This window comes from Proteus faecis (assembly GCF_030286765.1).
Lineage (GTDB): Bacteria > Pseudomonadota > Gammaproteobacteria > Enterobacterales > Enterobacteriaceae > Proteus > Proteus faecis.
In genome coordinates, this window is sequence record NZ_JASVWV010000008.1 from 1 (window position 1) to 57,671 (window position 57,671).

Here is a 57,671-nt window from a genome sequence, read left to right on the forward strand (position 1 = left end):
AATAACGGGAAGCCTGTTGATAAGTCTCACTGTTTAAATCAAGGTTAAGACGGGAGATCTCATATTTCCGGTAATTTACCGCCATCCCGGTCACATGACGAACCTGATAACCCGCTAATTTCAGTACCCTGTCACGTTGCTGACGGGAAATAAAACCATAATGCTCTCCTTGTAATACGCGCAAGGCAAGTTGATCAACACCAACAAGCAACCAGACACATTTATAACCAACAGGGGATTTACTGAATATCGCCAGATCAACAGGTGATGTTGATGAGATATCCGAAATAACCGCTGCCGCAGGTAACTGAACTAATTGTTGTTCAACCTCTGAAAGTAATTTCTGAATAGTCTGAGTCCCTTGCTCCAGTGCCTGCTCAAGCTGATACAGCCACATTTCTGCATATAAGTATCCCTTCTTTGCATCATCAGTAATATGACCCGCCCGGGAAATAAACATCGGAAGACTGGGGATCATCCATTTACGCTTTTTTTCGTCACCGTCATTCTGAGAGTTGGGTACAACCCGCCCTTCCCATAGCCGGATTGCATAACTGGTATGGAGTTTCAGTGTTAATGTTGACTTTAAAGGGCCAGCCTGAAGTAACTGTTGAGAATGTTTATTTTGTTCCATAACAATACCCTTGCTTTGAGAAATTGACATACCGTACAAATGTCAACCCCCTATGCCAACGATAAATTCAAATTGAAAAAAAATAATTTATTATAAAAACGTAGCGTTACTCGTCATCCTACTGAAATGCAGGTTAACCTTTGAGCATTGTTTCCACCGGAAACATCAGTAAATGGTTAAGGGTCTTCCTCTGTTGTAAGGGGAGTAGTACAGTACCTAATTGATTTATAAACACCATACAATGCATTTATGGTGTCTTATTTTAAATAAGAGGAAATTCTTCATGAGTGTGCCACAAACAAAAGCTGAGCTGCTTTTAGCTATTGATAAAAGTTTTAGTAAATTAATTAGTTACCTCAACGCAATCCCGCCAGAAATGACTTCAGATAACTCAATAGATGGACACGCCAAAGGAACGAAGATAAGTGTTCATGACCTTGTTTCATATCTGCTTGGATGGAATGCTCTTGTTGTAAAGTGGATCACTTTTGATGCTAAAGGTCTGCCTGTCGATTTTCCGGAAACTGGCTATAAATGGAATCAACTTGGTCTTCTTGCTCAAAAATTTTACTCAGATTACAGTGAGTTAAGTTATGAATTGTTAGTAGCTGAACTTCAGGCTGTAAAAAATGAAGTTGTGAAACTTATTGATGAGCGTACCGATGATATTTTGTATGGAAGACTATGGTACACAAAATGGACGATGGGGAGAATGATCTCATTTAACACATCTTCGCCTTACGCCAACGCTAATGGAAGATTAAGAAAGTGGGCAAAAAACAATAAGATCAGTTTAAAGTAAATATCAGAGTGAAATTATATGTACGAAAATATCTCTATGCCCATATCGTTAACCAGACTGCTCCATAGCTTGTTAAATTCTTTACTCTCGATGAATTGATGAAAATGCAGATTCCGTTACGGAAAGCGAAATATAGCGTTCCGGGCCTTCCTACCCGGATAAGAAAAACCCAATTTTTAAACACTGTTTCCAGTGGAAACACCGGTTAAGTTTTGAACACTGTTTCCAGTGGAAACACTGGTTAAGTTTTGAACACTGTTTCCAGTGGAAACACTGGTTAAGTTTTAAGCACTGTTTCCGGTGGAAACACGGGTGATTTATTGAATACGCCTTCATTGCTCATTGGATATCCCTATGAGAGTACGACGAAAACGCTGAAGGTACTGACGTGCAATATCAGGGGCAACTATCGCCCCCTGAGGCGCCTTACTTCTCTCCGTTCTCTCCGGTTTGGTTTGTGTGTGTTGTGATATATCCGGAGTACCTGACATTTTCTGTAAAGACGCACTTTTCATCTCCGTTTCTGCCGGGGAAACGGGGTGATACCGCCCTTCACGGGCTACCTTTAATAGCTGCAAGGCATACCCCACCGGATTACGTACACTTCCTGTCCTCACCCCCTGTGTCAGTTGCTGCACAATCGATATTGCTGCTTCTTCCGGCAACGCTTGTAACTGTTTTTCCAGCATCTGCCGGTCATTCTCATCAATCCGTTGATTCAACTCCTGCACCTGAGTACCCGATAAATATTGCTCTTCCTGATCTACGTACGTATTTTTTACACTCTGTGTAAAAGTATTACGTACGTAACAGTTCGATTTTCGAACCCCTGAATCAGACTGGGTTTGTGTACTCAGTTCAATTTTCGTACCCGGTGTTTTTTCATCATTTTTTTCCCTGAGTTCGATTTTCGAACCCGGTGTTTTACACTGAGTTCGATTTTTTTTATGTTTACCCGGATGAAGTTGTGCCGTCTGCCCATTGAGTATCCGGCGTTGCCTGTCTGCCAGCGCTTCCGGTGTCTGAAGACTTTCAAGTCGCTGCTCAATGAGTTGCATTCTGGTATGCTGATGTCGCATTGACGGCTCGGTTTTCAGGGCTGTCAGCGTAGCACGGGCCACACACTGCACACTCTTATTTTTGTGATAACAACTTTTTTCCAGTACATCCATCCAGCGCGGATCTAATGTCTCTGCATCAAATGCATTCACCGGCTCATCATGTAACATATAGATATTTCCTCGGACACGCCCCCGTTTATCCCTGACCCGGTGGCATAAACTGAGCCAGCCCGTCAGCCTCAGCATTAACAGTGCCCTGCTGACCGTTTCCCGCGAGGCCTTATCGCTGTGGGGAATGGCTAACTGGAGTTGTAAGTCATCATAAGTCGGAAATACAGCACCTTCATTTTGCTGTGCGTGAAGCCGGATCATCATCCAGGTCAGTTTATCAACCGGGGAAAGTCGGGATTCCAGCAATAATTGCCGGGGGATTGCATCATGAACATTGCCGGCGTAAATCAATCCACTGCGCAGTGCCGTGCCGGGCTGGCTGTGTTGCCGGTGATGCAGTTGCTGCCGCATTTTTTCTAATGAAAACTGAATAATACTGTCCGGAGGAAATTGCATCTTATGCTCCACACAAAAATAATTTCATGCCTGAATACACTTATAGCTGTCTCCTCCGGTGAAAATACCGCACCGTAAAGAGACAGTCTCAATATACTGAGGATCATGATGTTGAATATTCTGCCCTTACCGGCTAATCATCTTGTTATAACGTTCATGGCTCATCAGCTTCCAGCTTTGCCCCTGGTCCGTACTGAGCAGACGCCAGAATGCGCCAATATCAATTTTCAATACAGGGTAAACACCGCCCTTTTTTCCGCCGCATTTCACTTTTTTACAAAGTCGTTCTCCCGAAAAATAACGCAGCAATAACCCGTTTGCCTTCCGCTGAATATGCTCCGGAACAGGTGTGACACATTCCGGAAATATCCGGGCCGGTTGATTGTTACTGATAACCCGGTTATCCGACATGACCGTTTCTCCTGTCTGCGGCATTCAGAACACCGTCCCGGTGCCATTCCTGAACTATATTCCACACCGTGGTCAGTGAAACATCCATTTTTTCAGCACAGGACACCATGATCTGGAGACAATCCGGATCATCCGGCTCCGGCATGCCCTCCTCTTTCCAGCGATACCATAATTCCGTTTGCTGCACATCTGACAGCCGCTGTGAACGGCCGGCATTTCCCCGGATCCCGGACAACCGCCGGCGGGCTGACACCTCCAGTGAGGTCATGCCAAAATACTGATTCAATAAATCAATGGAGGCTCCCAGTCTCAGACAGCGTTCAATCATCTGATTCTGACAATGGACTTCTTTCGCCCGGGTCAGCAATAAACGCAAATTCTCCCGGTGGATCTGGCAGGTAATAATGGAGACCGGACTTTGAGAAAGATAATGCAGATCTTCAATGGTTAAACTGTTCAGTAACCGGATCTCATTGTCCGTCAGTCCCAGCGCCTCACAACGCCGCAGATTTCCGCTTTTTATTTCCATCACCAGTTCTGTCAGCAGATGATTCCCTGCCTGTGCTAATTGAGTCGCCATTACAGCCTCCTGTATTATTGAAAGCCTGCCAGAGTGTGAGTATCCACTGTAACGCGTAATTCCGGTGCCATAACTCACGGGCTTTATTTGAAAGCAATACTTCTGCCCCGGCTTCTTGTCTCATGGTGCGCATATATTTTCGCCACGCCCGCCGCCGGCTCTGATAATACCGGGACCATATAAATCCCAGTAATTCCGCAGACAATTCAGCCTGCCGGCCTTTACCGGTAAAACACACCTCAATATAAGGTTCTCCGGAGGTCCCGGTTTTCCGCAGTGCATAACGGCAACAGCAAATTTCCGCACTGAACAACACCAACCGCCGCCAGTCCGCATCCTGATTTTCCGGTGGACGGACAAAAAACCGGACAACCTTATCATGCTCATATTTCCGGCTCCCGGCCCGGAATAACCGGCAGATATCCGTCAGGCGCTGTATCACTTCCTGCTCATAACCGGTCTTTGCCCGCCCCCGGTTCAGGGGCAGATAATACGCCAGCGCCGCCGGCGATAAGGGGATGCTTTTATTCCCATTCCTCTTCATCATTCACATCCGGATCAACATCTCTTTGTCTGGCATACAGACAACGCAACAAGTACATCAGCTTCATCCATGTCATAAACTGGACATCATTCAAAACCGGTGGCATCCCGGATTGATTTCCGCCGGTCAGCAGGGTTCTGAGAGCGCCCGGAATACCATCATGAGCGCCGTTTTCCGCTGAGAAAACAGTCATCACACGTCCCAGCGCCGAAGTCTCTGACAAGATGGTAAATCCCGGAGAATGCACCCCGGAGGCGGCCATAAATTCGGGGGAGATATCCAGTTCATTCCCTAATTCAAACAAAGTACGATAAATTTGCGTCTGAAGATGTTCAATATCATCCAGATGTGAGGCCATCGGCCAGAGATCCTGACACGTCAGTGTAGCCGCAGAATAACCAGCGACCGGTACCTCTACCGGTGTGGTACGCTCTGCGTTATCCGGGACAGACATGACGCCGACGATGTCAGGATCAATATCCGCTTCATCGCTATCTCCGCTCAGTACCGGTGCCCCCCCGTATAAATCCGTCTGGATCTCCACAACCGGACGGGATTTTTTCTTTTCAACAACAGGGGATACCGAAGTCTCCTGACCTGAATCAGAAGACAGTGGCTCCGTTAACACATCCTCCGCCGAAAAACCGGAAGTAATACCGGTATGTCCGCTTTCTGAATGGGCCGTTGTTGTTTCATCCTCACTGTCCACCGGTACAGGCCATTCCGGTTTTGTACTGCGCCGGCCTTTATTGACCTTCAATTCAAATACCCAGCGTTCATAATCCACACCATCAACAGAACACTCCCTCAGAAGACGACCAATCAGTTCATCCAGAAACACGTCATAATCAAAAACATCATGGTTATCTATTTCTGTACATGTTCTTTCAAAACACCCCAGAAAGTCATGGACCGGGTCCGGATCGTCATGCTGAAAAAGTAACGAATCCGCCACCCGTTTTAATGTCGAGCGCACGGATAATAATTGCTCAATTTGGGGTCTTCCCAGCCCGTTTTCCAGTAAACGGGGCATATAAGGTAATAAAACAGAAACAGTATCTTCCATCTTGCTGATGTGTGAAATGCTGACGGGTAATCCGTCCGCCGTCATGCGCTGGGCGAATGCCCGGAGTGATAATTTTTTCCCCAGCGTTTCCTCATACAGAGAACGCGCCACACAAATCCCTTGTGCTTTTTCCAGAAACGTTAACTCCCCTCTGACTTCATTCTCCGCCAGATGGCCAATCAAACACTGCAAACGCCCCGGCCAGGGTTTAAATAACACATGGATACGGAAAAAACGCTCATCCTGTGTCTCCTGCCATAACTCAGAGAGAATCTGATAGCGCGTATTTCCGCCGTCACTGAAGATATAAATCTCACTTCCCGGTGCTTTGGTGACTTTTGGGACACTGTCCAGTCCACGTGCCCGAATGGAACTCTTGATTTCCTCATAACGCGGATTTCTGCCCTGACGAGGGTTATCCGGATTTGGCTGAAGTTGCTCAAGTGTTAATATCATCGGCATTTCAGACACCGGATTGACGTGAGCATTGCCGGATAACGGGGAACTGACAGGATTTCCTCTGAGAAGCGCCTGACTGAGTTTATGCTGTAAATCTGTTTTCATGCTTCGTCTCTCCCTTAAAAATAATATCCCTGAGAAAAATCACTGAAACGTGTATACGTCCCGTTAAACTGCACTTTCACCGTCCCTAGTGGACCCTGCCGTTGCTTACCGATGATAATTTCTGCCACACCTTTATCCGGTGAGTGTTCGTGATACACCTCATCGCGGTACAAAAATAAAATCAAATCCGCATCCTGCTCCAGTGAGCCGGAATCCCGTAAATCCCCGTTTGTCGGGCGCTTATCCGCACGTTGCTCCAGTTGCCGGTTTAACTGGGAAAGAGCCACTACCGGACACCCCAGCTCTTTGGCCAGTGCTTTCAGACTGCGGGAGATTTCACTGATTTCCTGTGTCCGGTTTTCCTGTTCAGGACTTCGCATCAGCTGAAGGTAATCCACAATAATCAGCCCCGGCGTACCCACTTTACGGCGGTAACGCCGTGCACGGGCACGTAACAGGGAAGGCGTCATATTACTGGTATCATCAATCACCAGACGCTCACCCCATTCGGCAATCTGCGACATGGCGCCCCCAAGACATTCCCAGTCATTTTCTTCAAGAGATGCACTGCGGATAGCTGTCAGTGGGACATTTCCCAAATCACTGAGTAAGCGTTGCATGATTTGTTCCGCCGGCATTTCCAGACTGAAAAAAAAGACCGGTTTTTCTGCCAGACGCAGGGCATTCTGTGCAACAGTCAGCGCCAGCGCCGTTTTTCCCATCGACGGCCGTGCGCCCAGTAACACCAAATCGCCTGCCTGCAAACCACAGGTTTTTTCATCCAGTTCACTGAACCCCGTTGGCGTACCGGTTATCCCTTTTGCACTTAATGCTTCTTCCAGATGCTGAACAACATTATTCAGGATATCGAGCAACGACGGGGAATGCGCTGACAGCCCTTTTTCTGACAGCTGAAACAACCGTTGTTCAGCCTGTTCACATAACGCAGGAATATTCGCCTGAGCCGCCACACTCTGGGTGGATAACATATTCCCCAGCATCATCAGGCCACGGGCACGGCTTCGCTCCACCACAATTTCCGCATAGCGGACAATATTGGCCGCACTGGGGGTGTTTTTGGATAATTCAGCCAGATATGCAAAGCCGCCCACCTGTTCAAGCACGCCGTCTTTTTCCAGTACATCACTGAGTGTGATTAAATCAATCGGGCTGTTTATCTGACACAGGGTGGCCATTTTCTTCCAGATTTCCTGATGCGCTCTGGAACAAAAATCCTCCGCCTGTAATAACGGTGCCACTTCATCCCAGCGGTCATTATCCAGCATCAGCCCGCCCAGCACGCTCTGCTCCGCCTCCGGCGAGTACAGGGTTTCAGGTAATACCGCAGAAGAAGACTTTTTATGCATTGAAAAGCCCTCCGTTAACCCGAAATGCCCAATTCCCACCGTGTAAATAAATTATTTTTTTTGGAATATGAATTGTTGGTGTCGGACGAACAGCCGTCAGAGATAAACTCCCTGTGGCTACCCGACTATTTTCGGACCGGTAAGTTTGGCGACCTCGGTCTGAACGTACAGGCAGCCTATTTTTATCCATAACACATTTAAAGGAATATTTATGAATACAAAAAATCAACTGCCGTCCGACATTGATTACATTGTCCTTTTTGACAACAACACCGATACGGGCGAAGCCCGTTTTGACTTGTATGTCAAAACCTTCTGGAGTATGACCATGGAAATGACGAAAGAAAGCAATTCCCGCCAGAGTCTGTTCCGCCTGCAATGGCTGGGTGACTGGCTGGATGAAATGTATGGCTGGAAAATGCTGAATCCCGATATCACGCCCCTGAATGCGATTCACAGCTATCTTATTCTTCGCGATAACCTGCCGGTAGCTCAGGTGGCAGGCATGACGACAGAACAGATGCATCTGGCGCTGACTGAAGAGTGGAGCACATTCAAAGCTCGTAGAGGGGCAAAAGACTTTTTGCGCAGAGTCGAAAAACGCCTGGACTCTCTTGATGATCCTTTCCGAGAAATACATTAATTCTGACCGGGCTGGCAGTATCTGCTGCCAGTCCACGGTTAGACTGAACGGGAAAAAACAGGAGAATACCTTGATAGTCATGGACGAACCTCCCGTTTCAGCACATCATCAAAACGGGTTTTCCATTCCGGAAACAGCTCTGAAACAAGATGATGCATAATGACTGCGGCTGCCGGTGTTTTACGTTGAGTCCGGTATTCCAGACGATGCACCGGTTGTCCCTGTGCATGGCCATTTTTAAATATTTCCAGTTTAGGAACAGCGGTTTTCAGTAACGAAAGAGAAATCGACTCTGCAAAGGGGTACGCTTTTTGGTCAATAATCTGAGTTAATTCAGTCAGTGTTGCACGATCTAACACCGTATCTTCAACACAATTAGCAAGAATGTGTATTTCCGGCAGGGGAATTCCGTAAGCCGTCAGCGGCACCAGCCCGCCGATTAATCCCAGTGTTCCCCGTAAAAATTCACGTGTATCCGGCAAAATAGGTTTGATTATCCCGACAGCATAATCGGTGGCAGCTAACAGAATGGTTTCCAGCATCACCGAAGCCGCGCCTTTTGAATCAATGATAATCACATCGTAAGAGGCAAATAACGGATGTTGCAGAGTATTACGCAGACGCATTCTGCCGTCAGGCGCATGCAATATAGCCGCCGGGAGACGATCATGCGGATCGTTAGAAATGATGATGTCCAGATTAGGGATAACGGAGCGTGATATGATGGTATCCGGCCGGGAAAGATCGGTCAGTTGCATTAACAACTCAAACAAGCCGTTTGGCGCTTCGTATTCGAGTTTAAACAGACTGCTGGCAGTCGGCTGGGAATGATCACCGTCGATCAACAGGGTTTTCAACCCGGCATCAGCACAAAAACCCGCGATATTGCCGGCTTTGGTTGACTTTCCGGCTCCGCCTTTTGTTGATATAATTGGAACAATTCTAGTCATTTTTCTCACTCAGCACATTCTGGGTGAGAAGTCAAAAAAAAATAATTACATTAGTGAATTACATCAAGCTTTTTAACTAGGGGATTGAAAATCCCCGTGTCCTTGGTTCGATTCCGAGTTCGGGCACCATATTTCTTTTGTTCGTCAGTGACTTAAATCACTGAGAGGGCAAACAAGAGTTGAAAAATATAGTTTAGCACTGTCACTTTATGTTGAAACTCTTAAACTAAACAGTCTTGTTCATACCAAGGCTGTTTTTTTTATTTGTAACTTTTACTTTCTTTCCTAATCACTGTCAAATCTTGATACTCCTCCTGTTATTTTCATCACATCAATTCCGCTTCAAGTATATCTCGCAAGTTATCAACACTTTCATCAATGTATTCTAATGTCGATGTAATACTGGCATGACCTAATAGCCTTTTCACAACATAAAGATTACGTTCTGGTGATTGCATCATATGCGTTGCGACAGTATGTCTAAAGCGATGTGGTGATATGATAAAGTTACATTCTGCTGATAAGCGTTTGAAAAATGAGCGTAATGGATATTCTCCCATGATCTTGGGATGTTTCTTTCTTTTCATTAAATCAAACCACCCGACATTGAACACTTGGTCTGTTGGTTCTACTCCTGCCTTTTGTGCTTCTTTCACTAAATTTTCTAGTGATGGATATAACGCAGAAACAATCGGTACCCGATGTTCACGGTGATTTTTAGCCCCCTCCTCACATAAATGGATCCATTTCTCTTCAAGATTAATATCATTCAATCTAATATGCAGAAGTTGCCCTTGGCGAATGGCGGTATAACGAAACACATTCATGACCGTCATCCAAAACCACGCTGGATATAATGCATTTTTTCGCCCATCACACACATAGCCATAACCTTGCTTTTCTTCAAGTTCTAGATAGTGCGCCATTCGACGGTACATATCATCCATCTGTGACTTAGTCAGAACCTTTTTCTTTTTAGCTCCTGCACGAACAACCGTGCCATTAAAAGGATTCTTTTTATGGGGCAATAACTCTTGTTCCATTCCAAAATTAAACAGTGCTCTCATATGAGACACTTTATTGTTCCATGTTCTACTTGAGCGTTTATTATCACCTAAAACAATATGTCGCCATTGCAGAACGGTTAATTGATCAACCTGAGCAGGTTTTAACGAAGTAAATTCTTCAAATGTACGAAGAACCTTACGGTAACTTCTTATTGTCGTAGGACGTAATAATTTATAATAAAAATACTGCTCAATAAGAAACTCAAAAGTGATGTCATCCATAACATGCTCATATACAACAATCAGTAAAACACGACAATGGGTGCTGTTATCGCTGATACAAAACGAACAAACTATCAAATAACAACCATATAACTTTAGATGATGACTTTTTTGTTGCTCCTGTTTAAAAGTCATACCATTACCTCATCAAGAGATTTCACTCCATCAAGAGTGCGTAACCATCTAGGCGCTCGCATTTCAGCAACAAAGTAATTAATTAAATCATTCAATAACCAAACAAGACTTTTTCCCTTTTCACTTGAAAAACCTAATTCTGCAAGAAATTGAGTCAGCGTAATGCAATGCTGGCAAAGTTCAGTACATTCAAAATCAAAGCGAGGAAGGCTTGGCGGTGTTTTATTGGCAATAAAACATTTCACCAAATGGGGAGGGATAGGCTCATCTAACGTCGATTGCAAGAGTGTTAAACAGGCATTAAGCCGACAACATAATGCCATTTGAAGTGCAAGATCATCAAACTTAATCAATGCATCTACAAAAGTATCGCAATAATCAACGAGTGTTATGAAATCTGTTGTGGAATCGAACTGAATAGCAAGTAATGGATGAGTTGAGTTAGGGGTTGTAGTCATAAGACCGCCTCCAATAGATGATTGCTGAATTCACCACTGAAGAGGCCAATCTTACTGGTGGTGAACTGAACGGAGTTGGCCTTACCAGCTCTATTGGACACTGGCGCATCTTACGATGCCACCGTCCAGCTCACCATTGAGGTACAGCTGTGTGAACAACATAATAAAAATACGAAACGTATTAATATGTCGCCAATAGATAATCAATGCAGGAGACCAATCCCGACACCTGATTTTGCAGGTGCGAGTGAAAGATACCGTGATTAATCAACAGGAGCAAGACTGTTTTAGTAGAATTACTATTATTATTTTCTATCGCTGATGGATATTTCACCAAACAATTTAATAAGCAAATGCCACATCGCAAATTCATTGCAAAATCTTTATACAACAACCAGTAATGGATTTTCAGTAGGCTTATTATTGCTTGTGAATATTTTATTTGCTGGAATTAAGTAGCCACTTAATTTTTTAAATTGCCCTTCTAATAATTCATTTTGAAAGAGCCGACAAGTAAACATATTACCTCGATCATGACGATGGTATTTCAGTCTCTCAAACGCTTTTTGAAGCTTATTTTTGTCTTGTTTCGGTAATTTCATTTCAGTTAAAAACACATAAAAAATATTGGGAGTAACAATAAAAACATATCCTGCAATAATGTGAATATGTGCATTAGGTAGATTCATAGAGAGATGAGCATTCACACACCCCTCAATTAGCCACTGCCAAAAGGCATCACCCATATCGGTGATTTGATTATCAGCCTGGTGTAATTGCATTTCTGGTATAACGGTAGACTCTCTTTTTTCTAGCGATATATTTTCTGATAACACATCACTTTCAGGCAATGATATCTCACGTTGAAATGGTGCAAGTGTTAAAGCAACCGCTTTAGAAACAATTTCGTCTACTATACCTGTTTGTTCTCTAAATCCTGTTAAATACATTGATAGCGCCTCAAGCGCTTTAGGATATTGGCTTAACCAATTTATTGCATCGGATGGAATTATTTTCCACGCAAGCATCGCACCAAAACATCTCATTTGATTTTGTGATATTTCAGAGATAAATCGAAATCGATAAGGCTCCGTTAATGCCTCCTGCAATGGAAACCATCGTTTTCCACTTTTGAATTCAACTTCAAAATGACATAAATATTCCGCACAAGAAAACAACGAGGCATAAACAATAACAGCATGCCATACTGTACTTTGCTCAGCTTGTTCCTCTGGTGAAGCACCAATAGGAAGCATGTGATTTTTAGACAATTTAGAGGCACGTGTTACAACTTCAAGCATGTAATCAACCATTCCGCCTAAATAGTTATAGGCTCCTTTTTCACTTAATGGGAACTGTTGCATTAAGAAAACACATTGCTCTAAGGGTATTTTATAAAACTGGATATAAGCCTCTTGAGACAAAGAAGATGAATTCCAAAGTGATTTTAATAATTGTTGACGATGAGATGATAAGAGAAGCTCGTTTAATGATATGGGGAAAATAGAGTTTGGTGGAGTTTTTGAATTTATTTCTTTTTTAATTTTTTTGAATAAACCTATTCGCTGAAAATGTAATTTCAGATTTAACATATAAAGTTCCATTTATGATAATAAGCTTTAATAAAATAAACAATGCTATTAAATAATAGATATTTAATATAAAAGTTAATCCAGTATAAAATTCATATTAAATACTATTTTTCGCTCGTTAACTTTCAATTTAATGACGATAAATTCACTGAATAGAATACGCAGAACAGTATGAAGCTATTTGGCCTTGGATTCTGTTAGCGAAAGATAAAAAGGCTTCCTAAAACGGAAGCCTTTTTCTATCTATTATCGTTATATTACTTAGCTAAATAATAATTATTTTTTATTCGTATTTAATATTAAATACTCAAATGCCTCCTTGGCATATCGCGCTACTCTAAATATGGCTTTATGATCTTCTTTAAGTATTTTTAACCATGATGCAATATAACTTTCATGTTGCAAATGACCTTGAATACCTAACTCAGCACATAAAAAAGCCGCTCCAATTTCTGCAATAAGTTCCTCAAAAGCATAAACTGGGTTACTCATTTTTTGGGATAATGGAGTCATTATTCCTTTTCGAGCAAGTCTTGAAGCATGCCCCGTAGAATGCACCAATTCATGAAGTAATGTGCAATAGTAATCTTCCACTGAATGAAACTGCCCCATTTCTGGGATAACAATATGATCATTTTTCGGATGATAATATGCACAATCCTGATAACGATGTATCACCGGTACACCACTACTTATCACCACACTCTCAGCTCTATCAATACGTTCAACATCAAGAAGAACTGGCTTTTTAGCATAAAAATGCTCTGGCAAATTTTCACATTGTTCAATATTAAAAAGATGGAAACGTGCCATAAAACAGCGTGATGAATAAGTTAGTTTATCTTCAACCTCACTGTCAGAACTATCTTCAGTAAAAGGTTTAAATAACGTAACTAATGTAGATTTTTCGCCTCTGCGAACACTGCCTCCTGCACATTTTGCTTGATTAAAAGTCAGCCATCGATTTGAATTAACGCCTTTTTCAACCGCTCCTATCCATAACAGCATGACATTAATACCACTGTAATGTCGCCCCGTTGCTGCATTAACAGGTAGCCCTTCATTTTCAGTATCCCAAGTTTTACGCCAAGGTTCTGTTCCTTTTTCTAATGCTTCAATAATCTTATTTGTCACTATGTGATAAAGATCGTTTTGCCGTGAGGATGTACGACCTATTAATTCCTGTTTCATAGGCAATTCCTGTTAAAAAAGGGGAATTGCCACCAAATGGGGAAGCAATTCCCATTTGGGGTGAAATAAAGAAAGTTGATTTAATAAATATTGCAATCGCCCTAAGGCATTTCTTTCAGATTGCGGAAATATTGGCTGTTGTTATAAACAACGAATTAACAGGTAAACGTTATTAATTTTATGTGCTATAAACAAGTTTGTTTTATTAATCATTCATATCAAGTTTATTGTAGACATCTTCATTATAAATTAGATTCAAATCTAGTAAGCCTATAAACTTCATAAAATAATCAAACAAAAATATTTTTTCGAGAAAAAAAAGAATTACAATAAGTTTATTTTAAAAAATTAATAATGAAAAAAATAGGTTCTTATATGAATACAACGATAACAATAGATTATTTATATAATAATAAATATCGATTTTTATAACGAGAAAAACCACCCTAAGGTGGTTTTTCCAAGATGCTTTTTTCGCGAGAGACCTCAAAGAGGCGACTCCGCCTTAATATGAAGATTAAGCCATACATACCTAACACCTGTCAATAAATTTTTGGAGTAAATCTGTGATATATTCTGATTACATATCTAAAAGTAGATTAGATATTTATGAGAAACATTTAAAAGTGCAACCCACTCAAGTTATTGCAGCCTATCATTGGAATAAAGCCTTATCAGGCGCAATGTTACCCGCTTTTCAATGTTTAGAAGTCACATTAAGAAATGCTATAAATTTAGCTATTTTATCTCATCCTCCTAAAGGTTCTAAAGGATTATGGACTCCTAATAATAACTGGATTACTGATCTACCTAGATATATAGGAAATAGTAAAATAAAACCGATTGAACGATATAAACGAGCAACATTAACTAAACACAGGCAAGATACTCATGGCTATTTATTAGATCAATATGGAAATAAAATATTAGCTCGAAAAGTAAAAGAAGAAAATCTAGTTCAACAAGCCAAAGAACTTATTAGTAAAGAGGGGAAAAAACCAACCCCTGATAGAATCATTTCAGGTTTAACTTTTGGATTTTGGGTTCATTTACTCACATCAATATACGAAGATACACATGGATATAGACTCCTTTGGCCAAATCTTACGCCTATAGTATTTCCAAATGCACCAATGGGTTACGAACGCTCAACGATTCATGATGCATTTGTTAGAATTAAAACATTACGCAACCGATTATCCCATCATGAAGCAATTTGGAAATTTCATTATGATGATCCATATACAGGAAAACCTAATTATAAGACCCCGATTTATGGTGCTCATGCAAGCTGTAATCTTTTACGTAAACATTATGATGATATATTAGATATGATAGGTTGGATAAATTTAGATAGAAAAAATACTTTTTTAAAATATTCAGCAAATCTTCGCTTCTACGCCCTTTGCTCTGTTAATGGACTTAATAGCTATATAGATCCGGATAAAATAAGTACTAGAGTAAATATTTCACGGGGTGGAAGAGGAATTAGAAAACTATTAAAAGTGCTGAGTCGAAATGACTTTATGAGACTAACTAAAAGTAACGAAACTATATTAACTATTGGGGCTGACAATTCAATGAAAATTGACAATACTTAATTTTTCTATATGACTAAATTTATTTGAAGATCATGGTAAAAACCTAGATCTTCAAATTAAAATGACACATATATTTAATTACTCATTTCCAATTTATTATAAACACGCTCAACATAGCGCCCTCGTCCATCACCATGCCCTAAATCCATAGAGACCATTGCCTTAGCTTCATCATCGCTCATTCCATTATTTTTATGATAATCCATTGCATCTACTGCCCATGCATAACGTAAGCTATGAGGTGCGTATTTACCTGTTAGCCTGGCATTTCTGACAACATTTCGATAGCGATCTATAGCAGATTTTAAATCGGGTTTATCAATCAATTTACCGTTAGATTGGGAAGCTAAATTCAAGGCTTGATTGACGACATATAACATTTTGTCACGATCAATAATGGTCGTATCTCTAGGTCTTCCCCCTTTTGTACCAAAAACAACACGAACACTTTTCTCACCTTGAAGTAGAGCGCGTTGCCATGTTTTTAATGACTTTGCTGACTGTATCGCCTCTTCAGTGCGTAACCCGAAATAACGTGCTAGTTGCATGGTCATTGCAACTCCCATATCTTGCTTTTCTGCATGATAAAAAGCAGATAAATACCGTTCTTCGCTAATAGCCACTTTCGTGCCATCACGGCTCGCATTTGATAAACCAAGCGCATGATTACTTAGCTTTTCATGTTGAGGTGAGGCAAGCTTTGTTCTGCCTGCAACCGCTAAAATATTCCTAATGCCTGCCATTTCGTTTTGAAGTGTTCTTTTCGAAATACCGTCTTCCTGACGGCTTTTGATATAAAGCTCGATATGGTTTGTTTTGATATGTTTTACATCACGAATTTGAATATTCAGTTTTGCCATTCTATCGGCAATACGAGAAGCGAGTTTCAAGCGATCCGCAACGGTTTTAAAACTTCCGCCTCCTTGTTTTGCTAATGTAGTTAATTGTTTGCTTAATTTGGACAAATAAGTTCTCCACAATCATATTTTTATATATAAAACAAAACTCCCTGACGGCATGGTTATATTTTCACTTTAGCGGGTATCTGTGCATCAGGGCGACAATAAGTTGAGTTTTTACGAGGCTCCCCAGCTCTCAGAGCTGTTCGCGGTATAAACCGTCCTGATAAATAAAATCAGACTACCTCCATCTATCAGCTTTCGCTGATATTGCCATCGATACCGAGCTAATTTCTCCTTTAATTTTTCGAGTGAGTTGTCCTTAATATTGTCACTACGAGTGTGTCAGACTGTAGTTATCATTGAAAAGGTAGATACCATAAGCTAAAGCGTGCTGTTTGCGCGTAGCGTCACTTGGTATCGCTTACGCTTTTACACAAGTGACGCTACCTCGTTTCTATCGCTTAATGCTCCTCTTGCAGATGACTTTATTACATCAGTCATAACAGAGTGCCTCAAATAGCGCAGGTGGTATCTTCATTGTTCGTATTATCTTGCTTATTATCACCCGAAGGTATCATCTCTCAGATAATGATGATGTTAGCTTGCGATTTCCCTAAGGCGCTTCTTTCAAATCGCTGGTGCAATGATTAGCACAGAAGCATTGGCTGTTGTTAAAAACAACGAGGTAATATTTGAAGAGTAAACAATAAGAATGCTTAGTAGGTAGGTTAAATTATAATTTAGCCTATTTTAGTTTTACTAATTTAAACTTAATAAAGGCCTTTCGGTGATATAGATCTCTTTTTTAAGATAAAAAATAAAAATAATCACCCAAACACTGTCATTTTATACAGTCTATGTTATTAGTATTACATTAACCTAACTAAATAGATGAGGTGTTTTATGTCTAAATCAGATCATGACTTTGTTAATATGAGCCAAGAATATGAATTAAAGGATTGGCTTTATCGTAATGGTTTTTCTAAAAAAGAAGAAAACTTTACTAAATTAAAGAATATTATTAATGTAAAAATTAAAGAAAACGATACTTCAAAAAATATTACATGGGCTACTTTGGATAATTCATTAAAAAACCATAAAACTTGGTTTTCTGGCTTAGCGGCCATCGGTGGGTAATTTTTTGAATATACCCAGATACACTATATTTAACGGGCAAATGAAATAATTTCAAGAGCCCGTTTTCTTTTAGAAGATCATTCAATTAATATTTTATATATAATAAATCATTTTCTATAACTACTTTTCACGCCAATATTTTTAACCGCATCCATCATTACCGAACCACCTTGAGCACCAGCTTGTTGTGTGCCTTTTGAACTACTTGAAATAGCTGAAGACACCGCAAATCCAAGATTTACACCACTCCAACTTACGGCACCAAACCAGAAAAGCGGTAACACAATATACATAGCGCCAAGCACTAAATTCATGATCCAACCATCAGAACCAGTGCTTGCTAACCAAATATTAAAATCACTGCTATATCCTTTGTAACTCGCATACAGTAATTCGATCAATTTATCGTCTAACCAACTGGCCAATGCCCACCAAAATGGGACAAATAGCCATGCGAACATCACAAAGGTAAGTGTAATAATTATTTTGGGTTCATAAGCACTCAGCAACAAAACCAGCGGAATAATGATAACCAAAGCCATTAGTAAAATCGCATGGATCATCGGTAAGCCTTGACGCAATGCATCAAAAGCAGGTAGTTGTGTCGTTTGAGCTAAGAATGCCCCTAAACTACTGATAGCCTGTTTTATTCCTGTATCAATACTTGCACTTTGACCTTGCTGGTTACCCATCATATAAGTGTCACCACTACTGGCTAAATGGATACTTTGAGGACTCACTAACCAACGTAATAATCCCTCTTCCCAATTATCTGGTGACTTGGCTTTCATCATATTAATGGTGCGTGGTTCGAAATGGGCTAATAAACGCTTTTTTAAGCCTTGAGTCGTCGAATTCCACCATGCTTTACATGTTGGATAACCGCCACGACCAACATTGGCATATCCGCTATCTCGGTTTTCATTATAGGACCATGCTTGTTGAGGGGATGTTGCAGTATAGTAATCGTAATAACCGATTGTATTCAAAAAATAATCAGAGCCAATCCAATTAGCACCCTCCATTATTTGAGGAGATAATCCAGAATGAAGATTTTTTAACTTATAATATGCTTTGGCATAGCATTGGGTCGCAAATGCTTGTACTTCTTGGCGAAGAATAGGATCTATTAATTGAGTATTCTGTACTTCAAAACGTAGCAATCGAAAATCATTACTACAAGGAATAGTCGCGATAGTTGCATGCGTCACACCTTTAGATAATGAATGAACTAGATACCACCACAAAGGTACTTTTGCCGTTTGACCATTAAATTCTGCTATTAACGCACCATATCCTGAATCTGCGGGTTTCGGCACATTAATACTACATTGTGCTGAGCGAGTACGATCAAAATGTAATGTAGAAACATTGATTTTCCACAACGGAACGGCACAAAACGTCATCACAACAAACGCAATATAGAGCGTATTTTCCATACGCGATAAGACTAAAATCCCTTTATTACCTTCATCCTCTCCCTCTTCTCGTGCTTTTAACCAGATCCCTGCAATTTTAATCGCTAATGGAAGGGCAAAAAGACCTGTTGTGATAATGAGCATCCACAATGAATTGTTAATCAGCCATGCCATAAAAAGTAATACAAGTTCAAGATAACTCTCTGTCGTCATCTTAATGATCTACCTTCTGATTTAACTGATGAATTGCCTTATCACTTTGTGTGATGGGTTGATGGGCGCCATTTTCAGTATCACGGCTTTCTTGTCGGCTCAACACCATTAACAGCGTGTTATTGCTAATAGATTTACGAATTTCCATTTCATTTTTTAATGCCAGAATTTCTCTATCGAGGAAAGTAAGACGGCGATCCGTTTCTTCTAATGCTATTTTATGCTCAGCGACATGAGGTTCTGATTGCCCTGCAATCAGCATTCTTCGCATACCAAATGCCGTTGCAATGGTATCTGACATCGCCAATTCACCTGCCAAACGTTGTACTAATGCCACATTATCAGGATCCTCTTTTAACGCTTGAATAACGCCTCTTGATACCGCTAAATCACCTGTTTTTAATTGTGCTAAATTTGTCGAATTCGGTTTTAAATGCCCATTCACAAGCTTAATTAATAGAGCCATGTTCTCTTGTGTGATTTCTTCAAGCATTGGCGAGAACCCAACACCTACCGTTGATGTACCTGATTTATTTTCTTCGCCTCCGCTACGACATTCTTTTGTTTCAGAACAAGTGCGGATCGCCCTATCCCCCAATACACTCACAACCGCTTTCGCAGCTTCGTCACTGGTTTTATAACGTCGGCAAAGAGAGCCATTACAAGCAGACTCATTAACTAGATGATGGCTTGTGATGGGCTGTTTATTCAAAATATTAAAACCGGCTTTTGCCAGATCATAAGTGGGTTTGATTGCGGGTTGACCGATACCGCCTCGTTTTTTACCACCAATCCACCTAACTCCCTCTTTTCCTGTTGAGGTTTTCAATTGATTATCGGCACTGACTGCATCTGATGTGGTTGCGACAACTCGTTTAAACTCTTCTCCAATAGCAGACTGCGTCCATTGATTTGAATAGGCATAATCCGCCATTTTCTGCGACATTTTTTGGCAATTGAGTTGGGCTTTATCGAATGAGACACTGGCTTGTAATACACCGTTAGTGAGCAACTCATAAAGACCAGGATTAGCACGCTGAATAATCATGGCAGGTAAACTTGCAACGGCACCCGTGGCGCTATTGATGACATTGCTCATCATATCTTTAAAACCACGCGTGGCACCATTTAGCTGATTTTTAACCGTAGTATTGATATCAAAATTACCGCACATCAAATCGCTATTCCAACCCAGACCGATACTAAGCTTTTGCATATTACTGTGACTCGGCGGTTGTGAAATCACCGTTCCACCGCCTATGGTATAAAATAAGTAATCACTGATTGCTCCTTTCATGCCTTTACTTGAGTCCGTGCTAACAACATGGCTATCGACTTCAAAAGTAGCAAAAGCAGGAAAACTCAAGGCAAAATATCCCACCACAACACAGCTATAAAGCCAGCTTTTATCTTTCATACACTTTCCTTTTTATTGAAAATTAAAGCTATACAGAAAAATTTGTCCTCGACGTTTACAGCATTTGTAAGGTTGCCAAAGTGCCCACGCATAACCGCCATCATTCGCAATAGGTTGAGCATCATCAGGAAAAGTAGAACAAGAAGAGGAAGTTGAAGGCGAAAGTCTTTGCCATTTATGATTGCGAGTACCTGTATTTTCAGTAATAGGCTCTGGCGCCCAATATCCATGATAAGAACGGCTTATTAACGGTTGATAAACATGAAGCTGTCCTGTTCGTGTCACAATATCGATAGCCCGTTGAGCCACAACTGCCGAGGCTTTGTAGTCATTTACTTGTGTCACAAAACCACTGCGAGGATAAATATTGCCCCACATATTGCCCTTAACTGTGGAGCCTATTTCACGCATATTTGGAATTAACGCTTCAGGATAAAGAGATTCAGGTAAGCCAGAACGCCACATCAATCCATCGAGGGTACTGAGAAAATAAGGCATAAAAGCTTTAATTGGGCTAGAGCAAGCATAATTTATTTGCCTCATGAATTGCCCAAATATAGGAGACGCTAATGCAGGATGTCCAATCACATCCGCATTCTTAAAATATAGGTTATTTTTATTTCTTACTCGTTTTTGTTTATTGGCGCCACCACCTTCAGCAAAGCCCGATATTCCTGCTCCTAAAGGTGATATTTCTGCCCATGGATTGCTCCCTGTTTGGTCGTAACTAGAAACAACGGCATTAGGAATATAATGACTGACTTTTACTGATGTTTTTACTGAGCACCCAAATGGTGTGCAGAATAGCCAGTAACATATCCCCACAATTTTGTATTCCAAACAGTGTGGTGATAATGCACTTGCAATGATTTGAGCTGAGTTAATCGCATTTGCTGATATGGGTTGAAAAGTAAGACAAAGTGCAAACGCACTAAACCGCTTTAATCGCCCCATTATTGGTGTTCCAAAAATTCAGTGAGATGTTTTTCAGCCAGAACAACATCAGTGATGCCATAAACCACATAGCGATCATCAAAAACAACCGCAGGATATTTCGCGAGTTTCAATGAATAAGCGTGAAGAACACCTTGATAAGCTTGTGTGATTTGTTGCTGTTTTTGTTGCCAATTTGCTGACTGAATAATACTTCTCACTTGCTGTTCTGCTTGCTTGGGATCACGCGATAAATCATTAAATAATTGCTTTTGAATAATATCAGGTGAATCCAAATAAATAATTTGGTTACCTTCAGTATTAAGTAAAGGAATATTGCTATCAGTGTAGATAGTAGTTGATGCAACTGATTGAGTTGAAAGCACTAATAATAAAATTAATAGTTTTGGTGGTTTCATAAAGCACCCTGTAAAAAGAAAAGGTATAGGGTGCTTTGAATTGGCAGGAAATGCAGTGAAGAAGTGTTAATTGGATAATATTTGTTTATCTATACTCAAAAATATAAGTCTAGAAATATGATAATACCTTGAATTTAAAGATAATAATATGTTGCATTATAAAATGTTATTTAAACTTTTGTAATAATATTTTTATACGCACTAATGATATAAAAATATTAAAATCATTTACTTTTCTAACCATATGAAAATAACACCATAAAGTATAAGAAGAATAATATATATATTGAATGCTAACTAAAGTTAATCCTCCAAAAAAAAACCAGTCCAATAAAGATTTTGGAAACTGATTTTCACTAACCACAAAAAATGTAGCCCCACATCCAAAAACAATACCTAAAATAAGGACAATGATAGGAATTATAATCATCTTAGTTTTCATTTTAACATTGAAATCATTATAACTATAAAAGTCTTTTAATAAAAAAATGGAATTACAAAATTTAATATTTTTCAATTTATTAGAGATAAAATACTTTAAGATATAATCATTTAACAAATAGTTTGTTGACATTTTATAATCTAATAACATCAATTCTTGCTTATACTTATCTAAAGGTTCATGCTCATCAGCGCACTCTTTTAGATATGTTATAGCCTCGGATTTTTCTTTGTTGGATAACGAAAAAAATGTATCAAAAAATAATAATTTTTTAAAAAATGGTAATAATGGTATAAGTATTTTCAACCCGTTTAATATAGAAGAAACATCCATAAAAACTCCTTTCTTAAAATTATAAAATTTTTAGTTTATTAAAAAACACTTACTAGAATTAGCAATTATAGCTAAATAAAAAAATTTTTATAAATATAAAATTGAAGAAAGATTTCTAACGCCTTAGAATATAGTCAACTGGCAGGATTAATGGAACGGCTTCCATTCCTGCGACGCCTTAAGTGGCATAGCCGAAAATTAAAGTTTATGAAAAAGAACCCTCGTGGTTCTTTTTCTGTTTGTGTTGTAATCATGCTTTCCTCTTTGTCATTACGCTTTTCTTTCATATATACAATCTCCTCTTATTTAGTTAGTAACGCTTCTAAACTATTCCATTGATATTACAAAAATAAGTAAATTATTGAGCATAAGAACAGATATTGAAGTTTATATTGAGATAACCAAACTTTAAGCTAGTATTGTTTAATCATTTATTTTTTAGATAGTTTATCACCAAGTTTTGGTACTTGTGATAAGACTTACTTTTAGTCAAGGATAAGGAACAAACATGACTTTTTGGGAAAAGATAAAAAAACGATTTTCAGCAAAAAAGAATGATATTTCAGATGATGAACAACAAGGTGATTACAATACTCTAACCCCTAAAATAGTTACTGATGATACTGTCAAACCCTATTTTAAAGCCTTAGATTTCGCCTTTTCTAAAAAAGATGTAAAAAATATTGCAATTACAGGACCTTATGGTGCGGGGAAAAGTACTGTTATTTTGTCCTATTTAAACTTTAGAGACACAAAAAATTTTATTAATGTATCTTTAGCTGATTTTTCCATATCTGGTAAAAATGATCCTGAACCACCTGAAAATACAGAAATAGAGCTAAGTATACTTCAACAAATTCTATATAAAGAAAATAAAGATAACCTACCTGACTCACGTCTTGACCGTATTCAAAATAGAAATAAAAAACATATTTTTTCTTTATTTTTTAATACGATATCAATAATTATTCCTTTAATAATATTATCAATATCTTTATTCCCCAAAAAAATATTATCATGGTTTAATATTAATGAAGTTATTATTAATAACATTATAAATGCTTATCCTGAAAGATTATTTATTAGCCTCATAATAGGATTAGTTTTTGTTTTTTGTGTTGTACGAAGTGCATCTAAAGCCGGCATATTCGACAAAAAAATTAAACTTAGCAAAATAGCTTTTTTGCAAGGTAGCGTTGATCTCACCTCTAATGAACAGCCATCCCTACTAAATAATTGCTTAGACGAAATCGTCTATTTTTTCTCTCGTTCAAAGTATAAGATTGTTATTTTTGAAGACCTTGACAGATTGGGAAATACTGAAGTATTCATAAAACTGAGAGAAATTAATCAGATTGTTAATAATAACATTTCAACTGATCCAGTCAGATTTATTTATGCTTGTCGTGATGATATCTTTCTTGGTGCAGATATTAAAACTAAGTTTTTTGACTTTATTCTACCCATAATTCCTATAATGGATTCAAGTAATGCTTATACACTACTAAAAAATAAATTAAATAATTTCCCTGTAAATAAACAGTTAGTTTTAAAACAGATGTCTGCATATATTAATGATATGAGATCGCTTCAAAACATTGTTAATGAGTTCAATTTATTTAAAAATGTCGTCAATAATACTAAAGATCAAGAGAAGATCTTTGCTTTAATATTTTATAAAAATATTTATGCACAAGATTATAATCTTGTAGATAAAAGACATGGTGTACTTTATTCCATTATTCAAGATTATCGTCTTTATAAACTACATAAAAACCATTTTGGTTTACTTGATAAAAAATTAGAAGAGCTTAACAAAAACTTAATAGCCATAAAAAATGAATCTGCAACTTCCGATATGGAAATACGTAAACAAATTATTAGCAAGTTTATTCATCCAGAACTATGGAATAAAATCTACTTCGCTAAAGAAAATCATGGTTATAATCGACCTTATAATAAAGTTTCACCAGAAAAACTTATTGAAAACGAACAGGAATTTATAGTTTTTTTTAATGATGAAGAACCGATATATATAGGATATGGCCATAATGGATACAATGACTTTGTCAAAATTAAAGAAAACTTAATAATTGAAGAATATAACCGACGAGTTGAATTTGTTAAAAATAGTAAGGCAGAAGAATATAAAAAAACCATAAAGGAGATAAAAGAAACTAAAGAAAAAATTAAAACTAGAAATGCAATTACTTTAGCTAAACTATTAGAATTAATTGGTTGGGAACAATTTAAAATTCTTGCTGAAAGTTATATTGAAAAATGCAATATTCCTGAAATTATTAACTCTGAGCAATTAAAAACGCTCAAAAGTGGATTTGATTTTGGTGGTTTTGAAGCTTTATATCATCTTCTTACTAATGGCTATATCATGCAAGACTACATGATGTTCCGCTCAATTTTCCATCAAGGCTCTATATCTATTAACGATAATGATTATATCCAAGAGGTAGGTCGTCATATTAGCTTTAAGGAAATTAACGAGAATTATTTCTTAGATAAACCAGATGATGTTCTAGCAGAATTAATTGAAAATAATTATTTATATCGTTCTGGGGCACTTCATTACCAAATCATAACTTTATTATTAGAAAGCAAAGATTATAAAAAAAGAGATCTCTTATCTTCGATGATAGGTATTATTTTCACATACTCATCAATAGATATTTTAGAAATATATTCTATATTAGAAGATAAGTTTACAGATTATAAAAACTTTATGAATTTCATTCTATTATCTCTAAAAGAAAATAGTTATTTAGACAAAATGATTACCGTAATTGAAGATCATGAGCAAAACCATACATCTATATCAATAGCAACTAAAATGATTGCTTTGGTATCACCGGATATTTCAGAAGATAAAGGAAAATATTGTCAATTTATTATAAATCAAGGATTTAAATTGATATCAAGCGTGGAGGAAGAACATATTCAATATTTTCTTGATAATATAAAGAAACTTGAGGTGATTTATAACGATATTTCTATGCCTATAACACCTAATGAAACTATAGCACTAGAATTTATTGCTAAAAATAAATTATATAATCTCGATAAATCCAGTTACCGAATCGTAGTTGCTGGATTACTACAAGATAAAAATGTCTCTTGTGAGCAAGTTGATGAGCATCCTTGGTCATTAATAAACGATGAAGAATTAACTGATGTTAAATCTTATATAAATGATAATATTAATACTTTCGTATCAGAAATTTTTATATATTCTAAAGAAAATAGTGAATCAATTGTTTCTATTCTTACTCATCCAGATCTTGATAATAGTCTTAAAGTTAAAATACTTGAGGAAATGCAATTTACTATAGATAATTTACGTAAATTCCCAGAAAAAATAGACACTGAAAATAGTGATAATATTTATTCTTATCATGACCTTTTCTTTCATCATAATCATGTTACACCTAGCTGGAAAGTGTTATTAGATTATATCTATGAAGATTGCAATTTAGATGTATTAACTCAATATATTGAAGAACATGCACAAATTCTAAGCTATGATGAAATAGATCTGATTGAAGGGGACAATTATGACCTTTTATATATGAAAGTTATTTGTAATGATAACATTAGTGACAATGCATACAACTTAGTGTTAAAACCTGTTTATATAAATACTCATTCCTGGGATGAACAACTAAGCTTAGCTAATTTCCTACGATTAATAGTGAATAACAAAGCACCATTAAATAATGAATCTTATAAAAATGCAATACAATGCTTTTCTCCAAATGAGAGTAAAGAGAATATAGAATCTTTTATATTATGGCTTTCTAAATTTAAAGAAGTATTATTTTCAGACGAAAATTATTATTTATTTTATGAACAAGATAATGAACTCCTCGAAAGTATGTTGATTGCTATTAATGATTCCAATCTATTTTCAAACTCAGAAAAAGCATCATTATTATATAAATATCGTGAAGAATGTCATGAATCATTCATTGACGAACTAGATATCACTAATGAAATATTAATATCATTAATTAAATTATCAAATAATGATAATTTTTCTATTAACCTAATAGTACGATTAATAAATAACAATTATAAGGATAGAGAAGAAATCGCTAACCTTGTGGATAAGCTTCAAGAAAAAGAATTTAATAAAATATTTAATCAAAAAACTGCAACTTTGAATCTTAACAATAACCAAGATGCAGAGTTACTATTTTCCACCTTAGAGAAAGCAAAACTAATCAAGAAATGGATATCAAGGAATGAAGGGAAATATTATATTGATTGTATTTATGAAGAAAAAAATAATTTTTAATTAACGAATAAAAGGGTGAATTAAATATTTAACTCACCCTTTATTTAAATAATTAAGTTTTATAACTTAGATGTTTTTATCTAACCAATAGGTTATTTTTTCCAGATGTTCAAACAAAATAGTTTGTCTAGAAATTTGAATCCTCGTTGGCTGATATAATGTTGCATGAGATGCTATTAAATCAGTATAAAGCTTTTGAAGTTCCTTCATAAACTTTATTTGCATTTCTTTGCACATATGTATCTCTCCTTGTTTTATTGTTCTTGCCCAAACGCTAGCAGTATTTTTTATCTATTAAGTTCATAATTATAAAAAATGAAAATTTACTGAGGGCTTTTTATGAAGTGATTAAATACTATCTCCATGCAATAAATTTGCACATATATAGTATTTCTTTATAACTTTCAAAATTCAGGTATATTTAAATTTTAATTATTGCAATTTTTATCTGTGAAGATAAAAAGAGAACCTGAATAAATATTATTTATTCAAAGTTGTATAAGTTTAGTAACACAATCACTCTCGATATTTGCATTATACCACATAATCATAATTCAATTCACATATTTTTACATTATTTAATAATACCCACTATCAACAATCCCCCTCACCTCATTCAGCCTCACCGCTATCCGTTTGGCTGCCTCTAGCTCACTAATACCATGCTCTACCATCAGTTCTTTTCGCTCTGCTTTTTCCTCTTTTTCAGTCATACCTAATGCAAGATATAAGCTAGGAGGAACAGCACGAAATAGCGCTTCAATACGACTGGCGAGGACAACACCTTCGGTATAACAACGGGGGGTTTTGGTTGCTGATAGCAACATGGCTTTTTGTTCTGGTGTAAGCTTCTTAAATCGAGCGATTTCTTCAACTTCTTCAGGTGGAATCACTAAACACAACCACCACTCAATCATATTTAGCATCTTCTTCGACGTAGACGGAAAATCCTCTAAATTTTGGGTTGCTAGCCATAACCATGCACCCAATTTACGCCACATCTTGACGACCTTAACCACATAAGGGGCAAGCAATGGGTTAGTGGTGATCATATGGGCTTCATCTGTGGCAAAGACAATTTCTCGTTCTAAAAACTGATCTCGTTCTGCAATATTATTAATGGTGTTGACTAATGAGGTATAAGCAACGGCTAAAGGGGCTTCATAGCCTTCTCTGGCTAATGTACCAAGATCAATTAATGTGACGTCAGCTTCCGACCAATGTTGTCCTTCTCGGTTAAATAGCTCACCCAAAAAGCCTTGCATAAATACACTAAGCGATTCCCCCATATTTTGGGCTCTTGCTCGTCGAATATCAGGGCGATGTTTATCTTTTGCAAAGGCGTAAAAGGTATTTTGCAAATCAGCGGTGATCATCTGCCTATCTTCATTCCATGCATTGTTGGCACTCACTAAAATAGCTTCTCGCATCATGCCTCTATCTGCACGTTCTAGCTTTGCTTCTTCTTTGGCTTCACCACCGGTTATCATTAATCGTGCAACAATTTCGAGTTCTCCTAAAATATCTCGCTCATCTACTTCGTCGGTTTCATCTGCATCAATAACCTCACTAAGCTCATCTTCATTGATAGGCTTTACCGTGGTTTTAATAAGCTTATAAGCGTCAGCAAAAGGCGCTAATGAAATTCCACAACCTGGTTTAATGCTAAGTTTATTCACACTCAAGCCTAACTCAGCACAATAATCAGCAAACAACCCAAATGAGTTTCCTGCCTCGGCAATAAATAAGCGAGGTCGATGAACCGCCATAAGTTGAGTAAATAGACTATTGAGTGTTGCGGACTTGCCTGAACCCGTAGGACCGAAGAGTACCAAATGGGCATTTTTAGAACGATCAGCACTATTTAAAGGATCGAAAGTCAGCGGTGCGCCACCACGATTAAAAAAGGTAAATCCTGCATGACCGGTTCCCGTATCACGGCCAAAAACAGGTAACATATTGGCGATATGTTGAACAAAAGTCAGTCGGGTATACCAATGTTTTTTATCCAATTCGGGATTAAAGCACATAGGCAAAGCACGAAGATAAGCATTCAATGGCGCAATATCATAGTCAGGTTTAATTGGTTGTAGCCCTGCATTTAGCAATACTGAGGTTATATGGCGTTGATGACTGTTGAGCCCTTTTAAGGTTGCGCCTGATAAATAAAACGTCATACTCGCACGATAAAGTTTATGTCGTTCACCAAGATAACTTTTTGCTGTTTGAGCATCAGCACGCACTCTGGCTGATTCACTGTTTTCGCCTATTGCATTTTTCGCAAGATGGTTAAAACGCTCTTCCAGTTCATCCTGTGGTTGTACCACTAATGTCATTGATATCACGGTGCCTTGTGGTAACAAATCCATCAACGCATTGATATTATCCCCTTTGCGCGTTTCTCCTGTTAAATGCCCTACGGTAGGTGCTCGACGAAGCCTATCAATATTAATTGCTTTATGAGGGCGATTATCAAACCACCAAACGCCATTTTCCACATCCGCTTTAGGCGGTGTAAACATCAATGTTTCGCTAAAATCATTGAATATCGGGAGCCCACTGTTGACAGTGTCAACATGGGTCGCCGTGCGATAGAGCGTCTCTTTATCAACCCAATCAGGCTCAGGATTAAACCAGCGTAACAGCCATGCATGAATATCTTCACCCTTTTGCCTAGCCGTAGTAATCCCCGCGCCTAATAGCGCAGAGCATAAACGCTCACAGACTTGATTGAGTTGTTCTTCTGGTGAAAAAGGCTCTATTGCATTCGAATTAACATAACGATAAATCACCATACGGGTGCGCCGTTGCTGACCGCGCCATGGTGCCCCTGTTACTGCCTTATCAACAAACAAGCCTTGGGGTACTGCAAGCCCTCGCATATGCCGTTCAATGACCTGTAAATATGCTGTCGTAAAAACAGAACCTTGCGCCCATGGTTTAATGTAATGACGTAATTTGTCGAGATATTCCGAAGGTTCGGCTTCATCTTGGCAAAAAAACTGGATCACCCAAGGATGACTATCGCGTTCTTCAAAACTGTCTTGAAAAGCATCTTCCACAATATCGCGAATTTCTTCTAATCTTGCTTCTGTTCTGCCCTCGGTACCCACAGGGATCACTTCAAAAACCGCACCCACAGAGACACCATCATCCAACAATAAACATTGGCTATTGGGTAAATATTCAACCCAAGGGAGAAAATCAATAAATGAGGCATGATTAGGGTAAAGTGACTTCACCGCTTCTTGCGTTAATTTGCCACTTTTTTTCATCAATAAGCCTCCACTCGTTCGTTGGGTAAGGCATATTGCACTTTGCTATAAAAAGGAAAAACCGTGCTATAACTGGGAATAGGCGTAGGCTCAGAACCCACAAAATGCGGATAAATATAGATAACCATATCGGGATTAGGTAAACGAGGGAAATGATGTTGAACGTTCTCTTTAGCCTGCTGAATATCACTCTTATTCACAAGATGGCGAGGTGGATTATCTGATCCAGTTAACCCTCGTCGAATTGCTCTTTCTTGGTATTTTTCTGTCTTTATTTCACCTACTTTGCTTTGCCAAATGTCACGCATAGTATTGTGACCTGTGGGTAAAATCTCCTCTTTAGAAGTACTACAACCCGTTAATAGTAATATCATCACTAACGATACATGAGTTCCTTTCATTAACTATCCTTAGTCCAATTCATTCTGCTGACTTATATCGAAATCGTATTTAACTTTACGTCCTTGCACTTCATAATCGATAGGAATAGCACGAGTAATATGCACCGCAACTTGTGCACCAGGAGGCACATAAATCGCATCAAACATTTGGCCATATCGTGCTTTAACCCACTCTGCAATTTCGTTAGTTCCTCCCGATAACGCTTTACCTAATACCGCCTTTCCTGCATTCCCCGTTAATGAATTCATCACTGATAAACCGTCACTTGCTTTTGTGGTTTGGCTTTCAGCCATCATTGACGATGCAGCACTACTGGCAGAAAGTGCAAATAAAGTCGGTAGATAAGTGGAGGCATTACTTTTACGAGTTCCAGAAAGGCAAGGTACGCCCTGTTCATCAGAGAGCCAGCCGATACTGCCCCCTTGCGATTTATCATGGCGTCCATCTGTCGATGTTGCCGATTTAGGTACAGTCCGAATTGAGCCATCTTTAAACACAAAGGTAATGGAATGAATATCACCACGGACGCAAGATAATACCCAATCGCCTGTTGCCGTACCTGAAACCACAGCACCTTCAACATCAGGTAATTCAATACCATTTGCGGTGAGATTTTCCTTACCAATAAGGATTTTAAAAGGATAGGGATCGGTGACTTTACCCTCTATCGGCACTCGACCAAGTAATGCCGTCATCGCTTGGCTTCCCATCAACGTGGCATTTTCAGGTAAGGTATAAACAGGATGTTCTGTAAATTGAATGTGTTGTTGTTTTTTTGCAGTAAGATCGAGCTTTGCTTTTTGTCGGCTGATTTCATTATCTTCTAATTGACGGAATGACGTAGGGTATTGAAATGTACTTGTGCCATTGACCGGCTTTGCATTATTTTCATAAGCAATCCCCTCTAAGGGATCAATCCAAACCGTTGTTTGTTGATCAGATTGCTCAAGCGCTAAACCAACGGGTAATTCCGTCTCCTTTGCCTTAATATTTTGTTGTTCATTGATTAAAATATCCAATAAATCAGCCAATCGTTGCTGTTCATGATAAAGCGTTTGCTGGGCTAAATTACCTTCCTCTTGTGCTTTCGTTACCGCTTCCTGAATACGACTTTCTACATTGTCACTTCTGTTTTTTAACTGCGTATTTTCAGTCAATAACGCCTTACTTTGTCTCTCTAATTTCTCCTGATTTATCTGTATGGCTTTAATTCGCCCTAGTAAAGTACGCAAAGTATCCTGTGCTGTATCACCTTCAATGCCCAGAATGCGTAATTCTTCTTGTGTTAAATCTGTTATAGAGGAATGGTTAGTTGTCTCTTGTGCTGATTGAGTGTGATCGCAAGACTTTACGCTTACCATAATCACGACCAATAACACGACAGGAATAATTATCTTCAACAAGATATTTGAGCTTATTTGCATAACTTAATCTTCCTTTGTGGTTAATTCAGGAAGAAAAGCATTCTCTAAGCGCCCTTTTGTCACCAAGTAAACAACAGTGGTATCTTCAGGTGTTCCCTTTGCACCTAACCAACTATGTTGAAAAGTTGCGCTATAAAAATCACCTTGTAGATCTTTAGGGTTAAGCAATACCTCTTGCGCTCGCTGATTACGTAAACTGAGCGCCACTACGCTGTAGCTTTGCAATCCCCATGCACCTAATGGTTTTATCTCAATACTTTCACTTGGCAGTAATGAGGTCAGTTTTTCGGGTGATGGCATGGCAAGAGAGTGCACACCTATCAATGGCTCAAGCGTGCGAAGAGGTGCATACAAACTTTGTGAAGCGAAACGGGTTAACGCAATAGGGATCGGTGGCATTTTTTGGCTTTTATTCGTGACCGTATTTTGCTGTTTGGCTAACGTTTCCTCTTGTGGGTATGCCAACTTCACAGGCTCTAAGGCTTCTTTTCCTTGTTTAGCATTGATATCTAATAAAATCATCTCGCCATTTTCAACATCTTGAAGCACCAAACGAGTATAAAAAAACGGCGCTTTTGCCAGTAAATAAACGACACCGCCAGCGCTTTGTATTCTCAGTTTTCCTTTTAATTCAGGTGGAAAACCGACTCGCACATTACGTTCAATAAACACAATACGCTCTTCATTTACATGCAAAGCGACTTTTAGAGGAATACGTTCCCACTTCATTAATTCAACAGCTTGAACGGGCAAGATAATAAAACAGAGCAGAAAAAATACGTGTTGTTTCAAGCGCATTACTGAAGCACTCCTTTCTTTTCATCCTTGATAGTGGGAACAACTTCTAAACGTTGGGGAATATCGAAAAAACAATCTAGTGCGAGACCAAAGGGATTGATTTCAGGGTTCTTATCCCAACGAACAACCTTTAAGGGATAGCGAACTAATGAGCGTTTAACCGGTTCTGCATTTACATACTCATCAGTGACTAAATCAAGTCGAACACGCCAATTATCGCGATCAACAATCGTGACACTCTCTTCCTTATAGCCTCGTTCTGGGATTTCAGATACACCACGAACGCGATCACGAGATTCCCCCAGATCTTTACGTTGTTTCGCATCTTGCTGTAATAGCAGTTCACAATTTGGCGTTAAATATGCCGATAATGAATTGATCCGATAGGGATAATCCACATCGCCATTTTTCGTCCAACTATTGAGTTGTTGAAAAATATAAAAGCTAAAAGCATAAACGGTTGGCGGAGGAATTTCCCACCAAGCTCGAGAGCTTCCCGAACGTAAATCAGGCGGATTATGAATAGTTAAATGCCGAGGTGATGTGAGCCAGCCAAATAAGGCGAGTGCGACAATAAAACAGAGAGCGCCACATATTACTCTTAATGTGAGAACATGATGATCACGTGCATTGAGTGCATTTTTAAATCGACTCATGTGACTCCTTACAATGAAAAGTCACTGAACGTAAACGCCGTAGTGATAACACTTGGCTACGACAAATTAATCGACTTCCCCCCAAACCACACGAGCTTAAAAACCATTCTATACGGCGATAAAGGTAGTTTTCAGGCTTGCCTCGTTTAAAACGAGCTATTAATCTTCCCCCTAAAATAATCGTGACTAATGGCATTAATAAAGACACTATCGGCAAGGCTATCCAACCTAAAAAAGGTATAATCGGAATAGCAATAATCAAGCCACTAAAAACACTTAATAGTGCCGTTATTCCTAGCTCTGGCGTTGTAAAACCGCGAAAAACAACAGGCTCGGCATTTAACCTATCAGGCATAAACTCAATTGTTGACATACCTTTCCTTAGAGCAACACGGTTGCTGCTTTTGAAGCTAACCAAATCACGACAACAATTAAAATCACACCGACAACATAAAGCATGCCAAACTTTGCCCACGTTGCTTTACCGTCGCGCACTTCAGCAAAAGTGGCAATAATGGCATTGCCAACCGCTAACATCGCCACAGCGGAAAGAATTAAACCACCAAGCACAATACCATCATTAAGATAGCCCGAAATTTGCCCATAAAAGGTTTTGTCTGTACTGCTTTTAGGGCCTTCCACCGTAGGTAAATCAGCCCAAGCCATAGAGCTACCTAATAATAAAAGCGAAAAAACACGAATAAGAGAGTGATAGAAAAAACGTAGAGAAAACAATCCCTTTTGATACATAGAGATATCCTTATATGAAGTGAAAAATACCCAATACTATTGGGCAAATAAAAAGAGACTGATAACAATCAGCAATACAGTACGAATAACAAAGCGGATCAGCCCTTGCTCTGTAATACACTCCGAAGCATATCCTTGATAAACATGCAGTAATCCCCACCCAGACCATAACAAAAGTAATACAATCAAAATCCCAACAAATAAAGGATGCAGGGATGTCGGTGCAACATTGCCACTCGCAATGTTGAATGCATTAATTTGTGCTTCACTCATCGATGATGCTCTTGCTGATATTGCGCTGAGAAAGGAATTAAAGCGCTTGGCTGGGCACGAGAGGGATTGAGATAGTGTTTAAGTCCTTGGCGTATTACCTCAATATCCTGTTTGATTTGTTGGTAATCCAAGTAGAAACGAGCGGGTTGTTCACGTTTAAGGGCTTCAACATTAGCGGAGGCTAATCTCGCATCAAGGTAATCGAGTTGTTTTATAGCTAAAGCAAGTTCATTTGATTCAGAAGCATAGGCTAATGGTGTTATTAATATCCCCAATAAATACCACGTTCGAATTTGAATAATTCGCATAAGTAGACCTTCTTAGATGCTGTTGTATAAAGAAAGCAGAGTGGCAGAGAAAAACTGGCTAAGCAGTAGAAAAGCAGAAATAGGTAAATGGAGATTTTAAGGGGACTAACGCCTCACTGCGTGAGTTGTTTAATCCCTTTCCCATAACGAATAAATTCATTATGGGAAAGGGATTTTGATTTTAATAATTATTATATTTTGAAATATATAAACTTACTTCCATTTAACTTAGTCAATTAAATTTAAATTCTTAATATAAAAATATTTCTCTAAATAATATATTGCCTTATTTGAATATGGCTCTGCTATTTTCTCTCTGTTATACTTTTCTTCTCTTCTAGGACTGGTATATGTATTTATGGGATTAGTAATTAAAGAGCTATGTGTTATTGTCGATCATAATTGCCCCGAATGGCTAATAACCCAGCCTGAAGGGAATCCAACTATTGATTATACTGATGGCTTGAAAATTTATGCTATTTTTAAAAGACAATTTCTTTCAGGTAAAAGAAGACGTAATAGAAAGCAACGTCAACTGGGAGATAACTGCCCTTTGATTTATGCTTTGAAAAAAAAGGATGATTTATATACGAATATTTCTAGTATAAAAAAACTCAACGATAGCTTCAAAGTTATTTGCAATAAATTTATGGAGTTAGAACCTAAAGGATATCAATTAATAATATCAATGCCTTCAGCCCATAATATTAGCCATATTATCGCAAAACGTTTAGCAAAAAAATTTAATGCCTCACATTTAACTGATATTTTAAGAAAAATAACAGTCGATAATGCTTTTCAACTTCTCGATAGAGCGGATGTTAATGTTGAAGAGGCTAAAAGTCTTAGTTTCAAAATTAAATTACAAGCAAAAGAAGTTGGACTTAAAGGAGAGTTTTCACTAAAAAGTATCCCTACTGAATTTAGGAATATATTCCCACCATTTGTTTTAAGTACACCATCATCATCCAATACTGAAAAAATAAGAATATTGCTTGTCGATGATCTTATGGCTACAGGAACAACATTAACTACAGCTAGAGATATCATTGCACAACAGTATCCAAACGCCATTATACATGCTATTTGCCTATTCAGCTCAATAAAACGGCAAAACAAAAAGACTTGATAATATCAAGATAAACGGGTATAAAGGCGCTATAGAGTGTGCTTGAGTCTCCCCGCTCTTAAAATCCAGATGAGACCCGCGTAAGCACCTGACTGAGGTCAGCTTGTAAAGAGCAAGTATCAGTCGATTAGGCAGCGGCTAATCCTTCAACACACATTGTTGTCGTAGAGAAATATCAAAAGGAGAACTTAGGTTCTCCTTTTACTTTTTAATCTTATGTGAAAAATTAACAAAGTATTCTTCCTTTCAAATTTCGTTACTACTATTTATCTCGTCCTTTATACATACTTCTTAAAACTCTCTGCTATTACAAAAATAGTCATCCCTATTAAAAATGTTGAATAATCAGAAACTAATTTTGTAATAAAAACACACTTGTTACACCATAGATATACAAAAAGAGAGCCTAAACTCTCTTTCTGCATCCAATAAATATTTATTTTATAGATTTCAATAAAGTATTAAAAACTTCATTCTGCGATGCTCTGATCTTTTTTCCTTTTGGAGTAATAAAAGTCACTTCTTTTCCACCACGACTACAAGCAGTACTAACGGTACTTCCATCTTTTCGAGTCTGAATAATTTGCGGTGTTTGGAAAAAAGAAGGTTCTGGTATCACTGATATTTTTCTTTTCATTACCGTGCTCATTCCATCGCATCTCAATTAATAAAAAGGAATAATCTCTACAAATACTTCTTAAAGCTCCCCACCGTCACAGAAATAGCCATTCCTATCAACAAGATAGAAGGTAACAGCAAGATATTCGGATAAACTGCAAATGGCAGTGACAAGTACAATACACAGGGGATATAAATTGCAGGCTTGATTATTCGCTTGGCATGATGATAAAGAAAACTCGATTCATAAGCTGCACCATATCGACGTAAATCACGTCTGACCAAACCATCAACAATGCCTACCATTATCACTAGAATAAACAATGGAATTGATAGCACGAGGATCATGGCTCGCATCATCACTATTTGTAAAACAAAGAATGTCGCGAGTAGATATTGTTCCCCTATTTGAATCGATTGTATTACTCCTACATTAATCCCATCAGTAACACCATTACCCGTTCTTATGGCGGATAATGGTATTTTCAGCAAACTATCCTGCATCCATTGCGAAAACGCCGTGATCCAATAAATTACTGTTATTACTGGTGAAGATAAAAATATGCTTTGTGTAAACCCCTCAGCAAAATAAGTTCTTTCAATCAGCATGATTTGGTAACTATGTTGTGCTCCCTCTTCCGCCCAAAAGAAGAAAATACCGATATATTCCACTATCAAACTAAACAAAAGTGAAGCCAACAAAACGCCAATAATCTGCCAAGGCAACTCCCACAATAATGTAGTGAAAAAACCACGTTTTTTCGGTGATACTGGCAATGGAGTTGATGATGTATTTATCTGCGACATATCATTTTTTAAATTCACTGATTGGCGAGAATACTATCAGACCACCAGGTATCACTCGTTCTATAATGTTGTCGCATGTAATCCACAATTTGGTTCATACTCTCAGGCATTAACAGATCCGCTTTATCTGAAGGTAACGGCATTCTTAATTTCCAAAGTTGCCCTCCATTTAATAATGCAAAAGCCTGCCCTTTAGGTAGATTGATAATATTTGCAGGCGTGATTAAAGGCGTTCTAACGGTGCTTACTCTATCTTGTGTGTTCGAGGTAAAATCACCGCTCATATCAGCATTAGAAATATCGGTTACTCCTGAAATCAACATTTTGGTATACACCTCAACTTCAGGTAATTGTTTCGTCAATAGCTCTGCGGTTTCAGTATGTCGCACTCGCAACATCACCACACTATTAAAATTACCCACAACCTGCGCCGCCTTTGCCACACTCCCAACTCGTGCCTCAATATCAGGTAAAGTCTGCGTATAGGCTGTTACTTCAATTCCAGCACCACCACCTTTGTTGATCAACGGAATAAACTCGTCTCCCATCAATTCATTGAATTCATCACAATGTAGACTAATTGATACCTTTTTTTCATCCGCATTCGGCAAACCATCATTAATGCCAAACTTATAAATATGTCCGGTAACACTCACTAAATCGGCAAACATGGCGTTCCCTACCGCTGTAGCGATTTCTGGATCAGACAATGCATCTAATCCCACATACACAATGCCTTTTTTACGTATCACCTGTAACCAATCAAAAATAGGGCGAGGATCAGAAATATCTGCGTAATCAGGAGAAATTAATTCAGCAATTTTTCCTGAGGTCAGCTTTTCTAATAACGGCAATAAACTTGCCACAATCTTGTCGTAATACTTTCTGTCATAACGAACAGAAGAGCGTAAGCTCTCTAATATCGGATCGAATATCGCTTTTCCTTCATTACCATTTAGCACTTGTTCAATCGCAACAACACGCAAGGAACGTCCTTCCATATATCGTGGAATATCACGTTCATCTAATATTTGGGTGAAATTTTCGATGTGTTGCCATAACTCAGGCTTATGCTTTGTTAGCCAATACTCAGCATAGATTTCAAATAATGATTCGATATTATTCACATAGCGCTGAATGATACTAAAACTAGGTCGTTGTCCTAACGCAACTAATGCTCTGGCAATAATATTCACAAAACGCCATGCAAATTCTTTAAATGCAGTACTGCTTCCTTCATGGCTTAATTGACCAGCGATACGTGAGGCAACTTCTGAAATCCGACTAAAACGCCCAACGGCATTATAACGAGCACTGATATCTGGCCATCCAAGGTGAAAAACGTAAAACTCATTATCTCGCTCAGCTCGATGCGCTTCGGCATACATTCGTTTGAGTAAATCGGCATCACCTTTAGGATCAAAAACAATGGTGGTATTACCTCGCTGAATATCTTGAGTGATTAACAATTCAGCAAAACGTGTTTTACCCACTCGAGTTGTGCCTAGCACCAACATATGCCCCACTCGCTCACTTAAGTTTATAGAGACATTTACCTCTTTTAACTCAATCCCATGTATTGCAGGGTTTCCGCCAACGGGTGGTAATGGGCGAACGGGATTAAATATCGAATCAGATGCTAATAATGAACATAGTGAAGGGAAATGATATTCATAGCGTTGTTCAAATTGACGTGCCACACGATACAGCTTAGGTGGGCAAATATATTTAGCAACCTCAGGGCGTAACGTATCAAGTAATCGTTGTGTGTGCTTTTGTTCCCATAAAAACCCTTTTCCTAAGAAGAGTTGATGATGGCTTACAGGAATATTGTTACTCGACATCGCATAACGTTTTAAACGACGAATGTTACGGCGATAACGTAAAACGCGACTCCCTTGAATAACTCGCATTATTGATAAAATAGCAAATCCTGATGCCGTGACATAACTAACAGATGGTGCTAAAGCCACAGCCCAAGGTGCAGTAATACAAAGATAACTTGCACACGCTGTCACGATAGCGGTATTAAACTCGACCGCAGGACGTAATAAGGCTTCAATGACATAGCGATCGCTCATTGTTCTAATCCCTTATCACTGATTAACACAGGATAATGTGTAAGCCCTAATCTTAGCGCTAAATCACTTCCTGATACTGGCAATAACGTCAGTCCTTGCGCTAATTCATTTAGCTCATCCCACGCCGTTTCAGTATCAATATTGACCACATAGCCCACTGCATTAAGCTCAATCAGTTGTTCCTTTTTCTCTGTTAACCAACGTCGAGAAAAATCATCATCACCAAGTAAAAATAGCGGTGACATTCCATTTAAATTCAGTGTTTGATTTGCTTGGTAACCCGATGTTAATTCTGGTGTTCTTACCGGCAATAAGCTAACTAGGCTAGGTGTTGACAGTGTCAACACATCGGAAGGTGATGAAACTTTATCTTCGTTATCAGGTGGTGATATAGCTTGAAAATAGTTCTCGGTTAATTGCCCACCCAAATCAGCGACAACAATTAATTCGGTTTGTTTCGTATTAAGTGGCGGTATTACTTCCGCAAAACAGGGAGATATTCCAACGGAAATAAATAAAAAAACTAATCGACTCTTTGCCATCCTTGCGCTCCTTGTTGTAAAACGATTGGCATCATTCCATTGCCATGCTTTAGCCATATCCCATTATCATGGTTTAACGTGATATGGCGATTTTTTACCTTTTCGATAGGAATATGATGTTTTTTAGCCCAATTTCGTATCACATCATCTTTCCCCGTGCTTCCCACTAAATAGATATCAATAGGTTGATTTTGCTTAATAAGTTGGGCGAGCTTGGCCTCACAAACAGGGCAATTTTCTTTCAAAAATAAAGCCTGACGACTTTCTCTTATTTCATTTTGAATCGGTAAAATTTCAGGATAAAGACGAAGCCACGCTTGATTAATCTCTCGCTGAAAAGCCAATTCCGCTTCTACACGCTGAAATTCTTGCTTCACCACTAATTCAGCAAAATAACGTCGCTCTTCATAAGTACGCGCTTCAATGCCTAATAAAGTTAAAGGATCTAAATTCGGTGAAAACAGCCCTCTTTTCCCCTTTTTTAGCATTTCATAACGTTGCCATTCTTTATCTGTTAACTTCCATTCTTGAGCATTTTCAGCGATTAGTGATTGTTCTAATGCTTGTTGTTCTGTTTTTAAAACTTGATGCTGACTTTGATCTGCCATTCCTTCTGTTGACACTGTCAACACGCTAATACCCAATAAAATTAGAAATTGAGAATTCAATATAGACTGCATTTTCATTTCAACATCCTATTAGCTGATGATGTTGAATTCGTGAGTATTTCTAGTGGTAATTGATAACCTACGCGCAATGAATGACAAACAATTCGTTGTACTACATCAATCTCAAGTTGCCATGCAGCACCAGCCAATACTTGCAGTGCCTGCTTTAAACGCATAGGCCCTAATTGATGATGCACAACGGGGAGTTTTTGGTTATAGAGCACCTGATTAGAAGGCGTTGTCTTACATAAAGAATATCCAGAAGGTTGTAAAACATAACGCATCGCATCACTCACTGTGGAACGTTGAGAAGCTGGGATATGAATATCAATCACTTGCTCTAGTGGTTCGCGTTGAGCCAACGTTGGAGATGTATTTATTAATAAATAGCGATCATAACGCACAACTTTTGGTATCGTTGCATAGAGATCGGGCTGTACTATTTGAGTGTTTTTATTGAGAATAATGGGGCTAGGTTCAGCTTCAGGTTGTTGAAGTTTTTCTTTGGGAGTACAAGCCGTTATAAATAACGCAGTGAAACAGATTATAAAGGATATGGGTTTGTTCATAAGGACTCTCTGTTAGAAAGAGCCCGACTTTGATGGATTGTTGGTTAAGGGGCAATGAGGAAGTATTTTTGGGGAGAGATAATTAAATTCATAAAAAGAAGGAAATTACGATGAGTTACTACTTTTAAATAATAATATTTTTAATAAAAAAATAATACAAAAATCTTAAAATGAAAAATTAAACAGTTAAATTGAAATTTAAAACCATAATATCCTATTTAAAAAAATAATTAAATTTACATTAAAAATAAAATTAGTATTTTTAAATTATTTTATGTATAAATATAGCCATAACATTATATATATTTTTATAGGTTACTATTTAGTTTCAATCGATTATTAATTAATAAAAGACCTTATAATATAAAAATATTATTATAAATATAATCTAAAATTTCATAATTAATTTCTTGATATTGAAAATAAAGGCTAGTTATATGAATGAATTAAAACCAACATGGCAGTTATTCGAAGATCTTGTGTGCCGTATTCTAAAAGCTAATAACTTTAAAATCGAAAAAAATGACCTTAGAGGGGACAAAGGGTTTGACCTATTAGCAAATTTAAATGATGAAAACTGGGCTATTGAAGTCAAGTATTACCGCACAGCACGAGCTCAAGCCTCTCTTATAGATGCAGCTGCCACTAGAGTAGTAAACAATGGCATAGAAGTTGGAATTTCCAAAGGAATGTTAATCGTTTCTTGCATTCTCTCCCCCGAATTACGAGAAGCTCTCGAAAATAAATTTAGTATCACTTTTGTTGATCAAACTGACTTAAGAATCTGGTGTAATTTATGTCCAGAACTAGCTGAAGAGCTGGATATACTATTAGAAACTAACTTAAATGACACTCTTCCTGCGTACTATTCCTATAAAACAAACAATCCTATTAGAGATAATACTCTTATTCGTGTTTCACTCCCTGACAGCAAAGGTACAGAACTATGTGATAAGCTACAGAACATCAAAAAAGGAAAAATATCATGGAGACAATATGAAAAAGTATGTGAAGAAATTCTCAAGTATTTATTCCCTAACGATCTTCAAGGCTGGCACTCACAAAAAAGAACTGATGATGGTTTAAATCGTTATGATTACATATGTCGCATAAGACCAACAACTGAGTTTTGGAAGTTTGTCATTGATCATCTTAACAGCCGTTATGTACTTTTCGAGTTTAAAAATTATCTAGGGAAAATTAAGCAAGGGCAGATACTCACAACTGAAAAATATCTTTTGGAAAAAGGTCTCAGACGTATGGCAATTATTATGACAAGAACTGGTGCAGAAAAAAACTCAATAGCTATGACGCAGGGTGCTATGAGAGAGCATGGCAAATTAATAATTATCATAAATGACGAAAAAATATGCAAAATGCTTCATATGAAAGAAAGAGGGGAGGATCCAACAGACTATCTTTTTGAAATTGTAGATAATTTTTTATTATCACTTCCTAGATAATTTATAAAAAATCAAACATCAATATATTATTTAATATACTAATAAATATGAATTTATAAAATAAGAAAGTCCATTTAATCACACTCAAATTTAATAAAATTATAAAAGTAATGGGAAAATAAAATATACAAGATAAATTCAAATCTTATTAATAATTTTAAGTTTGAAAAAGATGATAATCTTCAACATTCTAATTTTATAAAAACCAACTTCTACATATTAAAAAATAGACATAATAAGATCATTAAATTAAAGGAATCAAAAATGAAAATAGAAAAAATCAATATTAGAAACTGGCGTTCCATCAAAGATCAAGAAATCCATGCTCAAGATTTAATGGTTATAATTGGCCAAAACAATCATGGAAAATCAAATGTTTTATCTTCAATATTATTTTTCTTTGGAGAAGTAAAACATCAAGATTTAGATTTCCATAAAGAGGAAACAGTATTATTTGTTGAATTACAATTTAGTGATCTCAATGATGTAGATAAGGGTACATTTAAAAAATATTTAACCTCTGAAGAAAAAATTATCGTAAGAAAAACAGCTTATCTAGGTGGTAGCTTTGAATATCGAGGTTATATTGAAAATCCAGAACAAGAATGGTTACAAGAGACAAATGCTAGCGCGTATACAAGCAGAGAACTGGCAAGTAGCCTTCCGCTTTATTCCTTTGTTCCACAAAATGGTAGAATTACTAAGCAAATTATAATAGATGCACAAATTGAATATATTAAACAAAATAAAAATTCCATAGATTTTAGATTTGAACTAGAGTCGACAAATTTTTTAGGTCTCAAATCGGTTGCAACTGGAATATTCGGCGAAATTTACTTTATTCCTGCAATAAAAGAAGCATCTGATGATTTTACTTCAAAAGAGTCTAGTACCTTTGGAAAAATTTACTCTGATATTGTTAATTCAATGTCTGAAAATAATAGAGAATGGAAAGTCATAAAAGAAAACCTTGGAAATTTATTTTCAACGTTGAATAAAAGAGATAAAAATGGGAATGAAAATCTTAATAGACCTAAACAACTTTCTGATTTTGAAAATGAATTAGCACTAGAATTAGTTTCGTGGGGAACAAGAATTGATATTGAAATTAGTCCACCAGATATTGAAAGTGTTTTTAAAACTAATACTCAAGTGTGGGTAAATGATGGTGTAAAAACAGATATAAAACGCAAAGGGCATGGGTTACAAAGAGCTTTAATAATTGCACTAATACAATTAATTGCAAAAAAAACAGCTATATCAGTTGAAAATCAAGTAAATGAAAGTGTTAGAAGCGTTTCAAACTCTAGATATTTCATTTTTGAAGAGCCTGAATTATATCTTCATCCTCAAGCACAACGTGCATTATTTGACTCATTTATAAATTTATCAGAATCTGGGAACCAAGTAATACTCTGTACTCATTCAAGTGGCCTTATTGATGTTGAACGTTACAAATCTATTTATATTGCAACTAAGGAAAATGATTCAGACGAAACCACAATAAAACAATGTATTGATGAACTTTTTGAAGGTGATGCAAAAAGAGATTTTAATTTGTCATATTGGATAAATCCAGATAGAGGAGAGCTTTTTTTCGCTAAAAAAGTTATCCTCCTTGAAGGTGCAACTGAAAAAATTATTTTTCCATTACTTGCTAAAAAACTTAATTTATTCCGATACGATTATACACTAATAGATTGTGGTTCTAAGGATAATATTCCTTTATATATTAGACTATTAAATAAATTTAAAATCCCCTATATAGCCATTTATGACAAAGACCATCAAGCTTGGAAAAAAGCAGATGCTATAACCTCAGCTAACACCTCCACAAAAAAAATTGAAGAAGCAATTAATGCTAAAATTGGCTCATCTATTATGCTAATAAATGATATTGAAGAAGAATTAGGGTTACCAAAAGGTGGAAGCAGTAAACCATATGTTGCATTAAATCATATCAATTCAGATGATTTTTTAATGACAGACGAAATAAAAAATAAAATTCAAACTATTTTTAGCTAATTATTTTTTATAAAAACAAACTCAATAAAAAATATTTACCAATCAAGAGCAGGCATAATGTCTGCTTATCACTTTAATCTATCATATGAAAGATTGTTAGATAAAGATAAGATTAATACTATATAACTAAAACACTAATCATCATGATAAAATAATTTAGATTCAGATAAAAACTCTCCAACAAAAAATTATTTTCACTGAAATAAATTATAGCTATTTCTCTACAAACTGACAGTCTTGCTCTGCTTTCCCTTAGTCTTTCTAACACACTGAACAAGTTAATTTCATTAAATTTTAATGGAATCATAGTCAATATTTTTCTTTTTCTTTTTCTTTTTCTTTTTCTTTTTCTTTTTCTTTTTCTTTTTCTTTTTCTTTTTCTTTTTCTTTTTAGAAATTTATTTATATAACAAAACAAACATCCTTAATATAAATATTTTAATTTTTTGATTCCGCGCACTGATTAATTAATCAAGCATAAGCTATTCTAAACTCTTCACTGTATGCTTTGAAAGTTAAAATATCTATTTTTTCAGCTTTCGCCATCTAAATAATGATATGAATGAAAATCATGCCAGAATACCAAGTTTCTAATCAGGCTAAATTTATTATATCTAGAGATAGAACACGACTAAGCTAAACAGCTTACTTTTCTTGAAGAATGAGCAAGTATATTAATCAATGAATACAAATCATGAGAGAAATACTATTTACTCTATTTTAATTAGTCAAGTCACATTGATAAAAAATAAAACCATTTATTTTTAAGCTTTAATAATTTGTATTTTTACATGTTCCATAGTAAATTTTCATATTATTTATGATGTAATATGGTTTAATTACAATTAAGTATATAATTAAACACTTTAGTGTATAAGCAATTATAAATATTAGGTGAAGTAGAATGCTTAAAATAGAAGATATCTTTGGAGTTAGTGGAAAGCAAGTTGGAAGCTACATTGAGCGTGACCATGTTGATGCAAAGCTAATAGATGCATTAAGAACAGAGAAGCAAATTATAGTTTATGGAGCATCTAAACAAGGTAAGACAGCCTTAGTTAAAAAATATATTACTTATGACGATCATATTTTGATTAGCTTATCCCCTACACACACTTTAAAAGATATATATCAATCAATACTTCGAAAATGTAACGTTGTACTCAAAACTTCTTATACAGAAGGTACTGGAGAAAAAAATAAAGCAACTGGTAAAGCATCAATTCAAGGAGCTGTAGCACTAATTGCTAAAGCAAACGTATCTTTCACAATACAAGATGAAAAAAACACAAGCAATATAGAACACTACGATGAAATTGAATTCAATTTAGATCTGCCTGATGATGTTGCGTATTTGATTAATCATGTTGGTAGCAAGAAAATCATAATACTTGAAAATTTTCACTATCTTCCTGAGGAAATACAAAGAGCATTTGCTTTTGATCTCCGTACATTTCATGATCTGAAAGTACGATTTATTATATTGGGAGTATGGAAAGAAGCTAATCGGCTTACCCAATTCAACGGAGAATTACAAGATAGAATTAGTGAAATACCTGTTGAACCTTGGCTAGAGACCGATTTTAGGAGTATAGCAAAAAAAGGTGGGGATCTTTTAAATATAGACATTACACCTGTGATTATTGAAAAATGTATCTCCAACTCATTCGGAAGTGTAGGAGTTTTTCAAGAATTATTAAAGGAATCATGTATTGCGGATGGTATTCTCACAAAACAAGAAACAACAAAACACTTCATTAATATAGATGCAGTTAATACTGCAATAGCGATGAAAACGAATGAATATTCTGGACGTCATTTACGAAACTTAGAAACTATGGCTGTTGCAAATAGTGCATCTATAACTAAAGACAATCCTTTACCATATTTCCTAAATTATTATATTGTAATGCACATTCTTTCCCTAGGATATCATGGGGTAAATGGTGGAATTAGCAAAGAAAACATCCTTCATGCATTAAAACAAGTACATCATAGAAAAGATGAACTAAAAGGACATCAATTAGTTACTGCTTTGAAGAAGCTTACTGGGTTGCAGGCTAGTAAAGGAATAACTCCTCCTGTAATTGCGTATGATTCAAATTCTCGACAACTAAAGATTGTAGATTCCACTTTTTACTTCTTTTTAAAAAATTCTGATTTAGAGGAAGTTAAATCAGAGATACCTTGTCCAATGGATGGGCTAGATGTATAACGTCAAGTTTAGTTCTTAGCTTACTTTGATTGAGGGTATCAAACTAAATTATTGCCCTCATCTACTATCCACTTTCCAATAATTTTCCCACTCATAATTACACTGGTATCTAAGTATATAAAAACTATGGTAGGTATAGGGTTACATTTGTATTTCTTCATTCAAGATCTTATAAACCGTAGAACGAGCCACTTTCATTTCTTTTGCTATTGCGGTTCCTCCCCACCCACTTCGTTTTAGCTCAATAATTCTTTCGCGATCCACTGAACGCTTACGTCCAAATTTGACTCCTTTGAGCAAAGCTTCTTGCCTGCCCTCATTTGTTCGTTCCAAAATTCTTTGTCTTTCTGCTTCTGCCACTGCGGATAAAATGGTGACCACCATTTTCCCCATTGTTCCTTCTGTGCTTATACCATCATCCAAAAATCGAACAGCTACACCCATTGAGTCAAATTCTTTTATCAACTGAATCATATCCGCGGTATCTCGTCCGAGGCGGTCGAGTTTTTTCACAAGAATAATATCACCGCATTCAACTTTAATTTTGAGTAACTGCAATCCATCACGATTAATGTGACTCCCTGATCCTTTATCGCTAAATAAACGGTGCTTTGCCACCCCAGCATCAATTAACTCTTTCTTTTGAATATCGAGAGATTGTTGGCTAGTAGATACCCTTGCATAACCAAATAGGCGCAAAATATGTCTCCTAAGTCATTATCAGACAACAAGTGTCTATTAATTGAAAATATCGAATTAATAGACACTCTTTTTATATTATTTTTAAGTGTCCGAAATATTATAATATAAAAGACATACTATGAATTACTAACATTTGACAATATAACCTATAGGTTATAAAATAAATTATAACTTGGAGGTTATAATGTCTTATGTGGGAAATACTAACGAGAGATTTGTTTGATTTTTGGTTTGAAAAACAAGATGAAGAGACACAAATTGAAGTATTGGCGGTGTTAATGATTTTGCGTGAGGATGGCCCTAATCTTGGTCGCCCTCAAGTTGATACACTAAAAGGCTCAAAATATCCGAATATGAAGGAACTGAGAATTCAGGTTGGTGGTCATCCGATTAGAGCGTGTTTTGCATTTGATCCCATTCGCCGTGGTATTGTGCTATGTGCTGGTGATAAAAAAGGGAAAGATGAAGCTCGTTTCTATAAAAAATTAATCAAAATAGCCGACGCTGAATATACTGCGCATCTATTAGAGCAGGAGAAATAACATGTCCACTTTAGATAAACTACTTGCAAAACAATCACCCGAAGCACTAGCAAAAATTGAAGCCCGAGCAGAAGAAATTCGCCGTGAAATAACGTTGGCTAAAATTCGTGAGGAACTGAATCTTTCTCAAAAGGAGCTGGCTCAATCACTAGGCGTTTCACAACCCTCTATTGCCAAGCTTGAAAATGTTGATAACGATCCTAAGCTTTCAACACTAAAACGCTACATTAAAGCTTTAGGTGGTGAACTTTCTATTGATGTGACATTACCGAACGGTAAGCGCATTGGGCTACATCTTTAACGACATATTTAATTGATATAAAGAACTACGTAGAATATATCACAATATTTTTCACCTAGATGAGTCGGGAAATAAATGTTATTCAACTTCTAGACTACATGATGGTCTTGGTGTGATAGCGGGCTCGCTTCTTAGCTTTCTGGAATCGCTGAAGCAATTCATTCTTTTGAGCTTTGATAGCACCATAGTCAACATTTTCGTTTTTCTTTTTAGATATTTGTTTGTATAACAAAACAAGCCTCCTCATGAACATTTAAATTTTTTAATTCAGCGTTTCTATTAATTAATGGGGAAATAGAAAAATGATGGTTTCTATCTTGCCAAAAGATAAGTCTATAAATAACACACCTTTAATTATTATAAATAATATACATAAACCAATTAAAACATAAAGATACCAACAACAAACCCATTCATTACATATAAATTCCACATCGAAAACAATAATAAAAAACCTAAAAATAAGAAAAATTGAAAATATATAACAATAATAAATTTATTTTTAAATAATTAATTAAACCGTTTTCTTTAAAATACTGTTTATCATCACCACTTCTTTTTCCCACATGTTGACACTGTCAACACTCCTCCCTTATCTCGACCTAAAATAGGCTTCCCTAAGCTCAGCCATAACACCCGATACATACTCCCTTCTTGCACGTTTAATCACTCTTTTTTCTGCCACTAACACGGTTTCAGGTGACTTTGGCTGTAGTTTTTCCAATGGCTTATCGGTCGCGCTGTTGCTCAAATTAAATCGACCTTCTCGAACACGTTTGAGGTTAGCTAACAGGTACGCAGTGGGATTTCTGACTGTTGTTTTTTTCATTCTATCGGCTAAATCATCAAGGAGCCGTTGCCCTAATCCATCAGGTAATGCCTTGAGTTGTCTCTCTAGCATCATTTTATCCTCTGGGTTGAGTCGTTCAGTGATTTGAGTTGACCAAGATAGTATTGAGTTTGTTGCTGTATACGTATCTTTTACACTCTGTGTAAAACTACGTACGTAACGGTTCGATTTTCGAACTGGGTCGCAATCCCTTGATTTACGGCTTAGTTCGAAAATCGAACTCGGTATTTGAGTGGTGTTTTTATTACCCAGCTCGGTTTCCGAACTAGGAGTTTTTGAACTAAGTTCGATTTTAGAAGAGGCTGTTTTCTTCTGCTTTTCCGTCACCATTTGTTGTGGTGTTTGTGGTGATGATAAACGCGCTTCAATAAGAACGACACGAGCATGTCGGTGACGCATTCGTTTCTCGGTTTTGATACTTTGTAAAACAGCAATTGCTGTTAAGCGTACTGTTTTATTGCTGTGGCTACATGCTTGGGCCACCGTATCAAGCCAACTTGGATCAAAGTATTCACACTCAAACACACCCAATGGCTCATCATGCTGAGCATAAATATTACCTCGAATACGTCCTGATTTATCTCTGACTCTTTTGCATAAACTTAGCCAGCCAGTTAATCGCAACATCAACAACGCTCTACTGATTGTTTCTCGGGATGCTTTATCAGAATGAGGCAATGCAAGCTGGCTTTGTAACTCATCATAGGTTGGGAAAATAGCGCCCTCATGTTGTTGAGCATAAAGTCTGATCATGACCCAAGCCATTTTATCTAATGGCGATAATCGGCTATCTAAAAATAGCCGACGAGGAATAGCATCATGCACATTGCCTAAAAACAGCAATCCACTTTGCTCATTACTCATATCACCAGATTGCCCCTTTTGCTCAATCCGAGCCTGCATCTTTGCTAGTGTTTGTTGAATAATATTATCGACCGGCATAGTTGCCATTAAATAGCACTCCACTCTTTAGTTAATGACCAGACGACAGCAAGCGGAATTTTTTGTTGCTCAGCAATATCCATCATCACATCTAAAGCCTCTAATGAATCAATATTATGAATTTCTGCTATTTTCCATTGTTGCCATATCAATAATTCCTGCTCTTCAGTTGGATTGATATTGCGTCCCTGTTTAGCGACAATGCCTACCAATCGACGTCGAGAACTCACCTCAATCGCAGTAAGCCCAAAAAAGTGCTGCATTAACTCTATAGAACCCTGCAATGCTAATGCTCGATTAATATATTTGATCCGTTTTTGCTCTTGACGAGCTTGTTTCAACATTGTGTTAAGATTGCAATGATTGATATTTAACGTCAAAAATGGCACCGGTGTATTCACCAGATAATAGAGATCTTCTACCGTCAATTTATCGAGCGCTTGTATCTCATCCAGTGTTAATCCCATTGATTCAATGTGACGAATTTTTCCTGCTTTTAGTTTCATCACGATTTCCGTTAATAGTGCATTCATTGCGTTATTCCTCCATAAATCATCGCAATATTGGCAGTCCAAACAACTAAACATAACAACACAACCAGCCTTGAGACTATTTGTTGATTCATTCATTTATCTCAGCATAATTTTGTCGTTGTAATTCGCGTAATCGTCGAATAATCCTGATTAATCGCAGAAATTTCATCGTGTAAGCATCATCAAACAACGGCTCACCAAGTGAGTTCTCATTTCCTATTAATGCGTCCATAAATGGCGCTAAAGTTGCGTTTGATTCATCACCACTTAAAGCAGTAAAAAGTCCATTTTGAGCATTGTGTGAAAGCGAAAATCCTGCACTTAAGGCTGACTTATTTTCTTGAATGGTAGATTCAACACCCATCACTTCAGCAAGTTCAAACGCTAAACGAAAAGCAATATCTTGAAGATGTTCAATATCATCGTGTAATGCAGAGATATGCCAAACATCTGTGACAGACTCTAATTCGTTTACAACTGACATAACTTGAGATTGAGACTCTTGTTTTATCTTTCGTTTTTTAGCTTTCGATTTTTCAGGTTGCTTAATAGGCGAGTTTTCTTGGCGATCATCATCCTTAATTGACGAGGTTATAATCTCCGAAGAGGAGTTCTGAGTTTTATGCGATAGCTCAATCAACCAATTATCATAAGTAATCGAAGGATCAGGAATAGTCTCCAATAATGAGGTAATCAAATCATCTTTTAGGAGTTCTATTGAGTAATATTCAGCATTATCAAAAGAGTGACAAACTTGCCCAAAAACATCATTAAAGCTTTGTTCTGGTGATATTTTTGTCTTTTGAATAAAGGTGTTCCATGCTTTTTCAGCTAAGTTGCGTAAAGCTATTAACTGCGTAATTTGTGGCCTTCCCATTCCTGAATTCAGTAAATTGGGGATCCAAGGATAAAGATACTCAATTGTTGCAAACATTCGACTGATATTGGAGTGATGAACCGGATATCCCGTATTTTTGAGAAGTTCTGATAGCTCCCGCTGACTCACTTCACGACCTAACTGCTCCTCATAAATTGTATGTGTTTTCTTTATGCCAAATGCTTTATCAATAAATGATAACTCTCCACGAATATCATTTTCAGCAAGGTGCCCAATCATGCATTGCAATCGACCTGGCCACGGTTTCACAATACATTGAAGTGAATGAAAACGTTCATCCCCAGTTTCAGCATAGAGTTCTGTTAAAATGGCATAACGTGTATTGCCCCCATCACTAAAAATATAAATATCGTCGGTACAATCAGGATTTTTGGTGACTTTAGGAACAGAATCTAAACCACGAGCACGAATTGAGGCTTTAATATCATCATATTTAGGATTACGTGAAGTGCGTGGATTATCTGGGTTAGGACGAAGTTGCTCTAAGGTCAACATCATCGGTATTTCACTTACCGTTAATACACTTTTTGATGCCAACTGTTTCGGTGCTCTACCCCGTTGAAGCATTTTTTCATCTAAAGAAATTACTTTTTCAGCTTGCATCATGCCCACTCAATCTATCTTCAAAACGTGTGATGTTTGCCTGATATTGCACTTTTACCGTACCGATAGGGCCATTACGTTGTTTCCCTAAAATAATTTCAGCGATCCCTTTTTCTGTGCTATCAGGGTGATAAATTTCATCTCGATAAATAAACATGATCAAATCAGCATCTTGTTCTAATGCGCCTGAATCCCGTAAATCACCATTGTTAGGGCGTTTATCTACCCGACTTTCTAATGAGCGATTCAGTTGAGAAAGGGCAACAACAGGGCATCCCATTTCTTTGGCTAATGCTTTCAAAGAACGAGAAATTTCGGCGATTTCTTGAGTACGATTTTCTTGATTTGGGCACCGCATAAGCTGTAAATAATCGATTAAAATAAGTGAGGGATAACCATATTTACGAATGTTTTTTCTGACTCTAGAGCGCAATATTGTTGGTGTCATATAGCTTGAATCATCAATAATTAATCGCCCTTTCCATTGTTCGAGTAATACATTCATTGCGTTACTGGTTCTTGCCCAATCTTCATCTTGCATATTGCCATTACGCAAATGTTGTAAAGGTATTCGTCCTAGCATTGATGTAAAGCGCATTAATAACTGCGTGGTTGGCATTTCTAAACTATAAACTTGTACAGTTTTCTCAGCACATTCATTCAATGCACTCTCACAGAAAGTGAGCCCTAATGCGGTTTTTCCCATTGATGGACGACCTGCCAATAAAATTAAGTCGCCTGGTTGGAAACCACAGGTCATGTCATTTAATTCCTCAAATCCCGTAGGTGTTCCAGTGATCAGGTTTTCATGACTACAACGTTGCTCTAGTTCATTGAGAAAGGTTTCAATTGATGAAGGGAGGTCTACATTGCCATCTAAACATTGCTGTTCAGTAATATTAAAAATTCGTTGTTCTGCTTGTTCTAATAGTCCAGATAAATCACTACTCACATCACTCGCTTGAGTGACAAGCTCATGTCCTAATGCCAGCAATTGACGCTTTTGGCTGTAATTCGCGACATGTTCTGCATATGCCAAAATATTGGCTGAGCTGGGTGTATTTTTAGAAAGCTCCGCAAGATAACCAAAACCGCCACACTGGTTTAAAATAGATTGTTGTTCCATTGATTCAGTTAATGTAATCAAATCAACAGGTTGATTTTGTTGAAATAATGACTGTATTGCAGAGAAAATAATTTTATGAGGACGAGAGTAAAAATAGTCCGCAGAAATAATCGATGAAATATCATCCCAACGTTCATTATCAAGAATGAGTCCACCTAATATAGCTTGCTCAGCATTTATAGAATGGGGAGGTAATGTCTGTTTTTGATTACTCATTATTATCTCCCATTACATTGAATATATGTGATGCATTAAATAAATCATTACCTCGACACAGGGAGTTCGGCATCTTCAGTATTACGCAATAAAATTTCACAATGCATTCCCCTTTGGTTGGTGTTTCAAAACCAAATCGAAATGCGCTTTCCATTGAGGGAATAATTCACAAGCTAAGTTATGCATTGTTTGTGCAGCAGGTAAACTTTTGCGATCTGTTTGATACTCTAGACGATGTGCTGGTTGCCCTTTGCTATGACCTAATTTGTAAATATCAAGATCATAAACTCGGGTTTGCAATAGTGAGATCGGTGGGATTTTTTCTTTACTGTATGAGTTGTTATGAATAATCGCAGTTAGTGCCTTAAGGGCTTTTCTTGCCAAGACTGTATAATCCATACAATTAATCAGAATTTTCATCGGTGGCAATTCAATACCAAAACCTTGATACGGTAACAGTTCTTCCATTAGTGTTACCGTCCCCCGCAAAAACTCTCGAACATCGGGTAGCACAGGCTTAACCATCGCAACAGCAATATGGTTAGTTGCGAGTAGCACCAATTCCAACATAATAGAACGAGCACCTTGTGAATCGATGATAACCACATCATAAGCAGTAAAAAGTGGGTGTTGTAATAGATTACGCAGACGAATTCGACCATCAGGGGCATGCATCATGGCCGTTTTTAATTGTTCGTGAGGATCATTAGAGATAATAAGATCGAGATTACGAATACAAGTATGAGAAATTAATCGTTCTGGATGATTAAGATCGACTGTTTGCATCAGTAGTTCATAGAGACCACAAGGCGCTTCATAAAGTAATGAGTAATAACTAGAAGTAGTTGGCTGTGCGTAATCCGCATCAATAAGCAGTGTTTTTAACCCTGCATCAGCACATATTCCTGCAAGATTTGCAGAATGAGTGGATTTACCTTCCCCACCTTTTGTAGAAATAACTGAAATTACACGCATATAAGTCACCTGATAAAATATTATCAGTGACAGATACCAAATATATTTTTCTCATAACTGCTTGAAAATCCCCGTGTCCTTGGTTCGATTCCGAGTTCGGGCACCATCTTTCATTTGTTCGTCAGTGAGTTAAATCACTGAGAGGGCAAAAAAGCTAAGATAAGACACAAATTTAACGTAAGTTATCTGTTGTTAAAATTTATTAAAAGCTTTGAATAAACAGTCTTGTTCATACCAAGGCTGTTTTTTTTATTTGTAACTACGTCTTTGCAACCACAAATTGAAGAGCTTTCGCTTCCGTTGTTGTAACTGTACTACCTAATATTTCAGCAGTTTTTTTCAAGTGTCATTTCCTGCTCTGTTAAAAATATATCAAGCGGAATACCTGTCAAATTCTCCCATGCTATCAATATTCCAAGTGCTGGATCTTGCACCTCTGAGTGTGTTCCTTTTACTGCTTTCGTTAGGACTGCATTGATTTCTTGTATACTGCCATCATTTTGAGTATTTGAGATCGCTAGTGATGAAACTTGCCCATAATCAGCCATACATGTTGGCAGATCTTGAGGCTTGAAGAAGTTATTCTCAACACAACTCATTCTTCTAAATAAAACAAACCATGAGAACCTTCCAGCTCCGCATAGATTATCATAGCCTCTTCTCCTTCAGCGATGTACTCCACATCAATTGGCTCAGGCGGAAAATCAGGATCAGTATAATTACCGTCCAAAAAGGTTTTATATTGCTCCAGAATATAAAGTAACTGATCAATGGTTAACAAAACTCGCTGTTCTTGCACATACTCACAGGCGATGAATACCATATTTTTTGTCACCATCACCCAATGGGCATTACCCATACCAAAAAAACCATCGGGTGCCCTACTAGAAGGTAAGTTAGTTAGGTTGTTGATCCAAATATCTACAGATTTCAAACCGGTAGGCAAGTCTGCTGATAACCATGAAGCTATCTCGCAAATGCCATATCCTTGCTTTGGTTTAAATCTCATATTTTCACTTGGCTCACGGCCTGAAGGGTAATAACGACTATCATCAGGAGACCAACAATAATATATTTTTTTATTAATCATTTTTTAGAACCTTGATATACCGGCCAAGCAGTTGCTCCTGTTCCATCTAGTTTTCCATAGTAACCTTCTACTTTTACACCACTTTGAGAAGCTTCTGACCATTTTTCAGGCTTCCCTTCTTTTTGGGGTTAAATTTTTAAATACACTTTCAAGTTCGATCCCTACATGTTTGTGTCCCAAACATCAGCCGGGCTGGTCCCCGCTCCTTGATAATCCGCTACCTGCTCTGGCGTCAGCTACCTCATCGCTTCTGTATCACCATTTCTGGTGGCAATCCCTGCATCCATGGCTTCCTGAATCTGTGCTGCCGTTAAACCAAAGTTTACGCCTAATTGCATAAGCCCATTTCGGCAGGTTGCATTTTTCATGCATGATTCATAGCCTTTTTCCAAACCTTTAATGATTGGCTTGGCAGACATAAGATTATTCTCAACAACAACACTTTCCGACACAACGTCCATTGTTGTATCCGGTTTTTCCCTGTGCTTTCCTGCACTTATAAGTGGTTTTGACTGGTGTTTCCTGATGCTGTCAACTTTTTGCCCCGACGTACCTTTTTCCGTCGTGCACGCTACCGCTCGGTGAAGATCACCAGACACAGCAATAGGTTAATCAGACGGTATATCCATTTTTCATTATTTTATTGTATCAACCACGCTCAACTGTACCAACAGACCGCTGTGCAGAGCCTGAGCTCCATCACAACCGGATAAGGCAGATGAAGAGAAGGGATTCAGAGAGATATCTTTGGCAGGATGGGAATAAAAATGCTGGAAGGATGACTCTCTATCACTGAAGAGACCTGTCACGACCGAAGATAACTACAGACTATCCGGCTCCGCAAACAACCCAGAGATATCTCTGGCGCCGTGAATAACCCGCTCTATACGCACTTCAGTAACTGAAGCTAAGATTTGAAGCAATTAAACAGATGGATGAAGAAGAACTTAAATCTGTCACATCCATACTGGATGCCCTGACTTAAAAACATCAGACCCGTAAAATACTCGGTTAAAGTGTCTGACAGTTAAAAATACTGTAACACCAGACAGCTAAAAAATAACCCTGTGTGATTAACACAGGGTTAGTAGTATTTTATTTTAGAAATAAAACACAGTACTATCATGTAACTACAACTATTATGTAATAATCTAATTCAACAAGTCATCACGCTATCACTACGGTTAAATAGCCTCCAGCAATTCAACATAATGCAGGGGGATTATGCGCAGTTGATACTCCCCAACCACGCACAATCAGCATTATGTCTTGCGCCCTTTGGTGATGAGGCTTTTACCGGATTATTGATTATCCGGTTGCCTGAAGCAGTGGATATGCATTAGCTATTATAGGTTTTAGAGACAAATAGAACCTAAAATCTATTTTTTTGATAGAACGTCAAAGATGGTCCGTAATCAGATTCTGAGCTATGAAGCTCAACTACAAATTCTTTTGTTGGAAATGCTTTTTTGAGCGACATTTCCCAAGAACACTGCATTACTTTGCATAACTGCAAAAAAACCGAATCCGATGTACCGTCTAAATTACCAGTGAACAGGTCATATAAGTGCACATGATTTAGTATTTTTTCTATTGCATCTCTATCCGTGCCAAATTGTTCTTTCCACTCATTAAAATTATTTTCTTCATACCTATCACTTAATAATATACAACCATCAATATCAATAAACTCAGGTATCAATAATTTTACACTACAAAGTATATCTTCTGGATGGCAGCAATCACTAATATAGTCATTGACTGTCATATCACTCGGAGAACTCCAATTACTTTTCCATAATTCATAACGAGTTAAATCATGTGGTTCTGGAATTAACGTGATTTTTTTCATGGTATTTCATCCTCACGCACTGGTCTGGGCAACGCTTTAGTCGATGGAGATTGAACTCTT

General features: G+C 37.4%; 56 protein-coding genes and 1 pseudogene (1 of these 57 running past the window's edge). 13 read left to right on the forward strand and 44 right to left on the reverse strand.

Annotation, left to right across the window (positions count from 1 at the left end):
• Positions 1-634: PFL_4669 family integrating conjugative element protein (locus tag QSH13_RS11345; protein WP_286039212.1), on the reverse strand; the 634-nt coding region annotated here is incomplete at its 3' end.
• A 283-nt stretch (positions 635-917) separates the two neighbouring features.
• Between QSH13_RS11345 and QSH13_RS11350 the strand changes: the two genes are divergently transcribed.
• Entirely contained in the window at positions 918-1,436 is a 519-nt protein-coding gene (locus tag QSH13_RS11350; RefSeq protein WP_113386569.1) for a ClbS/DfsB family four-helix bundle protein, read from the forward strand.
• Between the two features lie 332 nt (positions 1,437-1,768).
• Here the strand turns inward: QSH13_RS11350 and QSH13_RS11355 are convergent, their stop codons facing one another.
• The 6 genes from QSH13_RS11355 to QSH13_RS11380 form a co-directional block, all read right to left on the reverse strand.
• Complete coding sequence (locus QSH13_RS11355) at positions 1,769-3,064, reverse strand: STY4528 family pathogenicity island replication protein (protein WP_286039211.1); 1,296 nt, start codon at positions 3,062-3,064, stop codon at positions 1,769-1,771.
• 126 nt (positions 3,065-3,190) lie between these two features.
• Complete coding sequence (locus QSH13_RS11360) at positions 3,191-3,475, reverse strand: ParE family toxin-like protein (protein WP_113386576.1); 285 nt, start codon at positions 3,473-3,475, stop codon at positions 3,191-3,193.
• On the reverse strand, positions 3,465-4,055 hold the full coding sequence (locus tag QSH13_RS11365; protein WP_286039210.1) for a DUF2857 domain-containing protein: 591 nt from the start codon (positions 4,053-4,055) through the stop codon (positions 3,465-3,467). Before QSH13_RS11365 ends, QSH13_RS11360 begins: the two co-directional genes overlap by 11 nt.
• 524 nt (positions 4,056-4,579) lie before the next feature.
• Entirely contained in the window at positions 4,580-6,229 is a 1,650-nt protein-coding gene (locus QSH13_RS11370) for a ParB family protein (protein ID WP_286039209.1), read from the reverse strand.
• Positions 6,230-6,243: 14 nt separating this feature from the next.
• A complete protein-coding gene (dnaB-PI, locus tag QSH13_RS11375; protein WP_113386572.1) occupies positions 6,244-7,596 on the reverse strand; it encodes an SPI-7-type island replicative DNA helicase in 1,353 nt (450 codons plus the stop codon).
• The gene (locus tag QSH13_RS11380) at positions 7,589-7,786 is read right to left on the reverse strand and encodes a hypothetical protein (protein WP_286039208.1); all 198 of its coding nucleotides are present in this window, start codon (positions 7,784-7,786) and stop codon (positions 7,589-7,591) included. The genes dnaB-PI (QSH13_RS11375) and QSH13_RS11380 overlap by 8 nt, the downstream gene beginning before the upstream one ends.
• Positions 7,787-7,807: 21 nt before the next feature.
• Here QSH13_RS11380 and QSH13_RS11385 point away from each other — a divergent pair, with 21 nt between their 5' ends.
• Positions 7,808-8,239, forward strand: a complete 432-nt coding sequence (locus QSH13_RS11385; protein WP_286039207.1) for a hypothetical protein — start codon at positions 7,808-7,810, stop codon at positions 8,237-8,239.
• A gap of 77 nt (positions 8,240-8,316) precedes the next feature.
• On the opposite strand, the gene QSH13_RS11390 is transcribed toward QSH13_RS11385, so the two are convergent.
• The 3 genes from QSH13_RS11390 to QSH13_RS11400 form a co-directional block, all read right to left on the reverse strand.
• Complete coding sequence (locus QSH13_RS11390; RefSeq protein ID WP_113386570.1) at positions 8,317-9,189, reverse strand: ParA family protein; 873 nt, start codon at positions 9,187-9,189, stop codon at positions 8,317-8,319.
• A gap of 326 nt (positions 9,190-9,515) precedes the next feature.
• A complete protein-coding gene (locus QSH13_RS11395; RefSeq protein WP_286039217.1) occupies positions 9,516-10,478 on the reverse strand; it encodes a tyrosine-type recombinase/integrase in 963 nt (320 codons plus the stop codon).
• Positions 10,479-10,609: 131 nt separating this feature from the next.
• The gene (locus QSH13_RS11400; RefSeq protein WP_286039206.1) at positions 10,610-11,071 is read right to left on the reverse strand and encodes a hypothetical protein; all 462 of its coding nucleotides are present in this window, start codon (positions 11,069-11,071) and stop codon (positions 10,610-10,612) included.
• Positions 11,072-11,146: 75 nt separating this feature from the next.
• Between QSH13_RS11400 and QSH13_RS11405 the strand changes: the two genes are divergently transcribed.
• Positions 11,147-11,338: a hypothetical protein gene (locus QSH13_RS11405; protein WP_286039205.1), complete on the forward strand. Its 192-nt coding sequence runs from the start codon at positions 11,147-11,149 to the stop codon at positions 11,336-11,338.
• A 116-nt stretch (positions 11,339-11,454) separates the two neighbouring features.
• Here QSH13_RS11405 and QSH13_RS11410 read toward each other — a convergent pair whose 3' ends face one another.
• Together QSH13_RS11410 and QSH13_RS11415 are read right to left on the reverse strand one after the other, a co-directional pair.
• Complete coding sequence (locus tag QSH13_RS11410) at positions 11,455-12,663, reverse strand: TraI domain-containing protein (protein ID WP_286039204.1); 1,209 nt, start codon at positions 12,661-12,663, stop codon at positions 11,455-11,457.
• Between the two features lie 276 nt (positions 12,664-12,939).
• Positions 12,940-13,854 (reverse strand): ArdC family protein, encoded by a 915-nt coding sequence (locus QSH13_RS11415; RefSeq protein WP_286039203.1) that lies wholly within the window; start codon positions 13,852-13,854, stop codon positions 12,940-12,942.
• A gap of 566 nt (positions 13,855-14,420) precedes the next feature.
• On the opposite strand from QSH13_RS11415, the gene QSH13_RS11420 reads away from it, so the two are divergent.
• Positions 14,421-15,455, forward strand: a complete 1,035-nt coding sequence (locus QSH13_RS11420; protein WP_286039202.1) for an Abi family protein — start codon at positions 14,421-14,423, stop codon at positions 15,453-15,455.
• 74 nt (positions 15,456-15,529) lie between these two features.
• On the opposite strand, the gene QSH13_RS11425 is transcribed toward QSH13_RS11420, so the two are convergent.
• On the reverse strand, positions 15,530-16,420 hold the full coding sequence (locus QSH13_RS11425) for an integrase domain-containing protein (RefSeq protein WP_286039201.1): 891 nt from the start codon (positions 16,418-16,420) through the stop codon (positions 15,530-15,532).
• A gap of 840 nt (positions 16,421-17,260) precedes the next feature.
• On the opposite strand from QSH13_RS11425, the gene QSH13_RS11430 reads away from it, so the two are divergent.
• Positions 17,261-17,494, forward strand: a complete 234-nt coding sequence (locus QSH13_RS11430; protein WP_286039200.1) for a hypothetical protein — start codon at positions 17,261-17,263, stop codon at positions 17,492-17,494.
• A 107-nt stretch (positions 17,495-17,601) separates the two neighbouring features.
• Here QSH13_RS11430 and QSH13_RS11435 read toward each other — a convergent pair whose 3' ends face one another.
• The 5 genes from QSH13_RS11435 to QSH13_RS11455 all read right to left on the reverse strand — a co-directional run bounded on the left by QSH13_RS11435 (position 17,602) and on the right by QSH13_RS11455 (position 22,669).
• Entirely contained in the window at positions 17,602-19,125 is a 1,524-nt protein-coding gene (locus QSH13_RS11435; RefSeq protein ID WP_286039199.1) for a conjugal transfer protein TraG N-terminal domain-containing protein, read from the reverse strand.
• Position 19,126: 1 nt separating this feature from the next.
• Positions 19,127-20,542, reverse strand: coding sequence for an integrating conjugative element protein (locus QSH13_RS11440; RefSeq protein WP_286039198.1), 1,416 nt, complete (start codon positions 20,540-20,542; stop codon positions 19,127-19,129).
• Between the two features lie 12 nt (positions 20,543-20,554).
• Positions 20,555-21,496 carry a TIGR03756 family integrating conjugative element protein gene (locus tag QSH13_RS11445; RefSeq protein WP_286039197.1) on the reverse strand — a complete coding sequence of 314 codons (942 nt, stop codon included), beginning with the start codon at positions 21,494-21,496 and terminating at the stop codon, positions 20,555-20,557.
• On the reverse strand, positions 21,496-21,894 hold the full coding sequence (locus QSH13_RS11450; RefSeq protein ID WP_286039196.1) for a TIGR03757 family integrating conjugative element protein: 399 nt from the start codon (positions 21,892-21,894) through the stop codon (positions 21,496-21,498). Before QSH13_RS11450 ends, QSH13_RS11445 begins: the two co-directional genes overlap by 1 nt.
• A 166-nt stretch (positions 21,895-22,060) precedes the next feature.
• On the reverse strand, positions 22,061-22,669 hold the full coding sequence (locus tag QSH13_RS11455; RefSeq protein ID WP_286039195.1) for a hypothetical protein: 609 nt from the start codon (positions 22,667-22,669) through the stop codon (positions 22,061-22,063).
• 508 nt (positions 22,670-23,177) lie between these two features.
• Here QSH13_RS11455 and QSH13_RS11460 point away from each other — a divergent pair.
• Positions 23,178-26,978, forward strand: a complete 3,801-nt coding sequence (locus QSH13_RS11460; protein WP_286039194.1) for a YobI family P-loop NTPase — start codon at positions 23,178-23,180, stop codon at positions 26,976-26,978.
• Between the two features lie 578 nt (positions 26,979-27,556).
• On the opposite strand, the gene QSH13_RS11465 is transcribed toward QSH13_RS11460, so the two are convergent.
• The 9 genes from QSH13_RS11465 to QSH13_RS11505 are packed head-to-tail and all read right to left on the reverse strand — an operon-like array spanning position 27,557 to position 34,864.
• A complete protein-coding gene (locus QSH13_RS11465) occupies positions 27,557-30,253 on the reverse strand; it encodes a conjugative transfer ATPase (RefSeq protein WP_286039193.1) in 2,697 nt (898 codons plus the stop codon).
• Positions 30,253-30,654 carry a TIGR03751 family conjugal transfer lipoprotein gene (locus QSH13_RS11470; protein WP_281010549.1) on the reverse strand — a complete coding sequence of 134 codons (402 nt, stop codon included), beginning with the start codon at positions 30,652-30,654 and terminating at the stop codon, positions 30,253-30,255. The genes QSH13_RS11465 and QSH13_RS11470 overlap by 1 nt, the downstream gene beginning before the upstream one ends.
• Positions 30,655-30,663: 9 nt before the next feature.
• A complete protein-coding gene (locus QSH13_RS11475; protein ID WP_286039192.1) occupies positions 30,664-32,079 on the reverse strand; it encodes a TIGR03752 family integrating conjugative element protein in 1,416 nt (471 codons plus the stop codon).
• A gap of 3 nt (positions 32,080-32,082) precedes the next feature.
• On the reverse strand, positions 32,083-32,877 hold the full coding sequence (locus QSH13_RS11480; RefSeq protein ID WP_286039191.1) for a TIGR03749 family integrating conjugative element protein: 795 nt from the start codon (positions 32,875-32,877) through the stop codon (positions 32,083-32,085).
• Positions 32,877-33,533: a PFL_4703 family integrating conjugative element protein gene (locus QSH13_RS11485; protein WP_286039190.1), complete on the reverse strand. Its 657-nt coding sequence runs from the start codon at positions 33,531-33,533 to the stop codon at positions 32,877-32,879. Before QSH13_RS11485 ends, QSH13_RS11480 begins: the two co-directional genes overlap by 1 nt.
• Positions 33,520-33,906: a TIGR03750 family conjugal transfer protein gene (locus QSH13_RS11490; RefSeq protein ID WP_286039189.1), complete on the reverse strand. Its 387-nt coding sequence runs from the start codon at positions 33,904-33,906 to the stop codon at positions 33,520-33,522. Before QSH13_RS11490 ends, QSH13_RS11485 begins: the two co-directional genes overlap by 14 nt.
• Before the next feature lie 8 nt (positions 33,907-33,914).
• Positions 33,915-34,283 (reverse strand): TIGR03745 family integrating conjugative element membrane protein, encoded by a 369-nt coding sequence (locus QSH13_RS11495; RefSeq protein ID WP_286039188.1) that lies wholly within the window; start codon positions 34,281-34,283, stop codon positions 33,915-33,917.
• Positions 34,284-34,319: 36 nt separating this feature from the next.
• Positions 34,320-34,556, reverse strand: a complete 237-nt coding sequence (locus tag QSH13_RS11500) for a TIGR03758 family integrating conjugative element protein (protein ID WP_286039187.1) — start codon at positions 34,554-34,556, stop codon at positions 34,320-34,322.
• Entirely contained in the window at positions 34,553-34,864 is a 312-nt protein-coding gene (locus QSH13_RS11505) for an integrative conjugative element protein, RAQPRD family (RefSeq protein WP_286039186.1), read from the reverse strand. Before QSH13_RS11505 ends, QSH13_RS11500 begins: the two co-directional genes overlap by 4 nt.
• A gap of 358 nt (positions 34,865-35,222) precedes the next feature.
• Here QSH13_RS11505 and QSH13_RS11510 point away from each other — a divergent pair, with 358 nt between their 5' ends.
• Positions 35,223-35,993, forward strand: a complete 771-nt coding sequence (locus QSH13_RS11510) for a phosphoribosyltransferase (protein WP_286039185.1) — start codon at positions 35,223-35,225, stop codon at positions 35,991-35,993.
• Positions 35,994-36,429: 436 nt separating this feature from the next.
• Here QSH13_RS11510 and QSH13_RS11515 read toward each other — a convergent pair whose 3' ends face one another.
• Genes QSH13_RS11515 through pilL2 form a run of 6 tightly spaced genes read right to left on the reverse strand, consistent with a single transcriptional unit; the run spans position 36,430 to position 41,278 of the window.
• On the reverse strand, positions 36,430-36,630 hold the full coding sequence (locus QSH13_RS11515) for a methyl-CpG-binding domain-containing protein (RefSeq protein WP_286039184.1): 201 nt from the start codon (positions 36,628-36,630) through the stop codon (positions 36,430-36,432).
• A gap of 47 nt (positions 36,631-36,677) precedes the next feature.
• Positions 36,678-37,418 (reverse strand): TIGR03747 family integrating conjugative element membrane protein, encoded by a 741-nt coding sequence (locus QSH13_RS11520; protein ID WP_286039183.1) that lies wholly within the window; start codon positions 37,416-37,418, stop codon positions 36,678-36,680.
• Positions 37,419-37,432: 14 nt separating this feature from the next.
• Positions 37,433-39,499 carry a type IV conjugative transfer system coupling protein TraD gene (gene traD / locus QSH13_RS11525; protein WP_286039182.1) on the reverse strand — a complete coding sequence of 689 codons (2,067 nt, stop codon included), beginning with the start codon at positions 39,497-39,499 and terminating at the stop codon, positions 37,433-37,435.
• Complete coding sequence (locus QSH13_RS11530; RefSeq protein WP_286039181.1) at positions 39,496-40,041, reverse strand: integrating conjugative element protein; 546 nt, start codon at positions 40,039-40,041, stop codon at positions 39,496-39,498. The genes traD and QSH13_RS11530 overlap by 4 nt, the downstream gene beginning before the upstream one ends.
• The gene (locus tag QSH13_RS11535; protein ID WP_286039180.1) at positions 40,023-40,727 is read right to left on the reverse strand and encodes a TIGR03759 family integrating conjugative element protein; all 705 of its coding nucleotides are present in this window, start codon (positions 40,725-40,727) and stop codon (positions 40,023-40,025) included. Before QSH13_RS11535 ends, QSH13_RS11530 begins: the two co-directional genes overlap by 19 nt.
• Positions 40,724-41,278, reverse strand: coding sequence for a PFGI-1 class ICE element type IV pilus protein PilL2 (gene pilL2 / locus QSH13_RS11540; protein WP_286039179.1), 555 nt, complete (start codon positions 41,276-41,278; stop codon positions 40,724-40,726). Before pilL2 ends, QSH13_RS11535 begins: the two co-directional genes overlap by 4 nt.
• 437 nt (positions 41,279-41,715) lie before the next feature.
• On the opposite strand from pilL2, the gene QSH13_RS11545 reads away from it, so the two are divergent.
• The 3 genes from QSH13_RS11545 (at position 41,716) to QSH13_RS11555 (ending at position 46,981) form a co-directional block, all read left to right on the forward strand.
• Positions 41,716-42,741 carry a restriction endonuclease gene (locus QSH13_RS11545; protein WP_286039178.1) on the forward strand — a complete coding sequence of 342 codons (1,026 nt, stop codon included), beginning with the start codon at positions 41,716-41,718 and terminating at the stop codon, positions 42,739-42,741.
• Between the two features lie 264 nt (positions 42,742-43,005).
• The gene (locus tag QSH13_RS11550; protein WP_286039177.1) at positions 43,006-44,766 is read left to right on the forward strand and encodes an ATP-dependent nuclease; all 1,761 of its coding nucleotides are present in this window, start codon (positions 43,006-43,008) and stop codon (positions 44,764-44,766) included.
• 904 nt (positions 44,767-45,670) lie between these two features.
• Entirely contained in the window at positions 45,671-46,981 is a 1,311-nt protein-coding gene (locus QSH13_RS11555; protein ID WP_286039176.1) for a hypothetical protein, read from the forward strand.
• A gap of 141 nt (positions 46,982-47,122) precedes the next feature.
• Here QSH13_RS11555 and QSH13_RS11560 read toward each other — a convergent pair whose 3' ends face one another.
• The gene (locus QSH13_RS11560; protein WP_286039174.1) at positions 47,123-47,680 is read right to left on the reverse strand and encodes a recombinase family protein; all 558 of its coding nucleotides are present in this window, start codon (positions 47,678-47,680) and stop codon (positions 47,123-47,125) included.
• A 194-nt stretch (positions 47,681-47,874) separates the two neighbouring features.
• Between QSH13_RS11560 and QSH13_RS11565 the strand changes: the two genes are divergently transcribed.
• Both QSH13_RS11565 and QSH13_RS11570 read left to right on the forward strand, forming a co-directional pair.
• Positions 47,875-48,225, forward strand: a complete 351-nt coding sequence (locus QSH13_RS11565) for a type II toxin-antitoxin system RelE/ParE family toxin (RefSeq protein WP_286039173.1) — start codon at positions 47,875-47,877, stop codon at positions 48,223-48,225.
• 1 nt (position 48,226) lies between these two features.
• Positions 48,227-48,526 carry a helix-turn-helix domain-containing protein gene (locus QSH13_RS11570; RefSeq protein ID WP_286039172.1) on the forward strand — a complete coding sequence of 100 codons (300 nt, stop codon included), beginning with the start codon at positions 48,227-48,229 and terminating at the stop codon, positions 48,524-48,526.
• A 592-nt stretch (positions 48,527-49,118) separates the two neighbouring features.
• Here QSH13_RS11570 and QSH13_RS11575 read toward each other — a convergent pair.
• From QSH13_RS11575 to QSH13_RS11610, 8 genes are all read right to left on the reverse strand, one after another.
• Positions 49,119-50,327 carry an STY4528 family pathogenicity island replication protein gene (locus QSH13_RS11575; protein WP_286039171.1) on the reverse strand — a complete coding sequence of 403 codons (1,209 nt, stop codon included), beginning with the start codon at positions 50,325-50,327 and terminating at the stop codon, positions 49,119-49,121.
• Positions 50,327-50,851 carry a DUF2857 domain-containing protein gene (locus QSH13_RS11580; protein WP_286039170.1) on the reverse strand — a complete coding sequence of 175 codons (525 nt, stop codon included), beginning with the start codon at positions 50,849-50,851 and terminating at the stop codon, positions 50,327-50,329. Before QSH13_RS11580 ends, QSH13_RS11575 begins: the two co-directional genes overlap by 1 nt.
• An 88-nt stretch (positions 50,852-50,939) precedes the next feature.
• The gene (locus QSH13_RS11585; RefSeq protein WP_286039216.1) at positions 50,940-52,352 is read right to left on the reverse strand and encodes a ParB family protein; all 1,413 of its coding nucleotides are present in this window, start codon (positions 52,350-52,352) and stop codon (positions 50,940-50,942) included.
• A complete protein-coding gene (gene dnaB-PI, locus QSH13_RS11590; protein ID WP_286039169.1) occupies positions 52,342-53,694 on the reverse strand; it encodes an SPI-7-type island replicative DNA helicase in 1,353 nt (450 codons plus the stop codon). The genes QSH13_RS11585 and dnaB-PI (QSH13_RS11590) overlap by 11 nt, the downstream gene beginning before the upstream one ends.
• 96 nt (positions 53,695-53,790) lie before the next feature.
• A complete protein-coding gene (locus tag QSH13_RS11595) occupies positions 53,791-54,669 on the reverse strand; it encodes a ParA family protein (protein WP_286039168.1) in 879 nt (292 codons plus the stop codon).
• 326 nt (positions 54,670-54,995) lie between these two features.
• Positions 54,996-55,217: a hypothetical protein gene (locus QSH13_RS11600; RefSeq protein ID WP_286039167.1), complete on the reverse strand. Its 222-nt coding sequence runs from the start codon at positions 55,215-55,217 to the stop codon at positions 54,996-54,998.
• 47 nt (positions 55,218-55,264) lie between these two features.
• Positions 55,265-55,759 carry a hypothetical protein gene (locus tag QSH13_RS11605; RefSeq protein WP_109396353.1) on the reverse strand — a complete coding sequence of 165 codons (495 nt, stop codon included), beginning with the start codon at positions 55,757-55,759 and terminating at the stop codon, positions 55,265-55,267.
• Positions 55,760-55,995: 236 nt separating this feature from the next.
• Positions 55,996-56,220: a hypothetical protein gene (locus tag QSH13_RS11610; protein ID WP_162556481.1), complete on the reverse strand. Its 225-nt coding sequence runs from the start codon at positions 56,218-56,220 to the stop codon at positions 55,996-55,998.
• A 440-nt stretch (positions 56,221-56,660) separates the two neighbouring features.
• Here QSH13_RS11610 and QSH13_RS18560 point away from each other — a divergent pair.
• Positions 56,661-56,744: pseudogene (locus QSH13_RS18560) on the forward strand (helix-turn-helix domain-containing protein); the annotation flags it as partial.
• A gap of 387 nt (positions 56,745-57,131) precedes the next feature.
• Here QSH13_RS18560 and QSH13_RS11615 read toward each other — a convergent pair.
• Positions 57,132-57,611 carry a hypothetical protein gene (locus QSH13_RS11615; protein ID WP_042844886.1) on the reverse strand — a complete coding sequence of 160 codons (480 nt, stop codon included), beginning with the start codon at positions 57,609-57,611 and terminating at the stop codon, positions 57,132-57,134.
• On the reverse strand, positions 57,608-57,671 hold the final stretch of the coding sequence (locus QSH13_RS11620; RefSeq protein ID WP_109396355.1) for a polymorphic toxin type 24 domain-containing protein. The gene runs 686 nt beyond the window's last position; 64 of the gene's 750 nt are visible here — the last part of the coding sequence; its start codon lies off the right edge, out of view; it ends in the stop codon at positions 57,608-57,610. Before QSH13_RS11620 ends, QSH13_RS11615 begins: the two co-directional genes overlap by 4 nt.

Bases quoted from the DNA above. Each gene is read 5' to 3' on its own strand.
- QSH13_RS11475 (WP_286039192.1), bottom strand. From the start codon at position 32,079: ATGCAAATAAGCTCAAATATCTTGTTGAAGATAATTATTCCTGTCGTG.
- QSH13_RS11490 (WP_286039189.1), bottom strand. From the start codon at position 33,906: ATGTCAACAATTGAGTTTATGCCTGATAGGTTAAATGCCGAGCCTGTT.
- QSH13_RS11500 (WP_286039187.1), bottom strand. From the start codon at position 34,556: ATGAGTGAAGCACAAATTAATGCATTCAACATTGCGAGTGGCAATGTT.
- QSH13_RS11585 (WP_286039216.1), bottom strand. From the start codon at position 52,352: ATGCAAGCTGAAAAAGTAATTTCTTTAGATGAAAAAATGCTTCAACGG.
- QSH13_RS11360 (WP_113386576.1), bottom strand. From the start codon at position 3,475: ATGTCGGATAACCGGGTTATCAGTAACAATCAACCGGCCCGGATATTT.
- QSH13_RS11410 (WP_286039204.1), bottom strand. From the start codon at position 12,663: ATGTTAAATCTGAAATTACATTTTCAGCGAATAGGTTTATTCAAAAAA.
- QSH13_RS11450 (WP_286039196.1), bottom strand. From the start codon at position 21,894: ATGAAACCACCAAAACTATTAATTTTATTATTAGTGCTTTCAACTCAA.
- pilL2 (WP_286039179.1), bottom strand. From the start codon at position 41,278: ATGAACAAACCCATATCCTTTATAATCTGTTTCACTGCGTTATTTATA.
- QSH13_RS11390 (WP_113386570.1), bottom strand. From the start codon at position 9,189: ATGACTAGAATTGTTCCAATTATATCAACAAAAGGCGGAGCCGGAAAG.
- QSH13_RS11380 (WP_286039208.1), bottom strand. From the start codon at position 7,786: ATGGATAAAAATAGGCTGCCTGTACGTTCAGACCGAGGTCGCCAAACT.
- QSH13_RS11465 (WP_286039193.1), bottom strand. From the start codon at position 30,253: ATGAAAAAAAGTGGCAAATTAACGCAAGAAGCGGTGAAGTCACTTTAC.
- QSH13_RS11400 (WP_286039206.1), bottom strand. From the start codon at position 11,071: ATGACTACAACCCCTAACTCAACTCATCCATTACTTGCTATTCAGTTC.
- QSH13_RS11555 (WP_286039176.1), top strand. From the start codon at position 45,671: ATGCTTAAAATAGAAGATATCTTTGGAGTTAGTGGAAAGCAAGTTGGA.
- QSH13_RS11535 (WP_286039180.1), bottom strand. From the start codon at position 40,727: ATGAAAATGCAGTCTATATTGAATTCTCAATTTCTAATTTTATTGGGT.
- QSH13_RS11415 (WP_286039203.1), bottom strand. From the start codon at position 13,854: ATGAAACAGGAATTAATAGGTCGTACATCCTCACGGCAAAACGATCTT.
- traD (WP_286039182.1), bottom strand. From the start codon at position 39,499: ATGAGCGATCGCTATGTCATTGAAGCCTTATTACGTCCTGCGGTCGAG.
- QSH13_RS11550 (WP_286039177.1), top strand. From the start codon at position 43,006: ATGAAAATAGAAAAAATCAATATTAGAAACTGGCGTTCCATCAAAGAT.
- QSH13_RS11565 (WP_286039173.1), top strand. From the start codon at position 47,875: ATGTGGGAAATACTAACGAGAGATTTGTTTGATTTTTGGTTTGAAAAA.
- QSH13_RS11570 (WP_286039172.1), top strand. From the start codon at position 48,227: ATGTCCACTTTAGATAAACTACTTGCAAAACAATCACCCGAAGCACTA.
- QSH13_RS11355 (WP_286039211.1), bottom strand. From the start codon at position 3,064: ATGCAATTTCCTCCGGACAGTATTATTCAGTTTTCATTAGAAAAAATG.
- dnaB-PI (WP_286039169.1), bottom strand. From the start codon at position 53,694: ATGAGTAATCAAAAACAGACATTACCTCCCCATTCTATAAATGCTGAG.
- QSH13_RS11505 (WP_286039186.1), bottom strand. From the start codon at position 34,864: ATGCGAATTATTCAAATTCGAACGTGGTATTTATTGGGGATATTAATA.
- QSH13_RS11510 (WP_286039185.1), top strand. From the start codon at position 35,223: ATGGGATTAGTAATTAAAGAGCTATGTGTTATTGTCGATCATAATTGC.
- QSH13_RS11385 (WP_286039207.1), top strand. From the start codon at position 7,808: ATGAATACAAAAAATCAACTGCCGTCCGACATTGATTACATTGTCCTT.
- QSH13_RS11455 (WP_286039195.1), bottom strand. From the start codon at position 22,669: ATGGATGTTTCTTCTATATTAAACGGGTTGAAAATACTTATACCATTA.
- QSH13_RS11440 (WP_286039198.1), bottom strand. From the start codon at position 20,542: ATGAAAGATAAAAGCTGGCTTTATAGCTGTGTTGTGGTGGGATATTTT.
- dnaB-PI (WP_113386572.1), bottom strand. From the start codon at position 7,596: ATGCATAAAAAGTCTTCTTCTGCGGTATTACCTGAAACCCTGTACTCG.
- QSH13_RS11485 (WP_286039190.1), bottom strand. From the start codon at position 33,533: ATGAGTCGATTTAAAAATGCACTCAATGCACGTGATCATCATGTTCTC.
- QSH13_RS11435 (WP_286039199.1), bottom strand. From the start codon at position 19,125: ATGACGACAGAGAGTTATCTTGAACTTGTATTACTTTTTATGGCATGG.
- QSH13_RS11460 (WP_286039194.1), top strand. From the start codon at position 23,178: ATGACTTTTTGGGAAAAGATAAAAAAACGATTTTCAGCAAAAAAGAAT.
- QSH13_RS11430 (WP_286039200.1), top strand. From the start codon at position 17,261: ATGTCTAAATCAGATCATGACTTTGTTAATATGAGCCAAGAATATGAA.
- QSH13_RS11395 (WP_286039217.1), bottom strand. From the start codon at position 10,478: ATGGATGACATCACTTTTGAGTTTCTTATTGAGCAGTATTTTTATTAT.
- QSH13_RS11470 (WP_281010549.1), bottom strand. From the start codon at position 30,654: ATGAAAGGAACTCATGTATCGTTAGTGATGATATTACTATTAACGGGT.
- QSH13_RS11610 (WP_162556481.1), bottom strand. From the start codon at position 56,220: ATGGACGTTGTGTCGGAAAGTGTTGTTGTTGAGAATAATCTTATGTCT.
- QSH13_RS11545 (WP_286039178.1), top strand. From the start codon at position 41,716: ATGAATGAATTAAAACCAACATGGCAGTTATTCGAAGATCTTGTGTGC.
- QSH13_RS11605 (WP_109396353.1), bottom strand. From the start codon at position 55,759: ATGATTAATAAAAAAATATATTATTGTTGGTCTCCTGATGATAGTCGT.
- QSH13_RS11530 (WP_286039181.1), bottom strand. From the start codon at position 40,041: ATGGCAAAGAGTCGATTAGTTTTTTTATTTATTTCCGTTGGAATATCT.
- QSH13_RS11595 (WP_286039168.1), bottom strand. From the start codon at position 54,669: ATGCGTGTAATTTCAGTTATTTCTACAAAAGGTGGGGAAGGTAAATCC.
- QSH13_RS11515 (WP_286039184.1), bottom strand. From the start codon at position 36,630: ATGAAAAGAAAAATATCAGTGATACCAGAACCTTCTTTTTTCCAAACA.
- QSH13_RS11480 (WP_286039191.1), bottom strand. From the start codon at position 32,877: ATGCGCTTGAAACAACACGTATTTTTTCTGCTCTGTTTTATTATCTTG.
- QSH13_RS11365 (WP_286039210.1), bottom strand. From the start codon at position 4,055: ATGGCGACTCAATTAGCACAGGCAGGGAATCATCTGCTGACAGAACTG.
- QSH13_RS11520 (WP_286039183.1), bottom strand. From the start codon at position 37,418: ATGTCGCAGATAAATACATCATCAACTCCATTGCCAGTATCACCGAAA.
- QSH13_RS11370 (WP_286039209.1), bottom strand. From the start codon at position 6,229: ATGAAAACAGATTTACAGCATAAACTCAGTCAGGCGCTTCTCAGAGGA.
- QSH13_RS11575 (WP_286039171.1), bottom strand. From the start codon at position 50,327: ATGGCAACTATGCCGGTCGATAATATTATTCAACAAACACTAGCAAAG.
- QSH13_RS11350 (WP_113386569.1), top strand. From the start codon at position 918: ATGAGTGTGCCACAAACAAAAGCTGAGCTGCTTTTAGCTATTGATAAA.
- QSH13_RS11615 (WP_042844886.1), bottom strand. From the start codon at position 57,611: ATGAAAAAAATCACGTTAATTCCAGAACCACATGATTTAACTCGTTAT.
- QSH13_RS11445 (WP_286039197.1), bottom strand. From the start codon at position 21,496: ATGGGGCGATTAAAGCGGTTTAGTGCGTTTGCACTTTGTCTTACTTTT.
- QSH13_RS11495 (WP_286039188.1), bottom strand. From the start codon at position 34,283: ATGTATCAAAAGGGATTGTTTTCTCTACGTTTTTTCTATCACTCTCTT.
- QSH13_RS11600 (WP_286039167.1), bottom strand. From the start codon at position 55,217: ATGGCTGATTATGGGCAAGTTTCATCACTAGCGATCTCAAATACTCAA.
- QSH13_RS11580 (WP_286039170.1), bottom strand. From the start codon at position 50,851: ATGAATGCACTATTAACGGAAATCGTGATGAAACTAAAAGCAGGAAAA.